Here is a 54,377-nt window from a genome sequence, read left to right as displayed (position 1 = left end):
GATGGTGGCCACCACCTCCCTCGGCGTCGACCTCGACTCGACCTGGCAGGGTCTCCTCGACGGCAAGACCGGCATCCGGGAGCTGACCGACGACTTCGTCACGAAGTACGGCGAACTCCCCTGCCGCGTCGGTGGACGGCTGCTGGCCGACCCCGCCGAGGAGGTCACCCGCGTCGAGGCACGCCGCATGGCCTACGTCGAGCGCATCGCACACGTCATGAGCAAGCGCCTCTGGGCGCACGCCGGTGAACCCGAGGTCGATCCGGAACGCCTGGCCGTCGTGCTCGGCACCGGTCAGGGTGGCGGTGACGCCATGGTCGACGCGGTCAAGGCCATCGAGGAATCCGGCAATTACCGCAAGGTCTCCCCGCTGGCCGTCTCGATGGCCATGCCCAACGGACCTGCTGCCGTCGTCGGACTCAACGTCGGTGCCCGCGCCGGCGTGATCACGCCCGTCTCCGCCTGCTCGTCGGGTGCCGAGGCCATCGCGCACGCGTGGCGCCACATCGTCATGGGTGACGCCGACATGGTGGTCACCGGTGGCGTGGAAGGTCACATCGATGCGATCCCGATCGCCGCGTTCTCCATAATGCGCGCGATGAGCACCCGCAACGACGACCCGGCCGCGGCGTCACGTCCGTTCGACAAGGACCGCGACGGCTTCGTCTTCGGCGAGGCCGCCGCGATGCTGGTCCTCGAGCGCGAAGAGCACGCCAAGGCGCGCGGTGCGCACATCCACGCACGCGTCCTCGGTGCCGGGATCACCTCCGACGGTTTCCATCTCGTCGCCCCCGATCCCAGTGGTCAGGGCAACGCACGGGCGATGGCACGCGCCATCCAGACCGCCGGGTTGACCAAGAGCGACATCGCCCACGTCAATGCGCACGCCACCTCGACCCCGATCGGCGACACCGCCGAAGCGGTCGGCATCAAGGCGGCCATCGGCGATCACGCCGCGGTGTACGCCCCGAAGTCGGCACTGGGCCACTCCATCGGCGCCGTCGGTGCACTGGAGTCGGTGCTGACGATCAAGAGCGTCGAGGAGGGCATCATCCCGCCGACGCTCAACCTGGAGAATCAGGACCCCGAATGCGAGATCGACGTCGTGCACGGTGAGGCCCGCAAGGGTCAGATCGATTACGCGTTGAACAACTCGTTCGGGTTCGGTGGACACAACGTGGCCATCGCCTTCGGGCGATACTGACGCCCACCTCTGTCCGACAGGAGACGACGCGTTGACCATATTGGCCCCCATCGACGGCCAATCGGGATCTGCCGATCCCCGCGACCCCGTGTTGCGGCTGACCACCTTCTTCGATGAGGGTTCGATGTCGCTGCTGCATCCCCGCGACAAGTCGGGTGTGCAGGCCGCCATCGGTCTGGTCCACGGCGTACGCACCGTCTCCTTCTGCACCGATGGCACCGTGATGGGCGGTGCCATGGGTGTGGTCGGATGTGCCCACATCGTCGGCGCCATCGACACCGCGATCACCGAACAGGCTCCGGTGGTGGGCATCTGGCATTCCGGCGGCGCCCGGCTCGCCGAGGGCGTCGAGGCACTGCACGCCGTCGGCGGGGTGTTCGAGGCGATGGTGCGCGCGTCCGGATACGTCCCGCAGATCTCCGTCGTCGTCGGTTTCGCCGCGGGTGGTGCGGCCTATGGTCCGGCGCTGACCGATGTCGTCATCATGGCCCCCGAGGGCCGCGTCTTCGTCACCGGTCCCGACGTGGTGCGCAGCGTCACCGGCGAGGACGTCGACATGGAAACCCTCGGCGGCCCACTGACTCACGGCAAACGCTCCGGTGTCAGCCACATCACCGCCGACTCCGAATCCGACGCCTACTGGCGGGCGCGGCGCCTGGTGGACACCTTCGCCGCCCAGGGCAGCATCGACCCCGCCCACGCACAAGCCCGCGACACCGACCTCAAAGCCCTTCTGCCCGAATCGAATCGGCGTGCCTACGACGTGCATCCGGTCATCGAGGCACTCCTCGACGGCGGGCTCGCCGCCGACGGCCGCACCGAGATCTCGAGTTTCGAAGAGCTGCAGGCCAAATGGGCACCCAACATCGTGATCGGATTCGGCCGGCTGGCCGGGCGCAGCGTCGGCGTCGTCGCCAACAATCCGCTGCGCATGGGCGGCTGTCTCAACTCCGAAAGCGCCGAGAAGGCGTCCCGCTTCGTCCGCCTCTGTGACGCCTTCGGCGTCCCGCTGGTGGTCATCACCGACGTCCCCGGCTACCTCCCCGGCGTCGGGCAGGAGTGGAACGGCGTGGTCCGCCGCGGCGCAAAACTGTTGCACGCCTTCGCCGAATGCACCGTCCCGCGCGTCACGCTGGTGACCCGCAAGATCTACGGCGGCGCCTACATCGCGATGAACTCCCGCGCCCTCGGCGCCACCGCGGTGTTCGCCTGGCCGGGCTCCGAGGTCGCCGTGATGGGCGCGAAGGCCGCCGTCGGCATCCTGCACAAGAAGGCCCTCGCTGCCGCACCCGATCACGAACGTGACGCCCTGCACGATCGTCTCGCCACCGAACACGAGGCACTCGCCGGCGGCGTCGGCCGAGCGCAGTCCATCGGCGTCGTCGACGAGGTGATCGACCCCGCCCGCACCCGCAGCATCATCGCCGATGCTCTCGCGGCCGCGCCGGCACGACGCGGGCGGCACAAGAACATTCCGCTGTAGCGCCCGGCACACAGATGGGTCCACGCAGATAGGTCCAAGTACCCAAAAACGCTGCGATGGCGCCGATTTCACGCGCGTCCGATTCCGCTGGGCCTACACTGGACCCAGATGAGCACCACCCGAGGCAACAACATGTCAACGACGACACCCGCCCGTATTCGCACCCTGACGGCGATCGTGGCGTGCCTGTCGGCGGCACTCGTCGCGTTGTCCCCGGCTCCGCAGGCTCACGCCACCTCGCCCACTCCCCCGCTGGTGGGTGCCGGTCTCATCATCGCCGGCACCCCGGAGCCCGACCAGGTGGTCTATTGCGTCCTCGCCGGCGCCGGACACGACAGCACCGGGCAACAACTCGCATTCACCGCGGGCCACTGCGCCGGCCTGGGGTCGACCGTCCGCGCCATCGACCAGACCGCGGAGCTCGGCACCGTGATCGCACGGCGGGTTCCCGGTACGCAGGTCACCGAGATCGATCAACTCGACTACGCCCTGATCCGCCTGCATCCGGGTGTGCGCGTGGGCCCGGTCCCCGGTTCACCGATCCATCCCACCCGGATCGGTGCACCACACCTCGGCGAGATCGCCTGCAAATACGGTCCCGGAGTGATCTTCCCGGGTGAACGGTGTGGGGTGATCGATCGGGTCAGCGCGGTCGAGTTCGACACCTTCGCCTTCGCGATCTACGGCGACTCCGGCAGCCCGGTGTACAACCCTTCGCACACCCTGATCGGCATTCTCTCGCGTCCGTGGTCGGTACCGATGCTCTCCACCACGACGGTGACCCGTATCGACGCCGCGGTCCGCCATGCCCGCACCAGTGGCGCCCTCGTCGGCCAGTTCACGCCGCGGGCGTAGTCACGGCACCCACCAACACATTTCGGCCCCGGGCAATCCATCCCGGGACCGAAACATGGTGTCCTCGTCGGTGTTCGAAGATCAGCCGTTCGAAGCTCAGCCCACCCGCTGCGTCAGCCAGGTGACCTCGGCGCCGTAGCCGCCCATCCGGTAGTTCTCCAGTGCGTTGTCCCACGCGGTGCCGAGTGCCGACTCGATCTCGCCGGCCAGGCCGGCGCTGTCGGGTTGCGACTCGATCATGGCGCGCAGTTGGGTCTCACCGATGATCACGTCACCGTTGGCGCTCATGGAACCGCGCCACAGACCCAATCCGGGCACGTAGCAGAAGCGTTCGCCGTCGACGCCCTCACTGGCGTTCTCGGTGACCTCGAAGCGCAGCGCCGACCACTCGCGCAGCGCGGTCACCAGACGCGCGCCGGTACCGACCGGGCCCGCCCAGTCGACGGTGGCACGCTGCAGACCGGGCTCGGCGTCCTGTGCCGACCACTTCAGGTTCGCGCGTGCATTCAGGGTCGACGACAGAGCCCACTCCACATGCGGGCACAGCGCCACCGGCGCCGAGTGGATGTACACCACTCCTGTTGTCATGTCCGCAAACTGATTCAGATTGCGCACCTTGTTCACCTCCGGTTGTCGACGAGGAACGTCTTCCCCAACACACCTCGCAACACCGGATATCACAGTTCTGCGTTCAATTGTGCCTGACGATGCACGTGTTGCGCTAGTTCCTGGTGACAATTCGTGCGTTCAATGTGGTCAACGAGACGCCCGTAGTTCGGCGACGACGGCGTCGTTGAACTCGCTCCACAGCGGTTTCGCCCAGGCACCGAACGGCCGGTCGGTGAGCACGACGCACGCGGCATCGAGGTCGGGGTCGACCCAGAGGAAGGTTCCCGACTGACCGAAATGACCGAACGTGGACGGCGAGTTGGTCTTCCCGGTCCAGTGCGGCGACTTGTGGGACCGGATCTCGAACCCGAGTCCCCAGTCGTTGGGCCGGTGCTTTCCGTACCCCGGGACGAAGCCGTCGAGACCGGGGAACCACACCGACGTCGCCGAGGCCGACATTTCCGTCGAGATCAGTCGCGGCGACAGCAGGTCGGCGGCGAACACGCCGAGGTCGGCCGCCGTCGAGGTCGCCCCGTGGCCGGCCGGACCCACCAGCGCGGTCGCCGACAAGCCCAACGGCGCGCACACCGCATCGGCGAGGTAGTCGGCGAACGCGATGTCGGTCGCCCGTTCGACGGTCTCGGCGAGCACCTCGAAGCCGGCGCTGGAGTAGATCCGGGCGGTACCCACCGGCGCCTGCACCTCGCGACTGTCGAACGCCAGCCCCGAGGCGTGGGCGAGCAGATGCGCGATGGTGGCACCGGGCGGTCCGGCGGCGTCGTCGAGATCGACGGCGCCCTCCTCGACCGCGACGAGAACCGCCTCGGCCACCAGGAGTTTGGTGACCGAGGCGAGTTCGTAGGCCCGGTGTGTGTCGCCGTACTCGGCGACTATCCGGTTTCCGCTGACACAGACCGCCGACACGTGGTCGACGGGCCACTGCGCGAGGGCATCGAGTGCTGACACATCACGCAGCGTACGCGGGTCGGCTCACCGATCCTCGTCGGTGTAGCGGATGACGCCACGAATGTTCTTGCCGTCCAGCATGTCCTGGTAGCCCTGGTTGATCTGGTCGAGGCGGTACTGCCGGGTGATCATGTCCTCGATGTTGAGCTTGCCCAGCCGGTACATCGACAGCAGCTGCGGGATATCGAGCTTCGGGTTCGCGCCGCCGAAGATGGTGCCCTGCAGGTTCTTCTGCAACAGGGTCAGCATCGCGAGGTTGAGGGTCACGTCGGATTCGAGCATGTTGCCCATGCCGGTCAGGACGCAGGTGCCACCCTTGGCGGTGATCCCCATCCACGAGTCCACATCCTTGCCGTGCACCTCACCGACGGTGACGATCACCTTGTGTGCCATGTGGCCGTAGGTGATCTCGGCGATCGCTGGGGCGGCCTCCTCGACCGAGGCGAATGTCTTTGTGGCACCGAACTTCATCGCCTGTTCGCGCTTCCACTCGACCGGGTCGATCGCGAAGACGTTGCGCGCGCCGGAGATGACCGCACCCTGCAACGCCGCGGTTCCGACGCCGCCGACGCCGACGATGGCGACGTCCTCGCCGGGACGCACATCGCCACTGCGGGTCGACGAGCCGTAGCCGGTCGGGATACCGCACCCGACGAGCGCGGCGACCTCGAAGGGGATCGACTTGTCGATCTTGACCGCCGATGCCTCGTGAACCACCATGTACGGCGCAAACGTCCCCAGCAGCGTCATCGGGTAGACGTTCTCACCCTGGGCCGTGTGGATGCGGAAGGTGTTGTCGGAGACAGCTTCTCCCTGTAGGAGCATGGCACCCATATCGCACAGGTTGGCCATCCCCGACTTACAGGACGGGCATTTGCCGCAGGACGGGATGAACGACAGAACGACGTGGTCGCCGACCTCGAAGTCGGTGACGCCCTCACCGATCTCCTCGACGACACCGGAGCCCTCGTGGCCGCCGAGGATCGGGAAACCCGCCATCGGGATTCCGCCGGTCATCAGGTGATGATCGGAGTGGCACATTCCGGCCGCTTCCATCCGGATCTTGATCTCGTGTGCCTTCGGATCGCCGATCTCGATCTCTTCGATCTCCCACGGCTTGTTGAGTTCGCGCAGCAGCGCGCCCTTGGTCTTCAACGTGAACCTCCACTCGTGACCGGCCCGGAACGCCACTGCCGGCCACGTCAGACGCGACCGGGGCGGATTCCTCACCAGCAGAACCAGGCAGCGTGACCCGTGTCACGCCTCCGGTCAGAATTGTAACGTGTTTCAGTTTTGGTGTGTAACGTGTTGCAGTTTTTCTCCGTGCGCACCGCGTCCACCGACGCCGACAGCCGCGGCACACCCCTCCCGACCAGGAGGGAACGCGGTGCCGCGGCTGTCGTCGCCGATGTCGATCCGGATCAGTCGGAGAGTCGGGCGTCCTTGCTGCCGTAGCTCGACCGCAGGGTCGGCTTGATGACCTTGCCACCGGCGTTGCGGGGCAGCTCGTCGACGATGACCAGGTCCTTGGGATGCTTGAACCGGGCCAGGTTCTCGTTCAGGTACGGCTCGAGATCGGTCAGCGTGAGGTCGTCGACGCCTTCGGCGAGCACCACGACGGCCACCGGGACCTCGCCCCACTTCTCGTGTGCCCGACCGATGATCGCGGCCTCGGCGATCTTGTCGTGGCCGAACAGCGCGTTCTCGACCTCGGCGCAGTAGATGTTCTCGCCGCCGGAGATGATCATGTCCTTGGCGCGGTCGACGACGTAGAGGAAGCCCTCCTCGTCCTGACGGACCAGGTCGCCGGAGTGGAACCAGCCACCGTGGAACGCGTCGGCGGTGCCCTGCGGGTTCTGCCAGTAGCCCTTCATCATGTTGGGTCCGCGGTAGACGATCTCGCCGACCTCGCCGGGGGCGACGTCGTTCATCTCCGGATCGACGACGCGCGCGGTCACCGCCGGGACCACCTTGCCGATCGATCCCAGCTTGCGCAACGCGTCACGACCCTCGAGCACGCAGGTGATCGGCGACATCTCGGTCTGACCGAACACCGCGACGTTGAGCGCCTCGGGGAAGGTCTCGTTCATCGCGTTCAGGACCGAGTCCGACGCGGGTGCGGCACCCCAGCTGATCACGCGCAGCTTGAGGTCACGCGGACGTGCCTGCTGCGCGGCGCAGACGGCCTGCCACTGCGCGGGCACCAGGAAGATGGAGGTGGTGCCCTCCTTCTCCAGGGTGTCGAGCATGTCGTTGGGGTCGAACGCACCGAGCGGGTGGATGACCGACAGCGCACCCATGTAGATCAGCGGTGCCATCGCACCGAGACCGGCGATGTGGAACATCGGTGCCACACACGAGCCGATGTCGTCGGTCCGGGTGTGCAGCGCCTGCAGACAGGTCACCGCCTGCGCCTGCAGGTTCTGGTGGGTCAGCATGGCGCCCTTGGGCTTTCCGGTGGTGCCGGAGGTGTACATGATGAGCGCGATGGTCTCTTCGGGGACGTCGATCTCCGGGAGATCGGCGGAATCCTCGTTCGCCAGCGCCTCGAACGACAGATGCGCGTCGTTGGCGGTGTCGCCGACGACGATGATCTGCTCGATGGCCCCGGTCGCGGCACCGACGGCGTCGGCCAGCGGCGCGAGCAGCGACTCGGTGACGATGACCTTCGCGCCGCTGTCACTGACGAGGAAGGAGATCTCGGCCGGGCTCATCCGCACGTTGACCGGCACCGGGATGGCCCCGATGAGGTTGGCGCCCATCACGGCCTCGACGTACTCGGTGCGGTTGAGCAGCACCAGCAGGATGCGGTCGCCGAAGCCGACGCCGCGACGGCTCAACGCCGCCGCGAAGGAACGGGACCGCTCGTCGAGTTGCTTCCAGGTGGTGACATTGCCGAGGAACTTCAGCGCGGGCCCGTCCGGGTTCATCGCGGCATGACGCTTGACCTGGTTGTTCCAGTGATTGCGCCGCGACCGCAGCGGCTCGGTGGTCAGGTCCTGGTCGTTGTCGAGGGTGGCAGTCATCGGCGATGGCTCCTTCATGCTTGGCGAGCAACGGGGCTCGGTTGTCGATCGAACGGGGCGTGTCGGGGTCGGACGCCGTGGACGTCCGACCGGGCGGTCAGTGACGGGCAGCGGCGAATGCCGCGAGCGCCGCGGAGAATTCGGGAGATTGGAGCAAGGTGGTCTGGCCGTCGAGTTCGCGGCCGAGTGCCTCTTCGAATCCGGCCATCGTGTGTGCGTCGAGCGCCGCCTTGGTCAGCCGCAGGGCGGTCGGCGAGGCGGCGGCGAGTTTGGCGACCACGCCGCCGACGGTCTCGTCCAGCACTTCCCGGTCGGCCACCACATCGGTGATCAGTCCCGCGTCGAATGCCGCAGGCGCACGCAGCTTTTCGCCGAGCAAGGCCATGGCGTTGGCCCGTGCCCGCCCGACCGCGGCGGACACCAGCATCGACGCCCCGCCGTCGGGCATGAGTCCGATGTTGATGAAGGCGAGCAGGAAGTACGAGCGTGCGGTGGCGTAGATCAGGTCGGCCGAGAGCGCCAACGAGGCGCCGATACCGGCGGCCGCACCGTCCACCGCCGCCACCACCGGCACCGGAACCGCGCGCACGGCGCGGGCCAGGTCCGAACCGTTGGAGATGATGCCGCGCGCCTGATCCTTGCTGAAGCCGTCGATCGCCCCGCCCTGGGCCATCGACGTCACGTCGGCACCGGTGGAGAAACTGCCGCCGGCACCGTCGAGCACGACGACGCGCACCGCGTCGTCGGCGGCCCAGCGGTGCAACGTGTCGATGATCGTGGTGCTCGCCGCGGTGTCGAGTGCATTCATCCGCTCGGGGCGCGAGATCGTCAGCCTGCCGACGCCGTCGTCGTCCAGCGAGACCACGACACCGGTCGCCTCACCATCGTTGATGTTGTCGCCCACCACTCCCCTGACGTCGTTTCCCGACCCGCGTCGACGCGGGTCACACAGCGCTCACCGTACACCATGATGAGACCTGAATCACGAGAATATCGATTAACATATATGATCGCAACAGCCAGTTTGCCTGCAGTTTTCGCAACTTTCCCCGTCTTTCCGATGGCGAAGCGAGTCTCCGGCTACGCTGACCCCCTGTGACTGTCCGCAGCTCTGTTGACTCCCCCGACGGCCCGCGCCGGACCGAGTCGGCGCAGCGCCGGGAGCGGGTACGCCGACCCGCCGATCGTCGACGTCACCTGATCGAGGTCGCCGCGCGCCGATTCAGCGAGGGGGGCTATCACGCGGTACGCCTCGACGACATCGCCGAGGCCGCGGGCGTCTCGGCGCCCGCACTCTATCGACATTTCCCGAACAAGTACGCCCTGTTCGCCGAGGCGACGTCGTCGTTGGCGCAACGTCTGGCCGAGGCGATCGACGGCATCGACGTGAGCACCGACGATCCGCGGACCGAACTGGCACAGTTGCTCGCCGCCATCGCCACCACCGCCGTCGACAATCGCCGGACCGGTGGCCTCTACCGCTGGGAATCGCGATATCTCATCGGCGCGGACCACGAGTACGTCCGCAGCGTGGTCATCGACCAGCACCGCCGCCTGCGCCGCGCCCTCGTCGGCGTGCGCGCCGACCTCGACCGCCAAGATGCCGATCTGTTGACCGCGGCGATGACCAGTGTGGTGGCGAGCCCCGCCACCCACCGCGCGTCACTGCCGGCCCGCGAGGTCGCGTCTCTCCTACGTGACGCGGCGATGACTCTGGTCGATCTGGATCTGCCCTGTCCGGTCGAGGTCGCCGCTCAGCCGACCGGCCTCGCGCCGAGCGCCCGCCGCGAGACGATTCTCTCCGAATCGATCAACCTGTTCGCGGCGAACGGCTTTCACGATGTGACCATCGAGGACATCGGCCAGGCGTCCGGTGTCGGCGCGTCCGGCGTGTACCGCTACTTCCCGAGCAAGGTCGCAATCCTCGAGGCCGCGTTCCTGCGGGCACAGGACCGGATGGCCGCCATCATCGCCGACGCCCTCGCCGCGTCGCGTACCCCCCGCGAGGCGATCACCGAACTGGTGCGCCGATACGTCGAGTTGTGTTGCAGCAATCCACATCTCATCGCCGTGTACGAGACGGAGGTGGGTCATCTCGGCACCGCGACCCGCACCACGCTGCGACATCACCAGCGCCTCAATGTCGAGGAATGGGCGACGTGGGTGACCCGCGAACGCCCGGACACCACGGCCACCGCCGCCCGTTTCCTGGTGCATGCGGCACTGGCCGCCGTCGCCGACCTGGTGCGCGACACCGCCGCACCCGATGCCCACCGAATCACCGCGGTGGGAGTACAAATCCTGTTGGGGAACAACTGAACTGGCGGTGATGCTAGTTGTCGACCTCGAAGCCGTCGAGCAGCCAACGACCGTCCTGGTGGGTGAGGGTGACCAATGCGCGTGACTGATAGGTGATCCCGTCGGGCACCTGACTGGACACCTCGGGTGAGGTCACCTTCTGATCGATCGAGACCAGCACCACCGCATGCGCATCACTCATCGACTCGATCCCGGCGTGCTCGACGGTACCCTTCGACACGCCCTTGGCATTCGCGTTACCGGCACGGGCATCCTGCGACGACGCGATGAAGGTCTTGGCGAATGCGGGCGTCGACACCTCACGGATCCGGCGATCGAGATCGTTGTAATCGGCCGCGTCATAGGTACTCAACGATGCCGCATACCGCTTGGCCGCATCAATGACGGCGACGCGGTCGGCATTCGACGGTCCCGCGGCGGCCGCCTGCTTCGCGTCGGCGAGTTGGACGGCCAGGACACCCGTGGCCACAGCCAACGCGATCACCACCGCGACCAGAGCGGCCACCAGTGCAAACAGCCGTCGGCTACCGGCGATCTGCAGCTTCCGTCGGCGCCGCCGCGGGCCGGATGACGACGAGCCGTCCATCTTGCGGGGAATCCGATCGGGATCGGCGGCCCGGGACGCCTCGGCGGATGCGTCCCCGACGGTCTCGTCCGCCGCGTCGGTCTTGTTCAGGTCGACGGTGCGTCCGCGTCGCTTGTCGGCCTTGCGCTCGGCATCGGCACGGATCTGCTCCCGGTTGCGCCGATTGGCGTCGAGAAAACTCTGACCGTCCAGCGGGGTCACATCGTCGCCGGCGGTATCGGTGGCCGGCGCTCGATCTTCGGTGTCGCGGGACTCCATTTCCGACGGATGCGCGTCGGGGTCGATCGTGTCGGGGTCGACGGCGCCGGGGTCGATCGCGTCATTCGGTGCGTCAGGGTCACCGGCGAGGCTCGGCCGTCGGGGCGCGGGCGCGGACTTGGGCATGGCCACCAATGTAGCGACCTCGGCTGTGGCGCCGATCACCGCTTCTCATATCAAATATATGTGATTTAATGGGTCATCCGGCGCCATGCCGTTGCCACCCGACTCCCCGCCAGAAAGGTCCCGACCGCCATGGTCTCCTTCACCGACGAACAGACGGCCTTCGCACAGGCCGTCGCCGACTTCTGCCGCCGCGAGGCCGGCACCCGCGAGCAGCGCGACGCCTTGACCGATAACGGTGCCGAGCTGCATTCGCAGGAGCTGTACAAGAAGATGGCCGAGCTCGGCTGGACCGGACTGCTCGTTCCCGAGGAGTACGGCGGCGCCGACGCCGGCAACGTCGAGATGTGCATCCTGCTCGAGGAGGCGATGCGCGGCAACGCCCCGATCGGCGGCATCGGCCCCACCCTGATCACCGCGGCCGCCTACCAGAAGTTCGCCGACGAACAGCTGAAGAAAGAGGTGCTCAGCGGCGTCGCCGACGGCGACTCGTTGTCGATCTCGATGTCGGAACCCGAGGCCGGCTCCGACGTCGCCAACCTGTCGTGCCGCGCCGAGAAGGTCGACGGCGGCTGGGTCATCAACGGCCAGAAGACCTGGTGCTCCAACGCGCACTTCGCGAAGTCGATCCTGTTGATCGCCCGCACCGACAAGACCGGCAAGAAGCACGAGGGCCTCACCCAATTCCACATCCCGGCAGGCACCGAGGGCCTGGAGATCCAGGGCATCGACACCCTCGGCGGCCGCGAGGTCAACGACCTCTACTTCACCAACGTCCGCGTGCCGGACTCGGCCGTCGTCGGTCAGGTCGGCAACGGCTGGAACCAGCTGATGGCCGGGCTCAACACCGAACGCCTCATCCTGGCCGCGATGCAGCTCGGCGTCGCCCAACGGTCCTTCGCCGACACCCTGTCCTTCATCACCGAGCGCAAGCAGTTCGGCCGCCCGATCGGCACGTTCCAGGCGTTGCGGCACCGGATGGCCGATCTGGCCACCGAGATCGAATGCACCAAACTCCTGGTGTACTCGGTGGCCGAGCAGGCCGACGCCAACCCGAAGAAGCTGCTGCCCCGCGAGGCATCGATGGCCAAGCTCAAGGCGACCGAGACGTCCAAGCGGATGACCATCGACGCCATGCAGATGATGGGCGGTTACGGCTACGCAACAGAGTTCGACGCGGAACGCCTCATGCGTGGCGCAATCATCTCGACGGTCTACGGTGGCACCAATGAAATCCAGCGCGACATCATCGGCAAGACCTACGGGCTCTGAGGGCCCGAAGGCAGCCGCGGGCGGGGCCGACCGGTCCCGTCTGCGGCGCCGACCGCAGTTGTCGGAGGAGGTGGCCGCCCATCTCCGGCATCTGATCATGACCGCCGACTTCCGGCCCGGCGAGTTCATCCGCCTGGACGAGACCGCCGAACGGCTCGGCGTCAGCGTCACCCCGGTCCGCGAGGCGCTGCTCACCCTCCGGGGTGAAGGGATGGTCAGCCTCGAACCGCACCGCGGCTACCGGGTGTCCGATCTCGACCGCATCGACGTCGACGACCTGTTCTGGTTGCAGGGCGAGATCGCCGTCAAACTCGCCCTGCGCACCGCCGAGGTGATCACCGAAGATCAACTCGCCGAACTCGAATGGTGCAATCGCACACTCCGCGAGGCGGTCGACGCCGGTGACACCGCCGCCGTCACCGACGCCGAGTTCGAGTTCCACCGCACCCACAACCTGATCGCGGCCGGCAAGAAGCTCGCCTGGTTCCTGCTCTCGGCGACGCGCTACACCCCCACCCAGCTCTACGCCTCCGATCGCGAATGGGGTGAGGTCGCCGTCGACAGCCACGACCGACTCCTGACCGCCTACCGTTCCGGCGACCACGACGAGATCATCACCCAGACCCGCCGCCAGTTCACCGACGGCGCCGCGCGACTCGTCAAACACCTTGAGCAGACGGGTATTTGGGACTGACGCCGAGTCGGCCGGCCCGTCGCAGATACACGCTGAACTCCCATCTGCATGGAAGGCATTGTGTGCAGGCGGGAGTATCTGCCGCCCACGCGCGTGCCCTGGATGTTGGGGCGGAAGGTGTTTCAAGTACCCGGCGGCACATCGGCGCTGCGCAAGACCGTCAACTGCGGGGTACAGACCGAAACGGGGCCATCACCGTCAGCGTCCCCGACACACTCGGAGCCCCCCTGAGCGGCGCGTCCCTTCTTTGCCAGTGCTGTTCTCGGACAACCAACCTCCGGCCCCCTGGGCGGTGGCGCCACACTCCCGGCCGGGGCGGCCCTTGATGCCCACGTGGCAATCACCGATGCGGGCATCGTCATTACCTGGCGAGTGATCAACGACAGCAGCCGAGAACTGCTGATCCCAACGCTGGTGACGCTGGTGTCGCATCAGGATGTCGGGCCGGAAGTGAGGCCTGTGTTGTCGCGGCCGCAATGGCGAAGTCGCACAACGGTTCTTCGACTGTCCCGACAAGGCCGAGGAAATGGCGACACCGCCGAGCTTCAGGCACCTGCCAGCGAACCCCGCAGGCTGAACTCCCACCTGCACGGAATGTATTGCGTGCAGGTGGAAGTTCAGCGTGCATCTGGCAAGTGACATACCCGTGAAAGCAAAAAACCGCCTGTGACCAGGCGGTTTACTTGCTCCCCCAACTGGACTCGAACCAGTACAATCGGGTGATCTCAGATAAGGCCCTCACCTGCCGGAATGGTGCATCTACCAGCGGGTACGGCCGACAGTACAGTGTGAAGCACGCGGAATCAAGCGGAACGTTTGCTAGATTCATTCTGCAAACATTATGCAAGGGGTGAGACGTGACCGGACGCGGCAAACGAAGCTTCGGGATGATCCGGCAGATGCCGACGAAGTCGAAGCGCTGGCAGGCGAACTACACCGGCCCCGACGGCAAGCTCCACAAGGCACCCCACACATTCGCCGACAAGATCGACGCCGAGGCCTGGCTGACCGATCGACGCCGAGAAATCGACCGAGGGCTCTGGAATGCGGTCGACGCCGACAAGGCGGAATCACCCCTGTTCGAGATCTACGCCGACCAGTGGCTCAAGACCCGCCTGGTCCGCGGCCGGCCGCTGAAGATCCGGACTCGGGACCACTACCGCTCCCTGCTCGATCTCCACATCCTGCCGACGTTCAAGGCGAAGCGACTCGACCAGATCACCCCGGCCGACGTCCGCGCGTGGCACGACCACCTACTCCCCGACGCGCCGACGATGCGCGCCCACGCGTACTCACTACTGCGCACGATCATGACGAGCGCCTACAACTCCGAGTTGGTCGCCGCGAACCCGTGCCGCGTCGAGGGTGCCGGATCGGCTCGCCGCCGGTCCCGGACCGTCCCGGCGAGCGTCGAGGAACTGGCGACCATCGTCGAGACCATGCCGCCCCGATACCAACTCATGACCTTGTTCGCCGCGTGGTGCGCTCTCCGGTTCGGCGAACTCATCGAGATTCGCCGACGCGACGTCACACTCGAGTACGAGGTCGACGACGACGGCCAGTGGCAGTTGGTCGCCGGTTCGGTGTCGATCACCCGGGGCGCCGTGTGGGACGCCGAGGAAACCAAGTACGTCATGCAAGACAGCGCCAAGTCGGACGCCGGTACCCGCGTCGTCCACATCCCGCCGCACGTGCTCCCGGCCGTCGCAACGCACCTCGCCGAGCACACCGGCAAGGAAGCCACCGCACTGCTGTTCCCGGCACCCGAGGGCGGATACCTCACGCCGACAACGCTTTACAGCTACTTTTACCCAGCCCGCCAGGCGGCGAAACGTCCCGATCTCCGGTTCCACGACCTGCGTCACACCGGGGCCGTCCTGGCCGCCGCGACCGGTGCGACGCTCGCCGAACTCCAAGCACGCCTTGGACATTCGACGGTGTCGGCTGCCATGCGGTACCAGCATGCGGCGAAGGGCCGGGACAGGAAGATCGCCGAGGGTCTGTCGAAACTGGTCGGCGACACACCATAGGGGTGACCTTGCGACTCCCGCATTCTCGTGTACAACTACAGGAGTGTCGCGGAAACTCGTGGCGCAACAACCGAACACCGAAAGCTAGTCGAAGGCAGTAGCGACCCTCCCCCGAAACGGGTGAGAGCCGAAATGGCGCGGTCGTGGGGGTTTCGATTAACGGCAAGTCGCCACCGCGTGACACCGAAACGGTAGCCGAGCACCAGCAAAGGCCCAGATGGCCTATGTTGTGCTCGGTGTTTCTCGTTTTCAGGGAGAAACGCAAATGGCAGCACCCACTCAGCCCAAACGATGGGCGTCGATTCAACAGACCGCCGACTACATCGGCGTCACAGATCGCACCATTCGTCAAATGATCGCGGATGGGCGTATCTGTGGATACCGCAACGGCCGCAGAGTTATTCGCATCGACTTGAACGAGGTTGACGCCTCGATGACTCCGTTCGGCGGTGCGGCATGACCGGCCCCGAGTACGACCACCTCAGTGATCACGCGGACCTCGGACTGACCGAGGTCGATCTCGACGCGCTTGGGGGCGACACGGAATGACCCCCGAAATGAAGCCAGCCCCGGCGACGGAACCGGGGCGTGGCGGAGATCCTCATGGTGGGCGGATCACCGCTGAGTCTATCAGCGACATCGACCTCGACACCTATCTCGACCCGGCCGACCGCCTGATGTTGGCGGCACTTCGTGAGGGCACCTACATCCTGGCCGTGCGGTGCCTGGTCTGTGGTGCCCCGCTGACCGCGCGCCGATCCCGCGCCCTCGGTGTCGGACCGGCCTGCCGGCGCAAGGCGGTGGCAGATGCGTGATCCGTATGTCGAAACACGCTGCTACGTACAGAGACTCGTCGGCGCGAACGGTGGTCCTGCACCAACGGCCGGTTCACCCGAATGGGTCGCGCTCAGCGACGAGCATCCCGGCAAGCTGATTGCTGTTCTGACGGCAGGCACCCTGCACGTCCTCACCGAGCAGATGCATGCGCTCGCCGGCCGTCGGGACGCAGCAAAGGACGCCGCGCTGGCCGTGGCCGAGGCCGCCGACTGGTCGAGGGTGGCGAAGCGGGTCCGCGATCGCGATCAGGCGTACATCAAGCGGGTGATCGGATGACTCCCGAAGAGTTCTGGTCACGGCCATCACTGGCTCACGTCCTCGCGCACGCCCGCGCGTCGATGGTCTCGCCGTGGTCGCTGCTCGGTTCAGTGCTGGCCCGCGTCATCGTCTCCACCGGCCCCGACGTCGTGCTACCGGCGATCATCGGTGGCCCTGCGTCGCTGAATCTGGTTGTGGCACTGGTCGGTTCGTCGGCTGCCGGGAAGGACACCACCGAGTCGGCCGCGCGCACCTGCACCGATCTACCCGACATCGCCGAATTGCCACTCGGAACCGGCGAGGGAGTCGGCCGGACCTTCGCCGAACCACCGGCACCGCGCAAGGATCAACCGCCGGTCGAACGGATCGACAGAGCGCTACTGACTGCGACCGAGGTTGACACCGTGGCAGCGATCGCCGCCCGCCAGGGCTCGACGCTGCTGCCGACGCTGCGTCAGCTCTACAGTGGCTCCACTCTCGGCGCGGCCAACTCAAGCCCCGACCGTCGGGTGATCGTTCCGGCCCACACGTACCGGGCCGCGGTCATCGTCGGGGTGCAACCCGAGCGCGCCGGCATCCTCGCCGCCGACACCGCGGGCACCCGTCAGCGCGTGCTGTGGATGCCGACCGCCGACCACGACACCCCCGACGAGACACCCGAGCCCGTCGCACCGCTACGGGTCGAACGGTCGTTGCGCGGCCGGGTCCTGGTGGTGCCCGACGAGGTGGCCGACCGGATCCGCGCGCACCGCCGTGCGGTTCTGCGCGAGGACTCCGACGTCGACCTCGGCGACGGACATCGGATGCTGACCCGACTCAAGGTCGCCGCCGGCCTGATGCTGCTCGACAGCCGTCACACCGACATCGAGATGGATGATTGGGCGCTTGCCGGCGCGATCATGCGGGTATCGGACCGGACCCGCGCCCGCGTCGACAACACGCTCTCTGAGGCCATCCGTCGATCGAATCGAGCCAAGGCGCACGCCGTCGCCGAGCGTGACGAAGTGGTGGCCGACAGGAAACTCGCCAGGTCGAAGGAGGCCGTCATCCGGTGGCTCGATCGCCGTGGCGAACTCCCGGCGAATGAGATCCGGTCGAAGCTGAAGGCAGACCTTCGCGACTACTTCGGGGCCGCGGTCGCCGAACTCGTGGAGTCCGGTCAGGTCATCGAGACGAGGGTTGATCGGGGCTCACGCTTTCGTCTCGGCGAGGTACAGGGTGTACCAGGGGTACACCCACCATATTCGCAGCTCAGGGACGGTGTACCCAAGGTACAGGGTGTACCCGAGCCTGACGAGTCACCAGGGAAAACACCACCCGGCGGGGTCACACCCACCACCCCCGGCATGACCGATCGTGTACAAGCAATCCTGAACGGAAAGAGCACGAGATGAAGTCCGATCCTGACGTACAGATCGACCGCGCCGTCTACCGAGACGGGGCCAACCGAGCCGACCTCGCCGACGCCCGACCCGCCATGCCCAAGGGTGTGCGCGACCGCCCCGCCGAAGTGTGGGAGGCCCTCATCGCGATCGCTGATACGGCCGGTGGTGAGTGGCCGGACAAGGCCCGCGCGGCGTGCCGACACTTCGTGCTCGATTCGGATCCCGAGGAACTGTCCCTCGGTGCCCGCCTCCTCCGCGACGTCCGCGCCGTGTTCAAGGAGCGCGACGCGATGTGGTCGGCCGACATCATCGCCGACCTGACCGATGGCGAGGAAAGCGAGTGGGCGGACCTCTGGGGCAAGCCTTTGGACCAACGGCGACTGGCGGCATGGGAACGCTACCTACCGAGCGAGAACCCATCTGTAAGCGGAACAACCGATACAGACGGAACATCGCAGGTCAGGGCCGGTTTCCGTCCGGAACACGTCCGGAACACGTCCGGAACATCGGCCGTCACTGTTCCGGACCGACGGAACAAGCGGAACACGTCCGGAACACAGAAAACCATATCTGACCAGCAGAAACAGCCTGCAGTTCCGGTCGTTCCGGATGTTCCGCACACAGATGGCTCGCCGCGACCGCAGCACATCATCCCGCCCGAGGAACGCGCCGCCTTGGGTCGCTGCCATCGCTGCGAATGGCACATGGAAACCCAGGGGCACGCGCCCGGTTGCCCGAATCGACAGACAGGAACCGAATGAACCACGACACGTTCGACATTGCGTCCCGGCTCTGCGAGCTGTACACGGGCCGCCCGTGGGACGGCACCACCGCTCATCTCGTCGAGGTCACCACCCGCCAGGCTGAGACCGGCGAGATCCTGGCCGCGCATGACGGCTGGCTGTCGGCCACCAAGGCGGCCGTGGAGGTCCGCGGTGATCGATGGAACACCGTCTCGTGCCGAGAGCAATCTCGCCGTGACGGTGACCTCGCGACGCCACCCGAGTGGCTGGCCGAACGGTTCGAACGCGAGTCGCCGGAAGGGACGGTCAACCGGTGACCGGCCAGGCCCGCATGGTCACCGCCGGGCGGTCACCCGCGAAGTCGGGGAGGCCGCGGCGGGCGGTCGAGCCGTGACGCGGCGTCGGGGCCGGTCGTGTATCGGCTGCGGGCGCAGCACGAAGTCAGTCACTCGCATGTGCCACAGGTGCCGACCTGCCGATGCGATCCCGACGGTCGCCACCGACGGACACATGATCTCGTTCGCCGGTCTGACGTACACACCAGATCAGGCGCGCCGACTCGCCGACCACATCCACGACACCATCGACGAACTGGAGAACCCTTGAGCGACAACAACACTTACCGCAGACGCATCCGTACCGACACCCCGTTCGTGTGTCGACGATGCGGAGGACCGGCGCGCGTCTACCGTGGCTCCGTCCACCGCTGGACCTGCGAAGCCTGTATCACCACCTACCTCGACAACCAGAGAGACCCGAAATGACAGAACGCACCATCACCCCCGACGACTGCCAACGCGCCACCGCAGCCATGATCCACTGGCTGACCGGCGACACCGCAGGAGTCGAGAGTCTCATCACCGAGGCGCACGGTGCGGACCGCATCGACGCCTTCGTTCTCGCGCTGCTCACCGTCGCCAGTGCTGCACCTGGTGCGCGCGACCCGAAGGACACCACCCGACCCAATGCCGACTGGGTGGAGCATCTGCGTAGTGTCGCACTGAAACTCGCCAGCGACACAGACTGACTGACCCTATACTGAAACCGGGAGCCCTTGCGGCCTCCTCTCTTTCGGGAGAAATGGGATGTCCCGGCCCGCTCAGTAGGCGAAATGCCCGCCAGCGGGCCGCGACTCCAAGTCGGTGCACCGTGAAACACGGGGAGCCACCGAACCGGGTTGAGGGCGAAACGCCATCCCCAGCCGAAATGGCCTGTACTGCACATTAATTCACGCGCGCACCCGACCTCTCGGGGTGTGTGCTCGCAGCATGAAAGGCCCATCATCATGGCTCATTTCCTGTCCGTGGCACCCGACCAGTGGGTACCCGAAATCTCCGGCGCCTACGTCGACGAAGCCCTGACGGCCGAGGCCGTCGCCTTCCGTATCGCCACCCACGTCCCCATCGAAGCCACCAAGATCCGGATCCCAACCTTCGGAGGTGACCCCACCTCGCAGTGGGTGGAAGAGGGCGAGGACCTCGACGTCACCGACGCCACCCTCGACGGCATCGACGTCGAACCCAAGACCATCGCCGTCCTGTCCAAGGTTAGCCGCCAATTCTTCGACGACCAGGGCCAGCTGTCCACCGCGGTCCTCGCCGGCCAAGGCCGCGACCTCGGACGCAAGATCGACGCCGCCCTGTTCGGCAGCAACGCCAGCAACACCAAGGCACCGGCCGGACTGCGCAACGTCACCGGCGTCAACGTGATTCACGCGGGCGGCACATGGTCGAACCTCGATGCGTTCGCCGCGGCGAAGTTCCATGCCGAAACACTGGGTGAGCAGGTCAACTTCTATGCCGCACACCCCGACGACGCACTCGGGCTCGCCACCCTCAAGGACGAATCCGGCAGCATCCGGCCGGTCCTCGGACCCGACCCCAGCATGCCGACCGCCACCAACATCGGCGGCGTCCCCGTCGTCGTCTCCGAGTACATCACCACCGGTGACGTGTGGGCCATCCCGAGCCGACACCTGCACCTCGTACAACGCGGGGCCGTCGCCGCCGAGATCAGCCACGAAGCCTACTTCGGCAGCCTGTCGGTGGCACTGCGATCGTTCGCGCGCATCGCATTCGGATTCTCGCGCCCCGCCGCGTTCTCCCGCATCACCACACACAGCGGCAGCTGAGACCTGGTGGTGTCGGCGTCAACCGCCAACCTGACGTGCGAAGGGCCGGCCACGACGCTCCACATGAAAGAGCAGAGCCGACACCTGCGCCGACACCACCAAACCAACCTCGGACCTCAGCCCCTGGGGGACCAACCCCCACCCCCCGACCAGAGTTCCACCGCAAGGCACTGCAGATTCTGCTGTGTACGGGTTCCGGGTGATCTGAGACTTGAACAGTTGTGGACCGCTCAGAGCCCCGACGATCTCATTTGAGAGGTTCTAAGGGGACCTTTCTGGACACCTCGCCCGCTCGCCCGCGTGGGCTGGACACTTCCCGAGCAGGACCAACGGACCTATCGGGCCGCGCGTTGTTGCCCCATCCCGGATCGACCCACGAACCCGAGCCCTTGATCGCGTCAGGCCACGACTCTTAGCCACTTGCCAACGAGGGCAAGCGGTTTCGTCATGGCACCTGGTCTCGATTCGCGACGTCGAGATCGGTGGCCTGAGAGCCAGACTCAGGACTGGGCTACTGGCTGCCTGCTGGTTTGCGTCGGGCGAGGCGATGACGACGGGCGCAACGGTCGGATCGGTTGTGCGCAGCGTGCCCTTGCGGGAATCGAACCCGGCAACCATTGGGATGATCACAACGGTTGACCGTCAGGGCTGTGCGGTGATGAGCACCGCGGAGAGGTCAGACAGGAGTCAGCGGTGGTAACGGCACGGTCATGCCGGTGGGTGTGATGCCACCGGGTGTTTTCCCAGGTGGCGTGTCCTCGGTGGACCGATCTGGAATAGTCGGGCTGTCCACGTGGACAGTGCTGTCCACCGTCTCTGATCTGCGGTTATGGGGGTGGACAGCCGTGTCCACCTGTCCACCCGTGAGTACGAAACCGTGGGCCGTCTCGGTCACCGATCCTGCGGCGATCAGACGATCAATCGCCGGCTGAAACTCGGGACGAAGGTCCGACCGCCCGGACGCGTAGACCAGAAACGCGTCGCCGTCGCTGCCGATCAGCACTTCCAGCGCCGCGTCGTCGTCGAGCTGGACCCGTCGCGTCAGATCCTCGATGGACTGATTCTCGCCGTCGGCGTACTCGATCGGCAGGCAGGCCGGGCAGCACCGCCACCGATTAGGGACGTCGAAGATGGTGCTGCAATGCAGGCACCAGCGGCGCAAGACGTACGCCATTTGCGCCCCGTCTGCCAGCCGTTCTTTCGCGGCCCGCACCCCCGCGTTGAACTCGTTCATGCGATGCACCGTCCCACCACGACCGCGGCTTGCGCGAGCGCGATGACACACGCGGCCCGGTCCCCGGCGCCGGGAGAATGGTCGAGGTGATCCTCAAGCGCCCACAGCGCGTCGAGCAGCAGGTCGAGGACTGGTTGTGGTGTCCCGGCGTTCTGGGCGCGCTCTGCGAGGTCCCAGGCGTGAGAGATCATCTCTTCCAACGTCTTACGGCCGGGATCGGCGGCGGGCAGCGCGTGGCGGGCGACGCACGCCCAGAACTCGCGCACGGTTACGCGTGGGGCGTAGCCGCTCTTGTAGTCGCCGATCACCTCGTCGCAGATCGCCGCGACGTCGTACTCGGACCAGGCGTCGCGGACTTCGCCGGTGGACTCGATCGCCGCCACGACGTCGGCGACCGCCTCGTTGCGGGTTGCGAAGGCCGGCGCGCTCATCGGGTCACCCCGAGTGCTTCGCTGGCGGTGACTCCGAGGACGCGGGCCGCGCGGAACAACTCGGCGACGGTGACCGACTTCCCGGTGCCGGGAAGTGGTGCGGGGTCACTGTGTGACCTCTCAACTGCAATCGACGTGCGGGCGTCGGCGATGACCTGGCGGGCTTCGTCGGCGGTCATCACGCGCACCACCCACAGATGCGGTTGCCCATCGTCGCGCAATCCCAACCGGATTCGTCCTCGTCGATGATGCCGTCGCCGTTGTCATCGCCGGGAACCACGGTCGTGACGGCCGCGGTTGCGACCGGCTGCGGTTCGGGGTGGGCGTACAGGCCGAGGTGGATGCACAGCGCCATGACGGCGATCGGCACGAGGTAGAACAACGCCGCGACCACGACGGTCACGGCGTAAGTGAATATGCTGGGGGAACGGTTCATCGGGTCACTTCCGTTGGGCCGAGGCCCCGGCGGTGCTGAGAACACCGGACGGGGCCGACTTGTGTGTTGTCGGCGAACCTCATCCGGCGAGTCGTTCTGCAAACATTCTGCAAGAAACAGAAAAGGCCCGGTGAAAACCGGGCCTGACCTGCGAAAACTCTGCTCCCCCAACTGGACTCGAACCAGTAACCGTTCGATTTTCCCGGCAGAGTAGGGTTGCCATCCTGGTCAGATGCCATATCGGCGCAGGTCAGAGCGGCCCAAGCGGCCCGCATAATCGGACAGCCAACGACACTTTCGGCCAGAGTTGCCCCCATTAGAGAGTAGATTAGAGAGTAGATCCGATCACTTCGAAACGGCCTTCAAATGGCGCTCGCGGCCGGCCCGGTGGCTCGCCACGATCGCACTGTGGTCGACGGCCTGGCGCTTGTAACTGACCTCGTTGGTCTCTTCAGAGTGGCCGAACCATTCGCTTCGCAGCGAAGCGGGGAGGTGATAGTGGATCATGTTCAGGGTTGCCCGCCACCCATGCGAACGGAATTTCGACCGCAGTGCCTCGACGCCGGTCGCGTCGGCGATCTCGCCGTACAACTCGACCAAGGCCTTCGACGCGTTTGACTGGTCCCACACTTTCCGGTCGTCCGCAGGTGCCCCGAGGACATAGCCGCCCGCTTGGGTTCCCTTGGCGCGCTTGGCGATCCGTTCGGCAACGCGTTCGTCAAGGGTCGGCACCAGCCGCGCCTTGTGGTTCTTCGCTTTCCCCGCCGGAATGAGGACGGACACGCCCCCGGCGGCGTTGTTGATGACCTCGTCGGGCTCCAACGTGCGGCATTCGGTGAACCGCAAACCGGTCGTCATCTGCAACAACGTCAGATCGATCGCCGTGCGTCGCCGTTCAAACCAGACGGGGATTAGGCGCTTCTGCATCCGCGACGGCGGTGTCGCCGCCTTCGGATCGAGCGTGAGCAAGTGGTCGAGAACCCGGTGGTAATCGTCGGCCGTGAGCGCCGGGTTCTCGGGCTTGACCTGCATTTTCTCCTGTCCGAGTTTGACGCGCTTGACCCGGCCCGACATTGGGGATCGGTCGATCAAACCGTCATCGACCATTTCGCCGTAGACGTAGCGGTTCAACACATTTCGGCACTGTCTGGCCGTTTCTGAACCGTGCGTGTCCGCGATGTACTCAATGCAGGCCTGAGCTTTGCGGAAGTTGATCGCGCCGCGAATCTTGAATTGTTCCAATGTTGTTGCGGTGTGATCGTGTTCGGTGTTGCCGCATTCGCCTCGCAAGAGCGCCAACGACCGGCGATGCAACCGCTTCGAGCCGGGGGCCAACGGCCGACCGTCCTCCAGTTGAGCCGTGTCGATCGCCCGCACGACCACCTCATCGAAATACGCCGACATGGGCGACGATAGATCCCATCTCGACGTGTTGAGTTCCTGGTCGTCGGCCTCGCTCGCCTTCAGCTCGGCGAGCTTTGCCCGAGCTTTCCGCAACGTTTCGGCCTTGGTTTTGCCTTGCGTTCGGAAGGCCTGCGCGGGCCCACCATCGGAGGGCCAATAGCGCCACCGGAGCACCCACGGATCACCACGTTTGGCCGGTTCCTTCGGTGTGGAATCGTCGATTGAATCGTCACCGCGCCTGTGCTGCACTGTTTTTGCCATGATTAGAGAGTATCAGGTTATTTGGTTCGAGTTGCGGTAGGCTCTGGCCTGAGTTACACTGATGCAGTCCGGCAACGTCGGACCGCCCCGCCGGGATCATGGGATGGAATCCACCCGGTAGAAGTGTTTCCGCCGCCCGAGTCAGTTGACCGACAGCAGCCTTGGTACTCGGGATAGTCCTGTCGGGATGCTTGCCGGTGCATTAACCGGCTGGTGGGATAGACGGCCGGTAGGCCCCCACGAGAGGTACAGGCGCTCTACTCCCAAAGGAGTGGGCTCATGCCTGCCGAATCCTCTGTCATCACTCCTCTGTCGGTCCGGCCGTCTGTTGCCGCCGATCTGCTCGGCGTGTCCGAGCGCGCCCTCCGTCGCTGGCGTGCCGAGGGTAGGGGTCCTCGCTACGTCACACTCGGTGGCAACAAGGTCGTCTATCGCGTCGCCGATCTCGAATCCTGGCTCGAATCCGAGGCCGTCAAGTGACGGCTCGTGCAGGATTCTCGGCCGAATCGCCCTCGAAAACTATTTCAGTGGCCGAAATCCCTGCAAAAAGTGAGACAACTGAGACAGAACCGGTGTCTCAGCGGTCGAATATCGCTCTGACCAGCTCTTATACGCACGCCCGCCTGCCGCGGTACTTGACTTGTTGCCCTGAGACAACTGAGACAAGCAACCACCGCCACCACCGTGGCCTGCAGGTTTGCTGACGCGATTCTGTCTCAGTCCCCAACACCCCCACTGAGACAACTGAGACAAACCGACCCAGAACAAAGAAAAACCCCCGGATCGCCGCCGAGGGGTCTCTCAAGGAAGGAGCTGGCGATGCCGCGCCAACAACCACAGATTACAGCCAGTGGCCGCTCTGCGGCCAGCGAGAAGCGTCGGAGGGCGAGGGCGATGAGTTTCTCCCATCAGTACGACGCCGGCCCCGGAGAACCGCTCAACGCTGCCGACGCCGCGCACTTCGAGCGCATGCGGCAGGCACCCGAGGTGCTGGGTGAATGCGAGTTCGTCCTCTACCTACATGAGGAGAACGGTAAGCACGCCCAAGGTGCGATCCGGTTCGGATCGCAGCGCGACCTCGCCAAAGTGGCTGCGGCCCTGGGCATCGGACCCACGATGGTGCGGCCACTGGGCGGGCAGGGCAATTTTGGTCGCTATCTCGACTACCTCCACCATGAGCGCACGTATCTCCCGGTGGTGGCCAACTTCGAGTGGCGGGCGGTGATGGCGGCGGCGCTCGGCGAGCGCAAACGCCTCACGGTGTCAGCCATCGAGCGCGGCCTGTACGACGGCGATCTCACCATCGGTCACGTGGCCGACGAGTACACCGATGAGTTCTTGCGCCATCATCAGAAGTTCGTCAAGGCGTACGAACTCGGCGAGCAGCGCCGCCGCGAACAGCGCCAGCTGACGCAGGACGAACGTGATCTGGCAGAGTTTGAGCGCCGTGCTGCAGAGCGCGCACGGCAGGAAGAAATCGCCCGGATCGAGTACGACCGTCTGTTGGCCGTTGCTGATGCCGAACGTCGGCATGATGACGCCCACCAGTGGCATTCCACGCGGCTGTGGTTGTCAATGGAGTCGGCGTGGAATGCCACCCCCGAGGGTGCGGAGTATCGCGAGGCGGTGGCACAGCGCAGGCGTGAGCAGGCCGAGCAGGCCGCAGCCGCCGAGCAAGCGCGACGGGACGAGTTTGACCTGCGCTGGGGCATCGCCTTCTTGTGCGAGGACCAGTGCATCGAGGGCACCGAGTCGCAATGCACTGCGGCGTTGACGCGGCTCATGGGCGCGCCGCCGACCCTTGATTCGGTGATTGCCATGGTCATCGAGGAGAACAATGGGACACCCGAGAGCGTCCGTGAGGAGTTTCGGCTCCACTATCAGGACATCCAACAGACGTGGCAGTCAGCGCTGTGGCATCTCAGCCACGCCACCGACGGCGAGGAGGAGTCGATCGCCTGGCTGCGGCGGTACTACGCGCATGCACGGCGGTGGCCGGATTTCTACAACCCGATGATGCCGCCAAAGCCCAACCGCGGTACGTGCGCGGGGTGGGCAAAGATCCGCGCCGAACTGCTCGCAGTGTGGAATGGCACGGCCTAAAAGTGGTTGGTCGTCGAAAGAATAAGGAGGAAACAAAATGGTTTCAATGCGCGACCTATTTGCAGAATCGCTGGGTGTCGACCCCAAAGAAATCGAAAAGCGACAGGCCGAGGAATCAGAGAAGCCAAGTATCGGCGATTCTTCCACCGGCCTCAGCCATATGTTTGAGCAAGAGGAAAGTCGGTTGAATCAGCTGATGCGACACGATTTCCAGGTCGATAGTCCACTCATCCCCAAGGCGGCGACACCGCCGTCGAAACCCAAGGAGGTCGGCCGTGAGCTCGAATAGTCCGAAGCCGGAAACCTACGGCCGCGGCACCTATACGGCGGTCCTGGTGCTCGTTGCCGCGCTCAGTGTTGCGGGCAACGTGGTCTATGGCCTGACGGCGGTCCCGACCACCGACGCGGCGTTGTCGCCGGGGTGGGCAGGGTTCGCGCATGCCGTGCCGCCGATCATCCTGCTGGCGATCACCGAGGTGCTCGCGCTGGGCACGGCCAAGCTCGGCGGGCGCGGTCGGACGTGGACGCTCGGCGGTGTCGTGGTGATCGCCATCGCGGCCTTCGCGCTCTCCTTCGACGCTCTCTATGAGGTCGCGGTGATGGCTCGGGTGCGGCCGGAGTTGGCCTGGCTGGTGCCGGTCATGTTGGACGTGGCGATCATCGTGTGCACGGTCATGGTGTTGATGGCGGGGCGGCAGATCGCGGCCGATGCCGCCGATGCCGCCGCCCCGGAAGTGGTCACCTTGCCACCCGTCCCGGTGGTAACCCACGCTGACCACGCGGGTGCCACCGTGGACCGCACCCCGACCGTAGGTGACCACCGGGTGGTAACACAGGACGTCGCCGAGGTGGTAACACAGACTCCCGTATGTGACCACCCCGCACCCGCCCATGTGACCACCCCGGTGGTAACGCAGGATGCCGCCGGGGTGGTAACACAGGCGGTCGGCGAGGGCACCGCTGGTGATGACGACGTCGTCGACACCCCGCATGACACCCCGCATCCGACCGCGCCGGAACCGATGGTCGAGGCTGCCGACGCCCCCGTTGCAGAGCTGCCGGTCGACGCCGCCGCCGAGGATCTCGCGGCCTGGGTGCTCGCCACCGTGGGTGCTCGGGCAGAGGCCGACGAGGTGGCCGAGGTGCTGCGCCAGCACCGGGCCGGCGAGTCGATCCGGGCGATCGCCGAGGCGACCGGCCGGTCCCGGCCGACGGTCAAGCGGTGGGTCGACGCGGCCAAGGAGGTGAGCCCTGAGTTCGCCGACGCCGACGCCGCCGTCGTCGCGTAACGGGTTGCCCGCGAGGGCAAACCGACCTCCCGACAGACCCCGTCCCCCCTCTGGGGACGGGGTCTGTTGCTGTCGGCCGCACGGCCGACAGGTGTTCTCCCGGCAGGGGGTCCAGGGGGCGCGCAGCGACCCCCGGCAAGCCTCTGCGGCCGGTCGAAGACCGGGTAGACATCGAGCGCGGCAGCGCGAGATGTCTACAGCAGAGATGCTTGCCGGTTTGTCAACGCCGCCGAAGGGTGGTTGTCGACGACGCCGTCAGCGAGTAAGCTCGTGTGCAGATGCACACGCGCTTACGATGCTGGCGAAGGAGGAGACATGTCCGCTGACGGCACGATGGTCGACCTGTCGCCGGTAGGCGGCGAGGTCGATCGAGTGGCGGCTGCGGTGGCGGCGACGGTCGGCGGGCCAGCGGCCCGACGGGCGGTCGCCTCAGCGCTCACCCGGCGTTGCGCCGGGGATTCCTTCGCGGCCATCGGCCGCGATGTCGCAGCCACCCTCGGGGTCACCGAGGGGGTGGCTGCCAAGCGGGTGTCGGCGTGGTGCCGGGAGGCCGCAGCCGTCGCGGGCCCGGACCTCGCTGCGGCGCTGGGCGCGGGGTCGGGCCGCACGCAGGCCCGGCGGAGCGCGACCAAGTCGGCGAAGGTGATCAGCCTGCGGCCGCGGCAGGCGGTCTATGAGGCGCTCGCGGCCAAGGCCGGACGCCGGTCGGTCAACGCCGCCGCAGAGCACTACATCGAGGTCGGTCTGGGGCGGGCACGTGACAGCCGGGGTGGTAACCCGGAACGTGGTAACACAGGTGGTAAACCACGCGGTGGCTATGTGACCACCTCCGAGGGTGGTCACATAGCCGGTGGCAACATAGCCACCCCATGTGACCACCTATGTGACCACCCCGCGCCGGTGGCAACATTGCCACCCGGTGACGTCGACCGGTTGGCCGCACTGCTTGACCGTTTGGCAACGCGGGTAGAAACCCTGCGGCTGGAGCAAGTGGCCGAGGGCAACAACTTCAATCAGGTGGTCAGGTTCACCAACACGTATGCCGAACTCCCGGCCGACCTGACCGATCACCTGTCCGCGCTCCGGCAGCAGCTGGCATCCACCGGTGCCGCCGTCGAGGCGATGCTGGGCGAGCTGGCGGCCTGGCGGTGGTCGGCATGATCGCGGTCGGCAGCAGTGTCAAGAGTCTGGGCGCAATCTCGAATTATCTGATGCGTGCCCCCGCGCACGATCTCGGCGTGCCTGGGGTGTCCGGTCGCCGCCACGAGCTGGTCTCGACGATCGGGGCGACCACGCCCGAGACCTTCGTCGCCGACGTGACGGCGACCAAGGAGCGCTGCGGCAGTCCCGCTACCAAGGTCGAGGCGTTCCACCTCATCATCAGTTCTGCTCTCGGTGAGCTGGACCCTAACGATCCAGCTGCCCACCAGGCGCTGATGGCGGTGGCCCGACGGACTTGTCAAGAGTCCTTTCCGGGGCGCAAAGCACTGATCGTGATCCAGGCCGACAATGCGGCGCTGGAATTGGTCGACGGGAAGCTGACAATTGTTCCGGGGAAACTCCATGCGCACTGCGTGGTGGAGAATGTCGCCGCATATCCGGTGGAGCTGAATTGGACCGATCGAAACGGTAACCAGCGGACAAAGAATTACCGCGCTGGTCGTGCGATGGATGGCGATATGCGCAATATCCATCGCATCCGATCAAAGCTCGACGATGTTGTTTCTCAGCAATTGGGATATGACAATAAGGAGTTTGTCCTGCGGTGCGGCAAGGTGCGTGAGGGGCGCTCGGGTGCGGTGAGCATGGCGCAGCTGCAGGAGCGGTTGCGTGACGGCGTCGCGGCCACGGCTGAGGTCGACCTCGCCGCTCAAGGCCTCGACACCGATGCCCGCGAGCATGTCGCGATGGCGCTGGGGGTGTCCGAGGACGATCGGGTGCGGGTCACACTGCGGTCCGCGAGCGCCCGAGCGGTGAGCTGGGACGACTACGTGACCCGCTTGGCGAACGAGGGCGTCGAGGTCCGTACCCACGGGAAGAGTGGAGTCTCGTACGGCTGGACCGGCAGTGACGGTCAACAACTGACCCAGCGAGCCCGCAAGCTGGCGACCAGTCGGGGTGAGTTCGGCCGTCAGGCCGTCACCGAGCAGGCTGCCCGCAATGCCGACAGGGTGGCGCAGGGCCGCGAGCTGGCGGTGCCGGAGGCCGAACTGGTGCCGGCGCGGACGCCGCCGGGTGGTTATCCGACACCGGACTATCGGCCGGGGTACGGCCCGGTCGGGGCAGCTGCACCCACCGGCATGGATACCCACGAGGACCGGATGCGGCAGGCGATCGACAGCGGCATCGCCTCCGGTGCCAGTGATTGGGAACAACTCGGGGCGCACACGTTGGGTCGACGTATCGCGGTGGTGCCGAAGGCCAACCGGGTCAAGGTGACCACCGTGCCCGGCGAGATGGCCGAGGTTTGGCGGCAGCCGGGGGTGGCCGTGAGCCTTGACGATCTCGGACCCGGATACAGCGTGGCCGAGATCGAGGACCGCATGGCCCCCCACTATCCACCACCGCCACCCGGCGGCAACAACAACAACTCACTAGAGAGGAAAGACGATGAGCGAGGAAAGCAAGAGCCGGGCCACACTATTGTCGCCCCGCATCGACCTACAGCCCCCACCGGGCGAGGTGGCCGCGACGACACCGAGCGAAGTGCCGGCGACAACTCCGTCGATCGACAAGGCGACGGCGGTGGCGATACGCGACCTGGAAAGTCGGCTGACCGCGAAGGTCGAGCAGGCGATCGACGCGGCGACCAGGGCCAAGCCGGTGCTGGGGTGGGGCGAGAAGGCGCTAGCGGAGATAACCGACGCGTTAGCGGCACGGATGCAACGGGATCAAAGCGGCGAACGCCAAAAGCTGCTTCTGCAGCTCGGCGATCTGAGCAGCAAGGTCGAAGCGCTGAGCGCGAAATCGACGGAAAGCCCGGCAGCCACTGGCGAGATCGAGCCAGTAATGCGCCAACTCCAAAGTCTGGCAACAGCGATCGCAGCATTGCCGACTAGCGCGGCCGAGGTCAAGGTCGTCGTCGACGAGGAACTGATCGGCACCGGCGCCGCCCTGCGTATCCGGGAAGCTTCCGTGGAGCACGAGCACGCGCTGACGAAGGTCGTCGACGCCAAACTGGCCGCTGCCGACAAGGCCATGGCCAAGGCGGTCGATGCCGCCGAGCGCACCGAGCGGCGGGCGAGGCGAGTGGCGTCGAGCCTGCACTGGGGCGGGGTCGGACGCCTGGCCACAGCGCTGCTGCCGGCGGCGGCGATCGCGCTCTCGGTCGCTCTGATGACACTGCCGCTCGTCAGCGCCATGCGGTTGGACTCGTTGTTGGGGTGGTCGGTGCGGTCGATGCTCGATGCCGACGGCGCACTGGCCACTGGCGTGTGGGCAGCGATCCACCTGGCCGCGGCCGCGGCACTGGTGTTCGGCATCCACCGGGCGTATACGGCGTTGGCGCAGAAATACCGATCCTGGAGTGCGATGTGAGCATCTTTGAGCGAGAGGGCAATCCGAGCGCGATGATTGCCGAGGCTCTGCAAAGGGTCCGGCCGAAATGCACGTGGTGCGGTGCGAACGCGGGCTACAGAATCACCTACCTGGGCTTTCGCTCAGCACGGGGTCGGGAGATGCACGAGACCGGGTATGCGTGCCCTGCGCATGTCGATGACATGGCCGAGTCGGTGATCACCCGCAGCATCGATGACATCCGGGCGGCATGGGGGCGACACAACGTAGCCACCGCAATCAGCGGTGGTTCCAATATATAAGGAGAGGGATATGGCAAACGACCACGTCGACGAGAAGAAGGTCGATCTGCTGCGCCGCAAGCTGATCGAGGGAGGTCAGGAGAAGGTCGTCGAGCGGTTCGGCGAATCCGAACTCGGCAGCGCCGAGATTCAAAAGGCGAAACAGCAGGTCAAACGCCGCAACCACATCGGCGACACCCTGCACAGCCGCGTGGACAAAGTGGCCAAGGCGGAGGAGATCGCCGCCAAGTCGAAGCAGCGGTCGGAGCGTCTGAGCAAGCAGGCGGCCAAACGGGGTGCTGAGGTGCAGGCCAAGATCTCGCCGGAGCCCGGGATGCCGAAGTCCCAGCCGCCCAAGGCAACCCCGCAGCGCTCACCCAAGGCAGCAGCGGCGGTGCGCCAAGCCGCAGCCCGCCAGCGGGATCAGCAGGACCACAGCCGTGGGCGGTGACGCCGACATAGCGGGAAGTAACAAACACCCCGGTGACCGTTCGTGGTCACCGGGGTGTTTGCTGTCAGCGCAGCGGTCAAAAAAGCCGCGAGATGTCGACCAGCTCGACGAGCAGACCGGCTTCCCTGACCTGCGGCTTGTCGGCGTCGGCGGGCCGTGAGCCCCGCAGCAGCCGACCGTGGTCGATGTCCTTGGGGACGAGGTCCGACCCGTGGAAGACCTCGCTGATCTCGCCGCTGCTCGACCCCCGGCCGGCGTGGTCGACGCTCTGCTTTTGTCGCTCGGTACGGCCGTGTGCCCACGCCGCCTTTTCCATGATCTCTTTTTCGGGTGCACCGCAGAGGACCAGGATCGAGGGGAACACGTCGCGCAGCTCGTCCATGCCCTCGCGGCCGTAACGGCGGGCGAACTGCGATGTGGATTGCACGGCTGCCAGGACGGCGATGCCCATGGCGCGGGCTTCGGTTACGACGATCGGGAGTTTGGTCCACGGAAAGGTGTTGCAGAGTTCGTCGCAGGCAATCAACAAGTGCTCCAACTGTTTTGGTCGCGTCTGCCCCCGACGCCAATGCGCGCTGATCGAGTCGACGGCAGCCACGGCCGCACCGGCCTCGATGCTTCCCGCCGGGGCGACGACGAACAGCGTCGATGCCGGGTGCTCCAGCATGTCGGGGGCGAACACGCGCTCACCGCGACCGCCGACGACAGTCGACCTCCACCAGGGAGCGATGGCGCTTTTCATCGTGATCATCACCGAGTCACGCATTTTGCTGTCGGTGCCGTGGGCCGACAGCAGCTCGTCAGAGAGCTGATCCTCCCCCAACTCCTCCAACCTTTGGATTGCGTTGATCCAGCAGGGCGTCACGGTGTCAGGGCCGTCGTCGGGGTTCTCGACGGCGGGCGGATCGGGGCGACCGACCGCGGCCTTGGCCCAGGCGATGCCGTCGGCACCGGCAGCGCGCAAGATCCCGGCGAGTGGCGCGATGGAGATGTTCTCCCAGAACGGATCTCCGCTCTGGCCGGATGCCGAGCTGCTGGCACCGGCGGCCCCGGCCTTCATCAGCACGCTGACCAGGTCGAGTGCCTCGTCGGCACTGCCGATCAGCGCGACCGGGTCGATGACCACCTTCTCGACGCCCTCGGGGAGCACGTCGTCGGGCACCTGGCCGCTGAGGTCGAGAACATAGGTGCGGCTGCCGTGGGCGTTGCGGTGCCGTGCTTCGAGACATAGTTCGATGAGGTCGGGCTTACTGCTGATCGCCACCACGGGACCGCCCCAGGTGATGACGCCGGGACCCAGCACCCGACGAGAGTTGTGAGTGGGGATGAAGCCTGAACCGGCAAGGAACACCGCGTCGGGGGCATCCACGGCGATGCAGCGTGCGGCCTCGTAGTCCGGGTGGCCGGGTTCGATGCGTTCGATGTCGACGATGTGGATGGGTCCAATCACCGGAGCTACGGCACCGGGCAGTACCGGCGGGTTGATGATCCACTTCGCATCGCGATCAGCCACCATGTTGACCGTGGTCACCACGATCTCGGTGCCGTCATCGCGGTTCGGGTCCACCACGGTCCATTGATGACCTGCGTCAGCCCGGAGGTCGTGACCGGTGGAGAACCGCAACCGATACAACTCGGGCCGCTGGATCACATCCCACACGTCGGTCACCGTGGTGGGTTCGCCGTCGCGGCCGAATACCTGGTCGCCGACCGCGATGTCGGCCATGGTGGTGAATCCGGTCGGGGTCGGGATGAGCGTCGACAGAGCGAGGGCTTTGCCCACGCCGCTGGGTCCACTGACCAGCAGGTGCGGTCCCGTGACTGCGGGCACGCCGTCGATGAATCCGCCGAACGGCGTCGGCTTGGGCTTGTACGGCTCGCTCTTGCGGTAGAGCGCCATGAAGTTTCTCCTTATGTTTTCTTCGGGGGCCGGGGCTTCTTCCCGCCCTCTCGCCCGGCGGCGGCGCGTCGTTCGCGCTCGGCCTGGGCGGCGTCGTCTATCAATTGGCTCAGGGTTGCGTCGTCCATGCGGTCGAGGCCGTAGGCGATGAGTGTCCGCACCAAAACTGTTGCAGGCGTTCCTCTTTCGAGTGCAGCCGCTCGTAGCCGGGTGTTCATCGCTGCTGGCATCAGAACATGCAGTCGCATCATCTCGTCTTTGTCGTCCATGTCCTCCTTGTAGCACACAGCACTTGTGCAGCTGCTCATCTGCCTAAGTACATGTGCATATGCTCCTCACCTAGTGTAGTCTGATTTGTGTGGATGTGCACCTGCACATTTACTTATCCCATCGAACAGGAAAGCGCAGGTCAGCGATGGCAAAGGCAACCCAGAGCCGTGGGTGGTGGCCCAAGATCATCGGCGTCGGCGTCGTCTTCCTCGTCGGCATCGTCCTCGGTGCCGCGGGAAAGGTGAGCGTCGACGGCGAGCCGGACTGCACCCCGTCGGCCGCGATCGAGCAGGTGGTCGCCTATGAGTGACCTGCACTTCACCCGGCAGCGCTCGGGCTGGGTTTTGGCTCGGGCCGGACACCTCGCGGGTGCCCGACGTCGGGGCGAGCGCCTGGCGCAGCGCGCTCGCCGCCTCACACGCGACGAGGCCGGTGTCGAGGACGAGGCCTCCCTGAGCGTGGTCACGCACGCCCGGCCGTACCGCACCGCGTTCGGCGGCGAGGACCACCGGGTCGCCCGTGTGGTGGCCGCGGTGCTCTACGAGTCGGTCAGGGTCGTATTCGCCGGCCTCGGGCTGGCGCTGGGCTGGGCGCTCTATGCCGCCTGGTACCGCCTGGTTCCGCGACTGGGTCCGATGGCGATGCTGCCGGCCGGTGTCCTCGGCGGTGTCGTGAGTGCCGTCGGCCTGGGCGTGTGGCTGGCCCCGACCCCGTGGTGGGGCACCTGGGTGGGCCTCAACATCGTCATCGCCGGTCCGCGCCTGGTGTGGCTCGTGCGGGCGCACGGCTGGCCGGCGGTGTCGGGCGAAGCCCGATCGGGTCGTGCCCGCACGCCACGCCTGGGCATGCCGGTCCATGCCGCCGAACCGGAGCCCGCGCCGGAGCCGGAGCCAACACCCGAGAAGCCCTCGCCAGCACCGCGATTGGCCGTCCCAGTACATGACACCGACGACGAGGTCGATGCCGAAACCGCTGCTTACGAGCAGGCAGAACAAGGAGATATCGAAGCATGATCAGCAAGTTGAAGAATGCCGCCCGACCGGTCCGCGACGAGATCGCGGACATGTGGGCGACGGACCGCAAGGGTGGCGTGTGGGTCGGGTTCGGCGCGGTACTGCTGCTGGCCGCGTTCGTGTGGACCGCATCGGGTCTGCCCTCGGTGAAGGTCGAGTACGTGCTGGCCGTCGTCGGGGTTCTCACGCTCGGCGTGTGGCTCGGCCTCAGGGTCGGCGAGCGTCGCCGATGAGCAAACTCGCCGCCCTGCTGGGTGACTGCCCACCGTTACCCACGACCCGACCCCGACCAACGACAGCGGTGATCACACGGATCACCCCGACCAAAGGACCTACACATGAGCACCATCCGGACGAACGTCACCCTCGACCTGCCGCAGCATAAGCGTCTGCGCACCTTGAGCGCGAAGTACACCACCCCGGCCAGTGTCCTCATCCGCGAGCTGCTGACCTACGGCCTGGCCAAGCTCAGGACCGACCCGGAGCTGCAGGCGGCGGTGCAGGCGGCAGTCGCCGCCGAGCGCAACCGTCGTCGCGGGGTGGGCCGCAAGAAGGGAGCGACGTCGTGAAACCCGCAGCTCTCATCGTGGGCATCACCGTCGTCCTCGTCACGGCCGTCGCCGTCATCATCGCGGGCATCGCATTCGGCGGCGGGTGGCGGTGGGCCGGAGGGGCGGCGACCGCGGCACTGGCGGCGGCGCTGGTGTTGCCGAATCTGCGAAACATCAATCATGACAAGGAGAACCAGAAATGAGCAACCAACCAGTAAATGTGCACATCCAGACCGGTGCTGGTGAAATCATCCGCATCGTAGGCACACTGCTCGCCTTCGGCGGCGTCGGCGTCCTGGCGTGGGTGATCGCGCAACAGGGCTACGCGGAGAAGGTGGCCACCGTGCTCGCCGCTGCCGTGGCCTTCATCGCTATGCGGCTGTGGAGCCGCGGCATTCTTGCGATCCCCACTGCCAGCGGCCCCGCGGCGGGCACCGACCAGGACGTCGACTTCCTGCGCCAGGTCGGACGGTCGGCGACCGCTGTGTCCGGCGGCTATCTGGCTCGGGCCAGCGTGCCGATGCTCTGCCTGATCGGCCTGGGTTATGGCCTCGCCTTCCTGGCGCTGCGCACGGCGATCACGATGGCTCTGCAGGTGTTTCAGAACATGTATATCGCCGGTGGGGCCGCGCTGCTGCTCGGGTCGTTGGTCGTCGCACCGTCGCTGTTTCCCAACCTCGTGTCGAGCTTGAAATCCAAAGGGGTAGTGCGTCCTGAAGGGACTGCGGGTGCCACTCCGGTAGCGCCTGCCGCACAACCCCCGGCTACCCCGGTGGCACCGGCCCCTGCAGCACCGATCGCAGCACCTGTGCAACCCGGATCGCTGCCTGGTGGTCCGTCGGTCGATGCCGACCCGATGCCCGCGCATCACTACCAGCCAACCCCAGCGGCAGCACCGAAGAAGGTTGTTCGTCGCGTCAAGAAAGTGAGTGAATGACCATGTCTTACAACGACTATGAGTACTTCGACGAAGATGGCAATCCTGTTGACCCCAGTGATCTCGGCGATGACTACGAGGTCGTCGAGGAGGTCGACACCCCGACGGCTGCGCCAGCGGCAGCACCGGCACCAGCGGCAGCAGCGCCGCCGACACCGGGCGGCATCCCCAAGGTCCTGATTGCTGGCCTGGTCGCCATTGCACTCGTCATCGGCGGTGGCCTCGTGTGGGGACTGTCAAGCCTCGGCGGCCAGAACACGGCCGCCGACGTGAAGGCAGGCGTCGCGAGCAAATCGAGCCAGGTGCGCGACAAGGTCGCCGCGAGCAGCAGCCGGATGGCCCCTCAGCGTGCCGAGCTGACGGGCTGCGATGACGCCAGCGCTGCCGAGGTCAAGGGCAGCCGCGACCCATCGGTGCAGCTCACCGTGATCGACTCCGCGCCGCTGCCGCAGGCATACGCCACCACCCGCGAGCAGACTCCGACCGGCGTGATGGAGCTGTTGCAGCTCGATGCGGCCACGTTCGGGGTCTACGCCGCCGGTGACGTCGGCGGCAGCAAGTGGACCAAGGTCACGGCCACGATCCGTGGTGATGAGTTGGCCCTCGACGGGGGCCAGCAGACCACCGGCGGTGACCGGGACATGCTCCCCGCAGGGGCCTGCGATCGCCTGGTGGACACCGAGTTCCGGGTCTCCGGTGCCGTACCGGAGGCCGCGAAGACCAGCGACACTGCGGCGCAGGTGATCCTGTACCACGGCGTCGGCCCGGTGCGGGACAACTCGCCTCGTGCGGTGGTGGTCTTCGGTGATGCGGCCAAGGCTGACACGCCGGTAGCGGTGGCGCTGGTCGAGCTGCGGTATGCCGACGAGGGAGGTGATGCCGACGGCGAATGACAACTGAAACACCCTGTACGACAACAGCATCGAAAGCACCAAGCAAAGGATTTCATCATGAAGAACGCAATCAAAGCCACCGTCGTCGCCGCCGGCATCGCTGCCGCAGGCCTGCTGGGAGCGGGTGCCGCCAGCGCCGACACCACCCCCACCCTGGCCGACGGCAACTACACCCTCGACATCGTCCATCCGATCGGCGGCGCGCTCGCCGGCCCGCTGACCAGTGTGTCGGCCACAGTGACGGACGGTCGCCTCTACGTCGGTCCGGCCGAGGTGCCGGTGACGCTGCAACCGTCCGACGACGATGGCGACGGCGTGGCCGACAGCGCGATCGTGCTGTTCGGCGGCTCGACCTGGGGGCAGCTGCGGTGACCGGGGACGAGGCACTGGAGGACAAGGTGACCCGGGCCGAGCGGTACTTCTCGACCCGGCCAGACCGCGAGGCCGAGCGCCGTCGTCAGGCGTTGGAGGATCGCCGGGAGCGCTATGCGCGGGAGGATCAGCAGCGGGCCGACGACGAGCTGCGTCGTCAGCACGAGTCGGCGCAGCAGACGCTCGCTACGGACAAAGCCGCTGGCCAAGGGCTCAATCAGCAGGCGATGGCCCTCGCGGCCGAGAACCCGCTGGTGGGGCTGCCGACCCTCGCGGCCGTCGGGTGGATGCACCACCGGCGCTGCAAAAACGGTCAACGGGTGGTCGACCGTTGGGCGGCGATCCGGGCCGAACGCGGCCTGGTCGGCCAGGTCGGTGTGGTCCTTGACTCCAACGAAGCCGATGCCGTGATGGATACGGCCGCAGCGGCGGACGTCGAACTGGAGGTCACCGCGGACGGCAGGGTGGTCGCCGAGGATGCGGAGCCCGAGATCACCCTCGACCTGTCCGTGCCGGTCGAGATGCCACCGTCGGCAAAGGATGCCGGGCTGGAGGCCGAGCGGCCGCTGATCGACAGGTTGGGGCCGGGGAAGGAGACAAAACTGAAGGACTTGGGGGGTCCGTCGCTGTAGGAGAGAAAAGGGAACACCCCCGATGCCTGCGTGGCATCGGGGGTGTTCTCGTCCGGGCGCTAACGGCGACTGAGTATCTGGCGTAATGCTTTTCGATTGCGGATGCCCTCACCAAGGACGGCTCCGCGGATCAGCCGGGTGTTACGCGCCTGTTGCCCTTGCTCGGCCATCTGCAGGCGGAACTGGTGGTCGCGCTCGCGCTGGGTGTTGCGCCGGCGAGCGTCCTCGTTGGCGGCATCGAGTCGACGGATCTCGGCCGCGTGGTCGAGCTGGGTGATCGCATCGGCGATCGACGTTGCGCCGCCAGCCCTGATCCGCAGCGCGAGGCGGTCGAGTCGGTCGATCGTCTGCCAACCACGGGGCAGCTGCAGGCCACCGAGGCGCACGTAGCGGGCCGAGATCTCGCGCATGTAGGTTTCGACGTCGGCACGACCACGGTGCGGCGTGATGCGCCGCACCTCACGGAGGATATCGGCCAGCATCGTGGCCCGCTGCGCCTCGGACGCCGGTGTGCGCATGGTGTGCACAGCGGGTGCAGGGTCGGTGTTACCGACCAACCTCATCACCTCCCTCTCTCTGACTTCCCAACTGGCCCCCGGTCGCTCCGGGGGCCACTTTTGCGCTGCTGGGCGATCAGCGTCGGGGCACGAGCTTGGTCTGCCCGATTGTAAGCGGTCCCAACATGATCGGACCGCTGTAGGACCGGCCGTGTCGGTTGAACACGTAGCGACTCGCGCCGATGTCGGCGTAGCCACCGCTGCGGGTCGAGTGGACGCTGTACCGCAAGGTGCCGCCGGGGTTATGAATCGCGATCACACCACCCCTGATCGTCGCCGGTGCCGATTTGCCGTTGTCCCACATGGTGTATCGGCCACTGGGCACGTTTGCGTTGGCCTCGGGGGCAGCAGCGACAGTGCCGCCGACGGCGGCTGCGGTGATCGCAGCGGCAGTCAGGCTGGTGGCGATGCGGGGCTTGATGGACATAGTGGTTCTCCTAGTCGGTCGGTTGTCAGGGTTGTGTGAGAGTTGCCTTGTAGAGGGTGTCGCCACCCCTCAGGATCACCCAAAACAGGTTGTCTGCGAACGCATCCGGCAGTATCGCCATCGCAAACTGCATCTCGGATTCGGTGCCTGCTGCCGCTGGCGGAATCGCCATGCCGTCACCTGCGATGACGCGGAAGTAGCCGAGTTCAGCGTATTCCTGCCGGTCAAAGCGTGGCGGGATCGAATCCGAGCGGCCATATCGGGTGTCGGAAATGAGAGTGCCCTGCTGATCGAGGGTGATGAGGCGCTGTGGTTGCGCCTCGCTCGCGTGTCGCAGGGTGTAGACACCTATCGATTTGTCCTGGTTCTGCCGGATCTCGCAGCTGTTGGCGTTGGCGCAGTTGGTGTCGTTGTCCAACGACGTGATCGCCCCGCTCGGTAGAGCGTAGGCCGCGTCGAGATGGACAGCCAACGTCGGTGCACTGCTGCTGCTTTCGGGCCACTTGGCTTTGATGAGGTCGTCAGTATCGTATGAAGCCTGCGCTGACTCCTCGACCTGCTGCGACGCGGCGGCACTCGACGATGCTGCAGCGTTGGTCGGCGAGTTCTCATCACCACCGGCGGTAGCCACGATTACGATGGCCACGACCAACGCCAACACCACGGATGCGGCGACAATGCCGAGCGCCAGCTTGGTGTTCCGGCTGCCAACTTCCCCAGCGCTCGGCACCGGTCGGCCGCTGATCTGCGCCAGCGTCGTCTCGGTGACCTCGGCGCTGGGGTCGGCGAGGTAGCGGTCGTATGTTGCGCGTCGTTGCGGATCGGCGATGATGGCGCGTGCAGTCGCAATCCTGTTGCGCTGCAGTCTATCCCGAGTTTGTGACGCCTCGTTGTCGAGCTGCTGCAGTAGAGCAGATGGCGGTGCTGCTGGATCTAGCCGGTGGGCGGTGTAAATGTCGATCTTGGTCATGTGGTCCTTCCCCGCGAATGCAAAAAGTCGCAGCAAATTTCGACAGGCGATGACCTGCAAAGATGCTGCTTAGATGAGTTATTACCGGGGAACTCAGTCACATGCCAGAGGGCAAAAAGTGCTGGTCAGAGCGTTGGGTAGATACAGCTCTCCCATTTACGCTTACGTGGCCAATCCTACCACATGCCACCAAGTTGCCGCCAAGTGTTACCGGATCGAGACCTTCGCCCCGACAACGTCATTCCCGTAGAGGACACCTTGTGGCCCGCAGCGCGGGCCTATGCCGCGGTGCGGTCAACAGAATGACCCCACCACCCACCGAGGTGGTGGGGTCATTCTGTTGCGGGTCAGGCAGAGAGGTACGAGTACACCGTCTGCCTGCTCACTCCGAACTCTCGGGCTAGGTCCGCGACGCGCTCGCCAGCATCCTTGCGTCGACGAAGCTCCACCGCCTGTTCGTCAGTCAGCTTCGGCTGGCCGCCCTTATACTTCCCGGCAGCCTTGGCGATGGCGATGCCCTCGCGCTGGCGCTCGCGGATGATCGAGCGCTCGAACTGGGCCACGGCGCCGAGGATGCCCAGCATGAGCTGAGCCTCGGAGTCGTCGTCTCCGGTGAAGGTCCGGGCCTCCTTGACGAACTGGACCGCGACGCCGCCCTTGCACGTGACGGATTCGCCGTCGATCACGAGGGTTCCGCCTTTGGTGAGGGCATCGACTATCTGATGAAGATCGACGATATTGCGGGCCAATCGGTCCATCGAGTGGACGATGAGCGTGTCGCCTTCGCGGACATACCCGATTGCGTTGGCCAGCTCGGGCCGACCATCGGTACTCTTGCCGCTCGCCTTGTCGGTGAACACCTTATCGACGTGGACGTCGGCGAGCTGGCGGTCGGTTTTCTGCTCGACGGTCGAGACGCGTCTGTAGCCGACGCGCTGTCCGGTCATGGAAGCCTCGCGTTGAGGTCGATGGTCGAACTCAGCGTGCGACCGGCGATCCGATGGGCGTGGGCGTACCCGTAACCGGCACCGCTGGGCGCGGAGATCACCCGGATCAGTGATGCGATGGTGTTGTGGTCGTGCTGGCCGGTCATGCGGCCAAGGCCTCGGTCAGGAAACCCTTGATCCGGCGGCTGCGCAGCACCTTTCGCACGGCCTCGCGGATCGCGGCAGCGGTGGTGTCGTCCCGCTGGTCAGCGTGCCACTCCACCACCACATGCAGCGCGTGGACCCCCAGCAGCCGCCCGGACGGCGACTGCTCGCCGGGGCGGGGCTCCCAGCGCCCGGCGTAGACATATAGATCCAGCCACAGTTGTCCCGGCTCGGTGAGCGCGGCGAACGTGGGTGCGGTCAGGTCTGCGGCCAGCGCCGTGGCCGCGTCCATGCTGAGCGGGAGCGCGACGTTCGTGGGCCCGCCATTGGGCAGCGGCCTGCCGCGATTCGTCGGGCTGACGTAACCGGTTGCGGTGTCGAGTTCCAAGCACGCGTCGTGTTTTGCGGTCATCGGGATCTCCGTTCGATTCGTCCGCGCCTTTCGCGGCACTCGTTACTGTCAATTCCAAGTCTAGGACTTCAATTAGATTATGTCAAGTGAATCGAAAATGGACCCTGTTGTGACGGAAGATCCGACGTTCGACACCGCTCGGCCAGGGTGTACCCCAGATAGACGGAGTGTGTATGGGTATTACGACCGACGAGTCGCAGGAATAGGCTCTGCGCATGGAGAAGAATCACCTCTACTTCGGGGACAACCTCGGCGTGCTCAAGAAGTACATCGACGACGAGTCGGTCGACCTTGTTTACCTAGACCCACCGTTCAACTCGAACCGGAACTACTCGGTGATCTTCAACCGACACGGAGAGATCGACAACGACGCCTCCGCGCAGATCGAAGCGTTCGAGGACACCTGGAAGTGGACGCCTACGACCGAGTCGCAGTTCAACGAATTCGTCACCGAGGCACCGGGAGCCGTGGCCGACGTACTGACCGCCTTCCGCACCATGCTCGGGGAGAACGACGCGATGGCCTACCTCGCGAATATGGCTCCGAGGTTGGTGGAACTGCACCGAGTGCTCAAACCTACCGGCTCGATCTATCTGCACTGCGACCCCACGATGAGCCACTACCTCAAAGTCCTGATGGACGGCATCTTCGATGTACGGGCATTCAAGAACGAGATCATCTGGCGACGCACTGGCGCACACTCGCCTGGGCGCAAGTTCGGACCGATCCACGACGTGATCCTGTTCTACACGAAGGCGATCGGGACCAGCGGGTTCTATTACAACCCCCAAAAAACGCCTTACACCAAGGAGCACGTCCGCTCGCGTTACACCTTGCAGCCCGACGGACGCTGGAAGTTCACCAGTGGCGGAAACGTGCTTACTGGAGCCGATGCTTCCGACGGCGAGTCGGGACAGACCTGGCGGGGGGTTAACCCCTCGGCGAAGAATCGGCACTGGGCGGTGCCGGGCTTCATTAACGAGCAGCTCAGCCCCGAGGAACAGCAGCTCGGTGTGCTCGACAAGTTGGAGGCGGCTTATCAGAAGGGGCTGATCGAGATCGTCCCGGGCAGAGCGTGGCCCGAACCAGTGCGTTATCTCGACTCGACCGGCGGGAGCCCAATGGGCGACATCTGGGCCTACCAACCGGGCACCGCGGGCGTTCTTGAAGGAACTGATGCAGGCATCGACGCCGACGTGGCCTATCTCGGCCCGACATCGCCTGAGCGGCTGAACTATCCGACACAGAAGCCGACCGGACTGCTAGAGCGCATCATCAATACCTCGTGTCCAGAGGACGGTGTGGTACTCGATCCGTTCTGCGGGTGTGGCACCACGGTGGATGCCGCGCAAAAGCTGGGGCGCAACTGGATCGGTATCGACGTCACCTACATCTCGATCGACTTGATCATTAAGCGACTGCAGCACACTTACGGCGACGAGGTGATCAAGGAGTTCAATACCACAGGCATCCCCAAGGACTACGCCGCCGCACAGGCGATGTTCAACAAGGACGCGTTCGAGTTCGAGCGTTGGGCAGTGTCGCTGATCGGAGCGCAACCCAACAAGAAGCAGGTCGGCGACAAGGGCATTGATGGGGTGGGTCGTTTCATGCTCGACGGCAAGGGTGGCGTCGGCAAGTTCCTGGTGTCGGTCAAAGGCGGGAAGTCGCTCAACCCCGGGATGGTGCGCGACCTGCAGGGAACAGTGAACGCACAGAAGGCCGCGATGGGCATCCTGATCACGCTCAGCGAGCCGACCAGGGGTGTCCTGGATGCAATCAACCACGGCGGGGTGTGGGCGCATCCGATCACCAAGCAGAAGTTCCCGGCGCTTCAGCACGTCACAGTCAAAGAGTTGATGAAGGGTAACCGGCCACAACTGCCACCGACGATCTACAAGCCGTACATCGAGGCGAAAAAGCAGAAGGTCAAGGACCAGACCGGGCACCTGTTCTAACGGTCAGTGCTTGTCTTTTTGGGAGGGGTCGAGTTCACCCAGAACACGATCGCCTCGGGGATCAGGTAGCGGCCAACGACGCCGTGCCGGTGCCGGGTGTTCGCTCATCGACCATCTTCTAAACACGGGTATGGCGGTTGGGTCGGACTGTTGATGGAAGGCGATGGCCTCAGTCAGTCAGCCGGGCGCTGGCATGCCAGCGATCGTCTGAGTAGGCCACGTCGCCCTCCACGGCGGCAGCGGTCGTCAGGCCGAGGCCATATGCCCAGCGAAACCCCTCATCCAGCTGATGTGGGTCGACCCAGCTCTTCCCCAGCATGAACGGGCGCCACCCTTGCTCTCCGGCGGTCGATTGCTTGAGCTCTACAAGTGACCCCGGACGACGTGGGAATAGAACATCGTCAGCGAGGGCCCATTGGTCGTTGACGATCATGCGGAACCCTTCGGAGTCGTCCTCATGGTTCGCCTGGTAGAGGGCTGCGAGTGCCTGAATGTGGGACCGGAGAGTGTCTTCGAACTCAATCGGGTTGAACAGTCGCTCAGCTGTGGGGAAGGCATCGCCAATGCTCTTCAGGGCTCCAGCTGCGAGATCATTCAGGCTTCCGTCGCGGCTGACGGACACTGGTGCGAGGTCATTGACCTTCGGAGAAGTGTTGTGCCCGCTGATTTGTCTGGCGTCGAGTGGAGTCACCTGCAGTTGGTGGTCGCCGGCTGCGGCGATCGAGACGAAGATGCTTCGGGACTTGATGAACGGCACGATGAATCCGTGCTTGGAGGTGATGCCGGAGTGGAGGAGATTGCAAATCTGCTCCATCGTCGAGAGATCCTCGGCATCGGGGTCCTCTGTCGACCAGCCAAGCACCGTCGATCGAGCGTCGAGCGTCGCCGCAAGTCGGTTGATTTTCTCATCGGTGTCGGCCTTGACCTGCTCGATCCTCGCCGTGAAGGTAGCTTCCGACTCTTTGATCTTGCCAGTCAGGACCCGTGTGACAGCTAGCAGCGGAACAGCGAGAAAGACCGCTGCACCCAGATTGAGCAATAGGGCCGAAGTCCACTCATGCGTTCGCGAGAGGCCGGACGCAACGATCAGGGTCAAGCCCAGGAAGGAGACAGCGGCACCCCACCCGAGAGTCTTCCAATCAAACCGTCTCGCCCTATCCGAGTTCTGCTCGTTCCTCGGTTCGCTGCTGTCGGAGTTCACGAAGACAGCGTCGCACACAGATCATTACGGGTCCCTCAATCGAGTGCGGTAGTCGGACGAGCTATACGAACACCCATAGCCGCTGTTGAGCACGCGTCTGCGCAGCCGTCCGGTCACCGACCGGCTTGCGGACCGTGGTTCAGGACCCATCGGATGCGTTGTCCCGTTCGTGATCAGGGCGCACTATTGGTGCCATGCCCGTTTCTGAACTACTGCGTCTCGGCACTCCGCGTCCGATCACTCGGTGGGGTGCCCCGGTCCTGCACTCGCCAGCCCGTCCGGTCACCGACTTCGGCACCTCCCTGCAGTATCTTCTTGCCGACATGTTCGCCACGAACACTGCCGCAGATGGCGCCGGACTCGCCGCCCAGCAGATCGGAGTATGCCTCGCGGTCTTTATCTATGACTGCTCCGACGAGACTGGTGCGCGCCGCACCGGGGTGGTCTGCAACCCAGTCGTCGAGGTTCCCGAGGGCCACGACCGACGGCTCGTCGATTACGGCGAGGGATGCCTGTCCCTGCCCGGCGCGTTCGCCGTCCTCGCACGACCCAGCTCCTCGACATGCAGCGGTCTGGATCAATATGGCGAGCCAGTTGAGATCACCGCTGGCGGAACACTGGGCCGATGCCTGCAGCACGAGACAGACCACATTGACGGAATCGTGTTTGGCGACAGGCTCTCACGGCGAAAGCGTAAGGAGCTCTATCGCGACCACGAAGAGGTCGCCGACCTCTACCCGACCGGGTGGCCCGCGGTGCCTCGTCATCGTGCATAACCATGTGGGATCAGCAGGATTTAGGTTGGCCACACTTCAATGCCGAATCGGTTTTCTGATGCAAAATCGACGGTCCGGGCTTGCGTTAGGTGTCGATGCCGTACAGACTGCCTGTGACAGATGTGAAAGGTGAGACTATGGCCACCAACAGCGCGATTGAATGGACCGAGGTCACCTGGAATCCTGTGACCGGTTGTGATCGAGTCGCGGCCGGTTGCGACAACTGCTACGCGCTTGCGTTGGCAAAACGTCTCAAGGCGATGGGCGCTGAGAAATACCAGAACGATGGTGATCCGCGGACGTCCGGTCCAGGCTTCGCAATCACCACTCATCCAAGGGCTTTGGTGCAACCACTTCGGTGGCGCTCGCCGAAGGTTGTGTTCGTGAACTCAATGAGCGATTTGTTCCACGCCAAGGTGCCACTCGACTTCATCAGGGACGTGTTCGATGTCATGAGAGAAACACCTCAGCACACCTACCAGGTGCTGACGAAGCGGGCGCACCGAATGGCCCGCATGGCCGACAAGCTCGATTGGCCCGGTAACCTCTGGATGGGAGTGTCGGTGGAGTCGGCCGACGTGGTTGACCGGATCGATCATCTGCGAGCGGTGCCGGCCGCGACGCGATTCCTGTCGTGCGAACCCTTACTGACCGCGCTGCCAAATCTCGATCTGGGTGGTGTCGACTGGGTGATCGCCGGTGGCGAGTCAGGACCACGGGCGCGGCCGATGGACGCGGCTTGGGTCGAGGAGATCCGGGACCAGTGCGTCGAGGCCAATGTTGCGTTCTTCTTCAAGCAGTGGGGTGGTCGGACCCCTAAGGCGAACGGTCGCGATTTGGGTGGTCGAACCTGGGACGACATGCCGAAACTTGCTGTCTAGCAAGATAGTCTGAACTTAGTTGTCGAAGCGGATGAGCGTCCCAGGCGGGAACTGACCAGCGATCTTTTGGTTGGGTGATGAGATGCGGTCGGCTTTCTGCATGGGTCTAAGCGTCTTCGTTTTGACCTGGCCGCTATGGAACGGGGTCTCTCTGATGACGTAGTTGGTGACTTGCTCGATGCTGACAGTCTGGTCGTGGAATTGTTCGGCTAGTTGATTCTGAAGTGGAGAGGTGTTTGCCTCGTTCCCAAATAGCATCGGCTGGTCTGCGTAGCGATCGTCGAAACCGTAGTCTCCGCTGGGTGCTAAGGCCCACATGGCCTGCTTCATCTTGTCGTAGGCCTGATCGTTACGAGTGCAGAAGTACAGATAGCTACTCGTATGCCCATCACGAGTGATCATCCTGAAGCTAGCAATGTGGGCGAAGCCGCACTCCTTACGGAGCTGCCGAGCATAGAGATCGTGGATGAATTGATTTCGACTGGGACCGCTCGTCGGAGAGTCCCTGAAATCATCACATCCAAAAAGTGCTGAGAAGTGGTCGTCAACGTTGCCTGCGGTAGCGAATCGGTTGACGCTATTGAAGTCGAAGTAGATGAATAGCTCGCATGCCGGATGGCTGACGAGTTCTCTGATCGTCGACATGGGTACGTCCCGATAGCCGAACGGATCGATGAACGCGAACGTCGGAGCGAGCTGCTTGCCAGGTCCGATTGCATCCATCATCTGCTGCGCGAGTTGCTGAAAATTCATATTGCACGGCTTGACGTCGACGTTCCGAGGCCAGGGGCTGCGCTCAGCCTCGAAGTCGGCGAGGGCCTGCCTGAGCGAAGTGAACCGCTCGGGGTTCAGCTCGTTGAATATGAAGTTGAACTGAGTGCCGCTATATCCAGGGAAAGCTCGGTGATCGAGCAACGTACGGAGCGCCAGGATCGGTGACCCAGGCTCATTGGTGGCATACACGCCGGGCCCGGCGAATCCGTCCAGGACGTTGACCCGCCGGTGGCGGGATGACGACCCGAAGATCCCAAACCATGCACCCAGATAGCGGGTGAGGATGTCGTGCTTTGCCTTTGTGTGCGGCTGTTGCTCCCACACGGTGGGCAGGCTGTCGGTCTTTCTCAATTGTCCCTCGAAAAGGGTTGTGCGAACGCGGTCGGCAGTGCGAGCTCGCCCGCAAGGCTGAATGCAGTGTGTCGCCGATCATATCCGGACAAACGGCGAACATAGCGGATCAAGGTCCTGGTGTCGCATTCACCGAACCCGCCACCGGGAACTACTGTGATGGAATGAGTCAGGGCTGGCCGGCTGGAACATACGCGTATCCATACGATGAGCTGCCGAAGGTGTTGTTCGACGGGTCGGCGATGCACGCCCGAGTAGCCGTGAGCTTGCACTCCAGCGATGGAGGGTGGGACGCACAACGCCTTGCGATATCGATTGGTACTGCGGCGGAACTACTGTTGAAGCATGCCCTCACCATGGAGAGCTTCCACCTGTTGCCTGACAAGGGCTTTTCAGTCGATACCGCGCTTAGCTTGGCGGGTCGCGCCAAAGCGCGTGACGGCCTCCCCAAACTCACGACGGTTGCCGGACCGGCGGCATTGCAGCGGGTCGACCAGGTATTCACTCTGCGGTTGAAGCGGGAGGATTTCGATCCGATCTTTCAAGTGCGCAACACAGCACTACACCTCGGCGTCGCCTCCACCAAGGTCAACACGGAAGCGTTCAAACAGCTGGTAATTCTGACCGAAGTGCTGTTCGAGCATCTGAATACGGACGCTCGCACTCGGACGTGGTACTGGGGCGGCGAGGAAGCCGAGCACTTCGTGAAGGTGATTATTGACGATGCAGCCACTGAAGCGCAGTCCGCCTACGAGGCGCTCATCCATAGGGCGCGAGTTGCCTATCGACGACTGACGCTCAGTTTGGTCGATGCTGACCGGTCGGATGTGATCCATCAGTTTGCAGAGGTCACGCCGACATTTGATGAAGAAACCGAGGTCGCGCTTTCGCACCAGTGTCCCGCGTGCAAGAACATGGGTTGGGTTGTGTATCAGGTGGAACGTGGATGGCCGACTGTCGAGTACCCAGATGACGATTTCAACCATCATCGGAAAATCCCATATGTTGACCGGGAAGGAATTGCCGACCGATTTGAGTGCGGGGTATGTCGCCTGAAGCTGGACCACAGCATCTACCTCGACTCGGCAGGGGTCGACATGCGGATCGATCTCGAATCAGACGATGCTACCGAGGCGGAGGTCGACGCCGCAGAAGAGGCTGCCATCGATAACTACATTTCCAGTCAGATTGACGAGCTTCGAGGTAAGTAACCCTCAACTAATCACGCTGCAGCACGACCACGTGACCGCAGCGCATCCCTCACGGCCGTGCCGAAGTACGGCGTCCCGTCGACGACGGCAACCGGAGTGCGTGGGTGCTCGCCGGGCTTGTGGGCCGCGAACAACTCGACCAACATCTCGGCGGCGTCGGCATCCTCACGGACATCGCGGTAGCTGGCATCGAGGCCGGCAGCGTCGATCGACTTCTCGACGAACTTGCAAGCACCGCAGTTGGGTTGGGTCAAAACGATGATCTCAGGGGTTGTGGTTCTCATGCCTCTATAGTACCTCGAAATACCTTGCAGCACAATGGTTTTCACCATTCAACCACCCGTTACCACCGCGTCGACCGTCGGAAAATGTCGCCACCCCCGCTGCGTGTCCGCTACCACCGGGCCACGGTGGCCTGCCGCGCTCTTTGGCCGGCCACCGCGGTCGCCACCCGACTAGGGCTGGACGAGCGAACGCGAAAAACCCCGACCTGCTGCACGAGCAGATCGGGGCTTCGTAGGAGAACCACTCTCCGACAACAGTTTACACCGACACGGCGAGAAGGTCACGGACTCTCGACAAGTCTGGCCGCATGCACGTAGTCGACGATCGATGTCACCTCACCCCCACCTGCCGCGACCTCGACCGCAGCCTTGCCCTCCTCGTCGTCATCAGACCCAAGCACCACCGGCGCTGCGGTGACCGTCGCGGGCCCGAGCGTGTCGAGTCGGTCGACGAGGCGATGCCCGGGCCGCAGATCCGCGAACGCGATCCACATGGTCCGCATGCTGCCGATCAGCCCCGCCGTGGCCGCGGTGGGGGGCGCTTGATCGGCGTCGTTGGTCGCGGTGGACGACGCGGCTCGCCCCCTATCGCCGCAGTCGCCTCGTCGTGCTCGTCACGTCCCAGGTAATCGAAGGTGTCGGTGTTGAGTGCCTCGCGGTCGGCGTCGGTGGCCAGCCCGACGATGCGACCACCCTCGATCAGTAGGTACTCGACGGCGTGGACCTCGACCAGATAGCGACGAGGTAGGTCATCGTAGGTGTAGCCCACGATGTCATCAGGGTCGTCTCTGCTGGCGACCCGCTGAACCTCAGCGCTGTCGCCCGGCACCCGCGTCTGCAGTGTCTTGCCTAGAGCTTTTGTCTGCCAATGGATTCCACTGATGTCGACCTCGTCGAAGTTCCCCATGGTCTGATCCTATCGTTGGTCGATCCCGTCAAAGGCTCCGGAAGACGTAGACACCGCCGTGGCAGTCGGACTCGACGCTGTGATCCATCTTCAGATCGTGTATCCACGACGACCAACCAAAATACCGAACTGCCACGTGGTCCTCGGGCAGGCCGTCGAACATATCGAGATCCTCGGCGAGCTGGTAGGCGTAGTCGGCGAAGCTGTCCCAATGTCCGGCATAGCGTTCCTCGAAGTCACCGACACACGGTAGATCGGTGTCGCCCTGCGCGACGTAGCTGCCACTGCGCACCCAGGCGCACAAGGCTGGCCACTGCCCGGTTCCGACCTCCTCGAAAACTTCGCCCCATTGCGCGGCTTCCATCGCCGACATCTCGCGGTTCACCGGGATGCAGTCGACGTCGAACCCATGAATTTCTTCGCATTCCGCATAGCCGAGACCGGAACCAGCGTGAACGTCAGCGAGGGTGACCTCGCCGGCACCGACTGCTGAGAACCACTGTCCGACAAGGACTCCGCAGTTGTAATGATGAAGGCAGCCAAGCCAGATAGAGGGTTCCTCGGTGCTGGTGCGGTAATGTTCAGTAGTCACTACGAGCCTTTCCAGGGGTGATTCCGGCATCAGTGTTGTCGCTTGCGGTCGGTCACTCCCACGGCAGTGCCTGGATCAGAGCGTCGGCCGACAACGACTCGCCGGTGACCAGGCGGTGCTGGTCGATCGCACCTTCGATCTGGCCGACGTTGAGCAGGTACGCGCCTGCCCTGGGGCCGGCGCGTCCGTCGGTGAGGACGACGCGGGCTGCGTGATCGACGTCGATGTCGATGGTGGCCAGTGCGTCGCGGGCGACGGCCTGGGCCTGACCGGGTGTGTACAGGAAATCTGGGTCGGTGGGTTCGAGCGCGTTTGCCTCGTTGTACTGGGCCGCAGCATCCTCGCGGCTCAGTTCGCGGGCTCCTGGTGCCAGGTGGCCCCGCGTGATCTGCCGCTCTATCCACGGGTCGGTGATGGTGGTGGTGGTCATGGTGTCCTCCCTTGTTGTCGGGAGAACCCACTGGCCTGCGGCTATGCCGCCGGTGGCCGGGCGATGACATGCGGTGTCGACCGACGCGGATGCCGCTCGCAGCGTGGCGGGTTGGCCGGTGTTGCCGTGCTGCCGCAGATGGTACAGATCTGCGTGGTGGCCTCGCGGGCGTTGGCGATCAGGGCATCGACAGCGTCGGATCTGCGGTCGACGAGGTAGCGCAGTGCCCCCGCCTTATCGCCGGCCGAGATCACCCGGTAGTCGCCGAGGGCATCAGTCAGGTCGGCATGGAGTTGGTTGACGATGCCGACCCAACCGGCCGGGATCTCGACGGCACCTACTCGGTTACCGTCGCGGGGGACGACGGGGATGGTCGGGTCGAGCGAGGCCTGGTCTGCCTCGCTGTACTCGTCGGCGAACAGACGTCGCATGGTGACCTCCTCGTGTCGGCAGCAGGACTGCGATTCGACCATTAGAGAGGCGATTAGAGAGTAGGTCAGAATCTGACCTGGGCTTTTGCGAATCGGAAAAACAAGAGGCCCGGTCCGAAGACCGGGCCTGACCTGCTAAAACTCTGCTCCCCCAACTGGACTCGAACCAGTAACCGTTCGATTAACAGTCGAATGCTCTGCCAATTGAGCTATGGGGGATTGCTCGTTTCGGTTCCGTCCGGTCCCCTCGCGGAGTCCTTCAGAACCGAACGCTGACTCTAGCGTATCGGGCAAGCAAACGACAAAACGCCTGCTCAGGGCCTCGACGGCGTCGGCACCCCCGATGAGTGCCGACGCCGTCGACGCCGGTTCCCACGTCGGTCAGTGGCCCGCCACGACGTCGGCCTCGTCGACGGTGACCGGCGTCCGCGCGTTGGGCAGGAACCAGTAGGCGAAGCAGACGATGCCGAAGAACAGATAGCCGAGAGCGACCTCCGGGTTGGCCGCCCACTTCACCTCCGGCGCGTGGATCAATCCGATGAACGACAGCACCGCTCCGACGGCGCACGCGATCGCCGCGAAGTGGAATTTCTTGTCCAGGATGAACGTGACGATGGCGCCGAGTACCAGTCCGACCAGCACGGCCCCCTGGCCCAGTGTGGTCAGGCCACTGTAGACAAGTCCGGCGTTGGTCAGTGCGTCATTCCCGACGTCGGCGGCGGTGGTGTTGGCCGCCGCCAGCGCATTGTCGATCAGACCCGACCCCCATTGGGCGAGGTTCGGCAGGATCGCGGCAACGACGGCCACCGCATGCAGGCGCGGCACCGCCTGGAAGGCCTGTGCGCCGATCAACAGACCGATGTAGAGCAGGATCGGCACGATCGCGGGCACCGGCAGTAGCGCCTCCAGGACACCGAACAGCCCGGCGAAACACAGCACGCCGACCGCGACGCCACTGGCAAGGGAATAGCTCGATCGCCCGCCGGCGTCCTTCCATCCGGGGTGGCCGATGTACACCGCGGGCGGGAACGGCGACCCGAACGCCGCACCGATGCAGGCGCCGGCGCCGTCGGCGAGCAGCACGCTGCGCAGGTTGTAGTTGTCACCGGCCGCCGCGGCGCTCTCAACGTTGCTCATCGCCTCGGTGAAGTTGTAGACGCCCAGCGGGATCGCAGTACCGAGCAGCGGCGCGAGGTCGCCGAGACCTGAGAAGAGCATGTCGAATCGCTGATCCGGGATACCGACCGCGATGTCGGACACCGCCTGCGACAGATCGGGCACTGACATGAATCCACCGATCCAACCGATCGCGGTACCCACCAGCAGGGCGGCCAGGCCGACGGGGACGTTGCCGGGTAGTTTCACATCGGTGAAGAAGCCGATGAGGATGATCGCCAGCACCGGCAGGCCGATCCATGCCGCATCCCACATCTGCCCGGCCGGTCGCATGGCGATAAACGTGATCGAGATACCGGCCAGGGTGCCCAGCATCGCCGCACGCGGTGTGAGCTTGCGGACGTACGGCCCGACGAACGCACCGATCATCACGATGACACCGATCATGAACGCCCACGCCACACCCGCCTGCCAGGCCTGCATCGCGTCGTCGGTCTTCAGATAGACCGGCAGCATCACCACGAAGACGACGATGAACATGTGTGGAACGCTCGGCCCGTACGGCAGCGCCGTCACATCGGTGCGCCCCTCCCGTTGTGCCAGCCGCCGCGCGAGGAACGTGTAGTACACGTTGCCCAGCACCAGCGCGACGCCGAGCGCCGGCAGCACCGTGCCCAGGACGTCGGCGGCGGGGATCTTGACGACGGCGATCATCAACCCGGTCAGCGTGAGAACGTTGACGAGGATGTTGAATCCGAGCCCGAAAAAGGCGTTGGTGTCGCCCCGGGTCCACCACGGAACGTTGGTGGGCCCGGGCGTCTGCGGTGCTGGCGGTGCGGTTTCGGCGGTGGCACTCATGACGGAAATCCTTTCGGCAGAACAGATGTGGCGAGAGCGGGTACGGGTACGGATCGCCGGAGGGTGTCGGGGATGATGGCGGAGAGGGTTGTCGGGTCAGGAGGCGGCGACGATGCCGGGGCGCTCGCTGGCCGCGAGGGCAGCGATGATGTCGGTGCTCGCGGCGGTCCAGCCGAAGATGCCGCCCTGTGCGGCGATCATGTCCAGGCCGACGCGCTGAAACTCGGGGAAGTAGGAACCGACACAGTCGGAGACCACGACGCATTCGTATCCGCGGTCGTTGGCCTCGCGGGTGGTGGTGTGCACGCACACCTCGGTGGTCACCCCGGTCACCAGGAGTTGCGTGATCCCGTTGTCGGACAGAATTTTCCCGAAATCGGTGGCGTAAAACGCGCCT

General features: G+C 65.2%; 66 protein-coding genes and 1 tRNA gene (2 of these 67 cut by a window edge). 37 read left to right on the top strand and 30 right to left on the bottom strand.

What is annotated here, in order from left to right; all coding sequences use genetic code 11:
* The 3 genes from ABLE94_RS02780 to ABLE94_RS02770 form a co-directional block, all read left to right on the top strand.
* Positions 1 to 1,204 carry the 3' portion of a KasA/KasB family beta-ketoacyl-ACP synthase gene (locus ABLE94_RS02780; protein ID WP_348808010.1) on the top strand. The gene continues 68 nt to the left of window position 1, outside the view, so the window shows 1,204 of its 1,272 coding nt (coding positions 69–1,272); the start codon falls outside the window, past its left edge; its stop codon occupies positions 1,202 to 1,204.
* A gap of 31 nt (positions 1,205 to 1,235) precedes the next feature.
* On the top strand, positions 1,236 to 2,687 hold the full coding sequence (locus ABLE94_RS02775) for an acyl-CoA carboxylase subunit beta (protein WP_348808009.1): 1,452 nt from the start codon (positions 1,236 to 1,238) through the stop codon (positions 2,685 to 2,687).
* 108 nt (positions 2,688 to 2,795) lie between these two features.
* Complete coding sequence (locus tag ABLE94_RS02770) at positions 2,796 to 3,542, top strand: chymotrypsin family serine protease (RefSeq protein ID WP_348808008.1); 747 nt, start codon at positions 2,796 to 2,798, stop codon at positions 3,540 to 3,542.
* A 96-nt stretch (positions 3,543 to 3,638) separates the two neighbouring features.
* Here the strand turns inward: ABLE94_RS02770 and ABLE94_RS02765 are convergent, their stop codons facing one another.
* The 5 genes from ABLE94_RS02765 to ABLE94_RS02745 all read right to left on the bottom strand — a co-directional run bounded on the left by ABLE94_RS02765 (position 3,639) and on the right by ABLE94_RS02745 (position 9,050).
* Entirely contained in the window at positions 3,639 to 4,157 is a 519-nt protein-coding gene (locus ABLE94_RS02765) for a DUF3145 domain-containing protein (protein ID WP_348808007.1), read from the bottom strand.
* A 141-nt stretch (positions 4,158 to 4,298) separates the two neighbouring features.
* Positions 4,299 to 5,117: a serine hydrolase domain-containing protein gene (locus ABLE94_RS02760; RefSeq protein ID WP_348808006.1), complete on the bottom strand. Its 819-nt coding sequence runs from the start codon at positions 5,115 to 5,117 to the stop codon at positions 4,299 to 4,301.
* Between the two features lie 24 nt (positions 5,118 to 5,141).
* Positions 5,142 to 6,272, bottom strand: coding sequence for an NDMA-dependent alcohol dehydrogenase (locus tag ABLE94_RS02755; RefSeq protein WP_348808005.1), 1,131 nt, complete (start codon positions 6,270 to 6,272; stop codon positions 5,142 to 5,144).
* 266 nt (positions 6,273 to 6,538) lie between these two features.
* A complete protein-coding gene (gene fadD5, locus ABLE94_RS02750) occupies positions 6,539 to 8,143 on the bottom strand; it encodes a fatty-acid--CoA ligase FadD5 (protein WP_348808004.1) in 1,605 nt (534 codons plus the stop codon).
* Positions 8,144 to 8,240: 97 nt separating this feature from the next.
* Positions 8,241 to 9,050, bottom strand: a complete 810-nt coding sequence (locus tag ABLE94_RS02745; protein ID WP_425476121.1) for an enoyl-CoA hydratase-related protein — start codon at positions 9,048 to 9,050, stop codon at positions 8,241 to 8,243.
* Between the two features lie 188 nt (positions 9,051 to 9,238).
* On the opposite strand from ABLE94_RS02745, the gene ABLE94_RS02740 reads away from it, so the two are divergent.
* On the top strand, positions 9,239 to 10,462 hold the full coding sequence (locus tag ABLE94_RS02740; protein WP_425476120.1) for a TetR/AcrR family transcriptional regulator: 1,224 nt from the start codon (positions 9,239 to 9,241) through the stop codon (positions 10,460 to 10,462).
* A gap of 13 nt (positions 10,463 to 10,475) precedes the next feature.
* Here the strand turns inward: ABLE94_RS02740 and ABLE94_RS02735 are convergent, their stop codons facing one another.
* Positions 10,476 to 11,432, bottom strand: coding sequence for an Rv1363c family protein (locus tag ABLE94_RS02735; RefSeq protein ID WP_348808003.1), 957 nt, complete (start codon positions 11,430 to 11,432; stop codon positions 10,476 to 10,478).
* A 129-nt stretch (positions 11,433 to 11,561) separates the two neighbouring features.
* Between ABLE94_RS02735 and ABLE94_RS02730 the strand changes: the two genes are divergently transcribed.
* The 12 genes from ABLE94_RS02730 to ABLE94_RS02675 all read left to right on the top strand — a co-directional run bounded on the left by ABLE94_RS02730 (position 11,562) and on the right by ABLE94_RS02675 (position 20,779).
* A complete protein-coding gene (locus tag ABLE94_RS02730; RefSeq protein ID WP_348804202.1) occupies positions 11,562 to 12,701 on the top strand; it encodes an acyl-CoA dehydrogenase family protein in 1,140 nt (379 codons plus the stop codon).
* Positions 12,658 to 13,395: a GntR family transcriptional regulator gene (locus ABLE94_RS02725; protein ID WP_348804203.1), complete on the top strand. Its 738-nt coding sequence runs from the start codon at positions 12,658 to 12,660 to the stop codon at positions 13,393 to 13,395. The genes ABLE94_RS02730 and ABLE94_RS02725 overlap by 44 nt, the downstream gene beginning before the upstream one ends.
* 333 nt (positions 13,396 to 13,728) lie before the next feature.
* Positions 13,729 to 14,034: a hypothetical protein gene (locus ABLE94_RS02720; RefSeq protein WP_348808002.1), complete on the top strand. Its 306-nt coding sequence runs from the start codon at positions 13,729 to 13,731 to the stop codon at positions 14,032 to 14,034.
* Between the two features lie 248 nt (positions 14,035 to 14,282).
* A complete protein-coding gene (locus tag ABLE94_RS02715; protein WP_484494645.1) occupies positions 14,283 to 15,425 on the top strand; it encodes a tyrosine-type recombinase/integrase in 1,143 nt (380 codons plus the stop codon).
* 265 nt (positions 15,426 to 15,690) lie between these two features.
* Positions 15,691 to 15,885, top strand: coding sequence for an excisionase family DNA-binding protein (locus tag ABLE94_RS02710; RefSeq protein WP_348808098.1), 195 nt, complete (start codon positions 15,691 to 15,693; stop codon positions 15,883 to 15,885).
* A gap of 97 nt (positions 15,886 to 15,982) precedes the next feature.
* Positions 15,983 to 16,240: a DUF6011 domain-containing protein gene (locus ABLE94_RS02705; protein WP_348808000.1), complete on the top strand. Its 258-nt coding sequence runs from the start codon at positions 15,983 to 15,985 to the stop codon at positions 16,238 to 16,240.
* Complete coding sequence (locus tag ABLE94_RS02700) at positions 16,233 to 16,538, top strand: DUF2742 domain-containing protein (RefSeq protein WP_348807999.1); 306 nt, start codon at positions 16,233 to 16,235, stop codon at positions 16,536 to 16,538. Before ABLE94_RS02705 ends, ABLE94_RS02700 begins: the two co-directional genes overlap by 8 nt.
* Entirely contained in the window at positions 16,535 to 17,914 is a 1,380-nt protein-coding gene (locus ABLE94_RS02695; RefSeq protein WP_348807998.1) for a hypothetical protein, read from the top strand. Before ABLE94_RS02700 ends, ABLE94_RS02695 begins: the two co-directional genes overlap by 4 nt.
* Positions 17,911 to 18,666 (top strand): DUF3631 domain-containing protein, encoded by a 756-nt coding sequence (locus ABLE94_RS02690; RefSeq protein WP_348807997.1) that lies wholly within the window; start codon positions 17,911 to 17,913, stop codon positions 18,664 to 18,666. Before ABLE94_RS02695 ends, ABLE94_RS02690 begins: the two co-directional genes overlap by 4 nt.
* Positions 18,663 to 18,965 carry a hypothetical protein gene (locus ABLE94_RS02685; RefSeq protein ID WP_348807996.1) on the top strand — a complete coding sequence of 101 codons (303 nt, stop codon included), beginning with the start codon at positions 18,663 to 18,665 and terminating at the stop codon, positions 18,963 to 18,965. The genes ABLE94_RS02690 and ABLE94_RS02685 overlap by 4 nt, the downstream gene beginning before the upstream one ends.
* A 443-nt stretch (positions 18,966 to 19,408) precedes the next feature.
* Positions 19,409 to 19,675 (top strand): hypothetical protein, encoded by a 267-nt coding sequence (locus ABLE94_RS02680; RefSeq protein ID WP_348807995.1) that lies wholly within the window; start codon positions 19,409 to 19,411, stop codon positions 19,673 to 19,675.
* Positions 19,676 to 19,933: 258 nt separating this feature from the next.
* Positions 19,934 to 20,779 carry a phage major capsid protein gene (locus tag ABLE94_RS02675; RefSeq protein WP_348807994.1) on the top strand — a complete coding sequence of 282 codons (846 nt, stop codon included), beginning with the start codon at positions 19,934 to 19,936 and terminating at the stop codon, positions 20,777 to 20,779.
* A gap of 676 nt (positions 20,780 to 21,455) precedes the next feature.
* Here the strand turns inward: ABLE94_RS02675 and ABLE94_RS02670 are convergent.
* The 5 genes from ABLE94_RS02670 to ABLE94_RS02650 all read right to left on the bottom strand — a co-directional run bounded on the left by ABLE94_RS02670 (position 21,456) and on the right by ABLE94_RS02650 (position 24,545).
* A complete protein-coding gene (locus ABLE94_RS02670; protein ID WP_348807993.1) occupies positions 21,456 to 22,013 on the bottom strand; it encodes a hypothetical protein in 558 nt (185 codons plus the stop codon).
* A complete protein-coding gene (locus tag ABLE94_RS02665) occupies positions 22,010 to 22,444 on the bottom strand; it encodes a hypothetical protein (RefSeq protein WP_348807992.1) in 435 nt (144 codons plus the stop codon). Before ABLE94_RS02665 ends, ABLE94_RS02670 begins: the two co-directional genes overlap by 4 nt.
* Positions 22,441 to 22,623, bottom strand: coding sequence for a hypothetical protein (locus ABLE94_RS02660; RefSeq protein ID WP_348807991.1), 183 nt, complete (start codon positions 22,621 to 22,623; stop codon positions 22,441 to 22,443). Before ABLE94_RS02660 ends, ABLE94_RS02665 begins: the two co-directional genes overlap by 4 nt.
* A complete protein-coding gene (locus ABLE94_RS02655) occupies positions 22,623 to 22,847 on the bottom strand; it encodes a hypothetical protein (RefSeq protein WP_348807990.1) in 225 nt (74 codons plus the stop codon). Before ABLE94_RS02655 ends, ABLE94_RS02660 begins: the two co-directional genes overlap by 1 nt.
* Positions 22,848 to 23,225: 378 nt before the next feature.
* Positions 23,226 to 24,545 carry a hypothetical protein gene (locus ABLE94_RS02650; protein ID WP_348807989.1) on the bottom strand — a complete coding sequence of 440 codons (1,320 nt, stop codon included), beginning with the start codon at positions 24,543 to 24,545 and terminating at the stop codon, positions 23,226 to 23,228.
* Between the two features lie 279 nt (positions 24,546 to 24,824).
* Between ABLE94_RS02650 and ABLE94_RS02645 the strand changes: the two genes are divergently transcribed.
* The 8 genes from ABLE94_RS02645 to ABLE94_RS02610 all read left to right on the top strand — a co-directional run bounded on the left by ABLE94_RS02645 (position 24,825) and on the right by ABLE94_RS02610 (position 32,185).
* Positions 24,825 to 25,025, top strand: a complete 201-nt coding sequence (locus tag ABLE94_RS02645) for a helix-turn-helix transcriptional regulator (RefSeq protein ID WP_348807988.1) — start codon at positions 24,825 to 24,827, stop codon at positions 25,023 to 25,025.
* 414 nt (positions 25,026 to 25,439) lie between these two features.
* A complete protein-coding gene (locus tag ABLE94_RS02640; RefSeq protein WP_348807987.1) occupies positions 25,440 to 26,648 on the top strand; it encodes a hypothetical protein in 1,209 nt (402 codons plus the stop codon).
* A 37-nt stretch (positions 26,649 to 26,685) separates the two neighbouring features.
* On the top strand, positions 26,686 to 26,937 hold the full coding sequence (locus tag ABLE94_RS02635; RefSeq protein ID WP_348807986.1) for a hypothetical protein: 252 nt from the start codon (positions 26,686 to 26,688) through the stop codon (positions 26,935 to 26,937).
* Positions 26,924 to 27,937, top strand: a complete 1,014-nt coding sequence (locus ABLE94_RS02630; protein WP_348807985.1) for a DUF2637 domain-containing protein — start codon at positions 26,924 to 26,926, stop codon at positions 27,935 to 27,937. The genes ABLE94_RS02635 and ABLE94_RS02630 overlap by 14 nt, the downstream gene beginning before the upstream one ends.
* Before the next feature lie 315 nt (positions 27,938 to 28,252).
* Positions 28,253 to 29,098, top strand: coding sequence for a hypothetical protein (locus ABLE94_RS02625; RefSeq protein ID WP_348807984.1), 846 nt, complete (start codon positions 28,253 to 28,255; stop codon positions 29,096 to 29,098).
* On the top strand, positions 29,095 to 30,996 hold the full coding sequence (locus tag ABLE94_RS02620; protein WP_348807983.1) for a hypothetical protein: 1,902 nt from the start codon (positions 29,095 to 29,097) through the stop codon (positions 30,994 to 30,996). Before ABLE94_RS02625 ends, ABLE94_RS02620 begins: the two co-directional genes overlap by 4 nt.
* Positions 30,986 to 31,474, top strand: a complete 489-nt coding sequence (locus ABLE94_RS02615; protein WP_348807982.1) for a hypothetical protein — start codon at positions 30,986 to 30,988, stop codon at positions 31,472 to 31,474. The genes ABLE94_RS02620 and ABLE94_RS02615 overlap by 11 nt, the downstream gene beginning before the upstream one ends.
* Before the next feature lie 291 nt (positions 31,475 to 31,765).
* Positions 31,766 to 32,185 (top strand): hypothetical protein, encoded by a 420-nt coding sequence (locus ABLE94_RS02610; RefSeq protein ID WP_348807981.1) that lies wholly within the window; start codon positions 31,766 to 31,768, stop codon positions 32,183 to 32,185.
* 76 nt (positions 32,186 to 32,261) lie between these two features.
* Here ABLE94_RS02610 and ABLE94_RS02605 read toward each other — a convergent pair whose 3' ends face one another.
* On the bottom strand, positions 32,262 to 34,085 hold the full coding sequence (locus tag ABLE94_RS02605; protein ID WP_348807980.1) for a TraM recognition domain-containing protein: 1,824 nt from the start codon (positions 34,083 to 34,085) through the stop codon (positions 32,262 to 32,264).
* A gap of 11 nt (positions 34,086 to 34,096) precedes the next feature.
* Entirely contained in the window at positions 34,097 to 34,354 is a 258-nt protein-coding gene (locus ABLE94_RS02600; RefSeq protein WP_348807979.1) for a hypothetical protein, read from the bottom strand.
* Positions 34,355 to 34,500: 146 nt separating this feature from the next.
* Here ABLE94_RS02600 and ABLE94_RS02595 point away from each other — a divergent pair, with 146 nt between their 5' ends.
* The 9 genes from ABLE94_RS02595 to ABLE94_RS02555 all read left to right on the top strand — a co-directional run bounded on the left by ABLE94_RS02595 (position 34,501) and on the right by ABLE94_RS02555 (position 38,753).
* A complete protein-coding gene (locus tag ABLE94_RS02595) occupies positions 34,501 to 34,665 on the top strand; it encodes a hypothetical protein (protein WP_348807978.1) in 165 nt (54 codons plus the stop codon).
* Positions 34,658 to 35,368, top strand: a complete 711-nt coding sequence (locus ABLE94_RS02590; protein WP_348807977.1) for a hypothetical protein — start codon at positions 34,658 to 34,660, stop codon at positions 35,366 to 35,368. Before ABLE94_RS02595 ends, ABLE94_RS02590 begins: the two co-directional genes overlap by 8 nt.
* Positions 35,365 to 35,601 (top strand): hypothetical protein, encoded by a 237-nt coding sequence (locus ABLE94_RS02585; protein ID WP_348807976.1) that lies wholly within the window; start codon positions 35,365 to 35,367, stop codon positions 35,599 to 35,601. Before ABLE94_RS02590 ends, ABLE94_RS02585 begins: the two co-directional genes overlap by 4 nt.
* A gap of 105 nt (positions 35,602 to 35,706) precedes the next feature.
* Positions 35,707 to 35,937, top strand: coding sequence for a hypothetical protein (locus tag ABLE94_RS02580; protein WP_348807975.1), 231 nt, complete (start codon positions 35,707 to 35,709; stop codon positions 35,935 to 35,937).
* Positions 35,934 to 36,122 carry a hypothetical protein gene (locus ABLE94_RS02575; protein WP_348807974.1) on the top strand — a complete coding sequence of 63 codons (189 nt, stop codon included), beginning with the start codon at positions 35,934 to 35,936 and terminating at the stop codon, positions 36,120 to 36,122. The genes ABLE94_RS02580 and ABLE94_RS02575 overlap by 4 nt, the downstream gene beginning before the upstream one ends.
* Positions 36,119 to 36,856, top strand: a complete 738-nt coding sequence (locus tag ABLE94_RS02570; protein ID WP_348807973.1) for a hypothetical protein — start codon at positions 36,119 to 36,121, stop codon at positions 36,854 to 36,856. Before ABLE94_RS02575 ends, ABLE94_RS02570 begins: the two co-directional genes overlap by 4 nt.
* Complete coding sequence (locus ABLE94_RS02565; RefSeq protein ID WP_348807972.1) at positions 36,853 to 37,749, top strand: hypothetical protein; 897 nt, start codon at positions 36,853 to 36,855, stop codon at positions 37,747 to 37,749. The genes ABLE94_RS02570 and ABLE94_RS02565 overlap by 4 nt, the downstream gene beginning before the upstream one ends.
* A gap of 57 nt (positions 37,750 to 37,806) precedes the next feature.
* On the top strand, positions 37,807 to 38,121 hold the full coding sequence (locus ABLE94_RS02560; protein WP_348807971.1) for a hypothetical protein: 315 nt from the start codon (positions 37,807 to 37,809) through the stop codon (positions 38,119 to 38,121).
* Positions 38,118 to 38,753, top strand: coding sequence for a hypothetical protein (locus ABLE94_RS02555; protein WP_348807970.1), 636 nt, complete (start codon positions 38,118 to 38,120; stop codon positions 38,751 to 38,753). Before ABLE94_RS02560 ends, ABLE94_RS02555 begins: the two co-directional genes overlap by 4 nt.
* Before the next feature lie 59 nt (positions 38,754 to 38,812).
* On the opposite strand, the gene ABLE94_RS02550 is transcribed toward ABLE94_RS02555, so the two are convergent.
* The 6 genes from ABLE94_RS02550 to ABLE94_RS02525 all read right to left on the bottom strand — a co-directional run bounded on the left by ABLE94_RS02550 (position 38,813) and on the right by ABLE94_RS02525 (position 42,210).
* Positions 38,813 to 39,271 carry a hypothetical protein gene (locus ABLE94_RS02550; RefSeq protein WP_348807969.1) on the bottom strand — a complete coding sequence of 153 codons (459 nt, stop codon included), beginning with the start codon at positions 39,269 to 39,271 and terminating at the stop codon, positions 38,813 to 38,815.
* A 115-nt stretch (positions 39,272 to 39,386) separates the two neighbouring features.
* Positions 39,387 to 39,737, bottom strand: a complete 351-nt coding sequence (locus ABLE94_RS02545; RefSeq protein ID WP_348807968.1) for a hypothetical protein — start codon at positions 39,735 to 39,737, stop codon at positions 39,387 to 39,389.
* A gap of 25 nt (positions 39,738 to 39,762) precedes the next feature.
* Complete coding sequence (locus ABLE94_RS02540) at positions 39,763 to 40,707, bottom strand: hypothetical protein (protein ID WP_348807967.1); 945 nt, start codon at positions 40,705 to 40,707, stop codon at positions 39,763 to 39,765.
* Positions 40,708 to 41,054: 347 nt separating this feature from the next.
* Positions 41,055 to 41,654 (bottom strand): recombinase family protein, encoded by a 600-nt coding sequence (locus ABLE94_RS02535; protein WP_348807966.1) that lies wholly within the window; start codon positions 41,652 to 41,654, stop codon positions 41,055 to 41,057.
* Positions 41,651 to 41,800, bottom strand: a complete 150-nt coding sequence (locus tag ABLE94_RS02530) for a hypothetical protein (protein ID WP_348807965.1) — start codon at positions 41,798 to 41,800, stop codon at positions 41,651 to 41,653. The genes ABLE94_RS02535 and ABLE94_RS02530 overlap by 4 nt, the downstream gene beginning before the upstream one ends.
* On the bottom strand, positions 41,797 to 42,210 hold the full coding sequence (locus ABLE94_RS02525) for a hypothetical protein (RefSeq protein ID WP_348807964.1): 414 nt from the start codon (positions 42,208 to 42,210) through the stop codon (positions 41,797 to 41,799). Before ABLE94_RS02525 ends, ABLE94_RS02530 begins: the two co-directional genes overlap by 4 nt.
* A 215-nt stretch (positions 42,211 to 42,425) precedes the next feature.
* Between ABLE94_RS02525 and ABLE94_RS02520 the strand changes: the two genes are divergently transcribed.
* Positions 42,426 to 44,168 carry a DNA methyltransferase gene (locus ABLE94_RS02520; RefSeq protein ID WP_348807963.1) on the top strand — a complete coding sequence of 581 codons (1,743 nt, stop codon included), beginning with the start codon at positions 42,426 to 42,428 and terminating at the stop codon, positions 44,166 to 44,168.
* 169 nt (positions 44,169 to 44,337) lie between these two features.
* Here ABLE94_RS02520 and ABLE94_RS02515 read toward each other — a convergent pair whose 3' ends face one another.
* Positions 44,338 to 45,369 carry a sulfite exporter TauE/SafE family protein gene (locus ABLE94_RS02515; protein ID WP_348807962.1) on the bottom strand — a complete coding sequence of 344 codons (1,032 nt, stop codon included), beginning with the start codon at positions 45,367 to 45,369 and terminating at the stop codon, positions 44,338 to 44,340.
* Between the two features lie 194 nt (positions 45,370 to 45,563).
* Here ABLE94_RS02515 and ABLE94_RS02510 point away from each other — a divergent pair, with 194 nt between their 5' ends.
* Positions 45,564 to 46,145 (top strand): peptide deformylase, encoded by a 582-nt coding sequence (locus ABLE94_RS02510; RefSeq protein ID WP_348807961.1) that lies wholly within the window; start codon positions 45,564 to 45,566, stop codon positions 46,143 to 46,145.
* A 137-nt stretch (positions 46,146 to 46,282) separates the two neighbouring features.
* Positions 46,283 to 47,026: a DUF5131 family protein gene (locus ABLE94_RS02505; protein ID WP_348807960.1), complete on the top strand. Its 744-nt coding sequence runs from the start codon at positions 46,283 to 46,285 to the stop codon at positions 47,024 to 47,026.
* Positions 47,027 to 47,041: 15 nt separating this feature from the next.
* Here ABLE94_RS02505 and ABLE94_RS02500 read toward each other — a convergent pair whose 3' ends face one another.
* On the bottom strand, positions 47,042 to 48,151 hold the full coding sequence (locus tag ABLE94_RS02500; protein ID WP_348807959.1) for a three-Cys-motif partner protein TcmP: 1,110 nt from the start codon (positions 48,149 to 48,151) through the stop codon (positions 47,042 to 47,044).
* 164 nt (positions 48,152 to 48,315) lie between these two features.
* Here ABLE94_RS02500 and ABLE94_RS02495 point away from each other — a divergent pair, with 164 nt between their 5' ends.
* Complete coding sequence (locus ABLE94_RS02495; RefSeq protein ID WP_348807958.1) at positions 48,316 to 49,362, top strand: hypothetical protein; 1,047 nt, start codon at positions 48,316 to 48,318, stop codon at positions 49,360 to 49,362.
* Between the two features lie 11 nt (positions 49,363 to 49,373).
* Here ABLE94_RS02495 and ABLE94_RS02490 read toward each other — a convergent pair whose 3' ends face one another.
* The 9 genes from ABLE94_RS02490 to ABLE94_RS02450 all read right to left on the bottom strand — a co-directional run.
* Positions 49,374 to 49,646 (bottom strand): glutaredoxin family protein, encoded by a 273-nt coding sequence (locus ABLE94_RS02490; protein WP_348807957.1) that lies wholly within the window; start codon positions 49,644 to 49,646, stop codon positions 49,374 to 49,376.
* Positions 49,647 to 49,927: 281 nt separating this feature from the next.
* Positions 49,928 to 50,140: a hypothetical protein gene (locus tag ABLE94_RS02485; protein WP_348807956.1), complete on the bottom strand. Its 213-nt coding sequence runs from the start codon at positions 50,138 to 50,140 to the stop codon at positions 49,928 to 49,930.
* A 17-nt stretch (positions 50,141 to 50,157) separates the two neighbouring features.
* On the bottom strand, positions 50,158 to 50,553 hold the full coding sequence (locus ABLE94_RS02480) for a hypothetical protein (protein WP_348807955.1): 396 nt from the start codon (positions 50,551 to 50,553) through the stop codon (positions 50,158 to 50,160).
* A gap of 28 nt (positions 50,554 to 50,581) precedes the next feature.
* Complete coding sequence (locus ABLE94_RS02475; RefSeq protein WP_348807954.1) at positions 50,582 to 51,145, bottom strand: antirestriction protein ArdA; 564 nt, start codon at positions 51,143 to 51,145, stop codon at positions 50,582 to 50,584.
* Positions 51,146 to 51,197: 52 nt separating this feature from the next.
* Positions 51,198 to 51,575, bottom strand: coding sequence for a hypothetical protein (locus tag ABLE94_RS02470; protein WP_348807953.1), 378 nt, complete (start codon positions 51,573 to 51,575; stop codon positions 51,198 to 51,200).
* Positions 51,576 to 51,616: 41 nt separating this feature from the next.
* The gene (locus tag ABLE94_RS02465) at positions 51,617 to 52,006 is read right to left on the bottom strand and encodes a hypothetical protein (RefSeq protein ID WP_348807952.1); all 390 of its coding nucleotides are present in this window, start codon (positions 52,004 to 52,006) and stop codon (positions 51,617 to 51,619) included.
* Between the two features lie 146 nt (positions 52,007 to 52,152).
* Positions 52,153 to 52,225 (bottom strand) — tRNA-Asn (locus tag ABLE94_RS02460).
* Between the two features lie 162 nt (positions 52,226 to 52,387).
* Positions 52,388 to 53,980, bottom strand: a complete 1,593-nt coding sequence (locus ABLE94_RS02455; RefSeq protein WP_348807951.1) for a SulP family inorganic anion transporter — start codon at positions 53,978 to 53,980, stop codon at positions 52,388 to 52,390.
* A 96-nt stretch (positions 53,981 to 54,076) separates the two neighbouring features.
* Positions 54,077 to 54,377: the 3' end of a cysteine hydrolase family protein gene (locus ABLE94_RS02450; protein WP_348807950.1), read on the bottom strand. 395 nt of this gene lie beyond the right edge of the window; 301 of the gene's 696 nt are visible here — the last part of the coding sequence; its start codon lies beyond the right edge, outside the window; the stop codon is at positions 54,077 to 54,079.

This window comes from Gordonia sp. VNK1 (assembly GCF_040049135.1).
Lineage (GTDB): Bacteria > Actinomycetota > Actinomycetes > Mycobacteriales > Mycobacteriaceae > Gordonia > Gordonia oleivorans.
This window is presented reverse-complemented; position numbering and strand designations above follow the sequence as displayed.

Coding starts and splice junctions, on each gene's coding strand:
- ABLE94_RS02685 (WP_348807996.1), top strand. CDS start 18,663: ATGAACCACGACACGTTCGACATTGCGTCCCGGCTCTGCGAGCTGTAC.
- ABLE94_RS02545 (WP_348807968.1), bottom strand. CDS start 39,737: ATGTCCATCAAGCCCCGCATCGCCACCAGCCTGACTGCCGCTGCGATC.
- ABLE94_RS02465 (WP_348807952.1), bottom strand. CDS start 52,006: ATGCGACGTCTGTTCGCCGACGAGTACAGCGAGGCAGACCAGGCCTCG.
- ABLE94_RS02530 (WP_348807965.1), bottom strand. CDS start 41,800: ATGACCGGCCAGCACGACCACAACACCATCGCATCACTGATCCGGGTG.
- ABLE94_RS02455 (WP_348807951.1), bottom strand. CDS start 53,980: ATGAGTGCCACCGCCGAAACCGCACCGCCAGCACCGCAGACGCCCGGG.
- ABLE94_RS02485 (WP_348807956.1), bottom strand. CDS start 50,140: ATGTGGATCGCGTTCGCGGATCTGCGGCCCGGGCATCGCCTCGTCGAC.
- ABLE94_RS02690 (WP_348807997.1), top strand. CDS start 17,911: ATGAAGTCCGATCCTGACGTACAGATCGACCGCGCCGTCTACCGAGAC.
- ABLE94_RS02590 (WP_348807977.1), top strand. CDS start 34,658: ATGAGTGACCTGCACTTCACCCGGCAGCGCTCGGGCTGGGTTTTGGCT.
- ABLE94_RS02580 (WP_348807975.1), top strand. CDS start 35,707: ATGAGCACCATCCGGACGAACGTCACCCTCGACCTGCCGCAGCATAAG.
- ABLE94_RS02705 (WP_348808000.1), top strand. CDS start 15,983: ATGAAGCCAGCCCCGGCGACGGAACCGGGGCGTGGCGGAGATCCTCAT.
- ABLE94_RS02540 (WP_348807967.1), bottom strand. CDS start 40,707: ATGACCAAGATCGACATTTACACCGCCCACCGGCTAGATCCAGCAGCA.
- ABLE94_RS02490 (WP_348807957.1), bottom strand. CDS start 49,646: ATGAGAACCACAACCCCTGAGATCATCGTTTTGACCCAACCCAACTGC.
- ABLE94_RS02525 (WP_348807964.1), bottom strand. CDS start 42,210: ATGACCGCAAAACACGACGCGTGCTTGGAACTCGACACCGCAACCGGT.
- ABLE94_RS02470 (WP_348807953.1), bottom strand. CDS start 51,575: ATGACCACCACCACCATCACCGACCCGTGGATAGAGCGGCAGATCACG.
- ABLE94_RS02700 (WP_348807999.1), top strand. CDS start 16,233: ATGCGTGATCCGTATGTCGAAACACGCTGCTACGTACAGAGACTCGTC.
- ABLE94_RS02695 (WP_348807998.1), top strand. CDS start 16,535: ATGACTCCCGAAGAGTTCTGGTCACGGCCATCACTGGCTCACGTCCTC.
- ABLE94_RS02640 (WP_348807987.1), top strand. CDS start 25,440: ATGAGTTTCTCCCATCAGTACGACGCCGGCCCCGGAGAACCGCTCAAC.
- ABLE94_RS02675 (WP_348807994.1), top strand. CDS start 19,934: ATGGCTCATTTCCTGTCCGTGGCACCCGACCAGTGGGTACCCGAAATC.
- ABLE94_RS02605 (WP_348807980.1), bottom strand. CDS start 34,085: ATGGCGCTCTACCGCAAGAGCGAGCCGTACAAGCCCAAGCCGACGCCG.
- ABLE94_RS02730 (WP_348804202.1), top strand. CDS start 11,562: ATGGTCTCCTTCACCGACGAACAGACGGCCTTCGCACAGGCCGTCGCC.
- ABLE94_RS02595 (WP_348807978.1), top strand. CDS start 34,501: ATGGCAAAGGCAACCCAGAGCCGTGGGTGGTGGCCCAAGATCATCGGC.
- fadD5 (WP_348808004.1), bottom strand. CDS start 8,143: ATGACTGCCACCCTCGACAACGACCAGGACCTGACCACCGAGCCGCTG.
- ABLE94_RS02680 (WP_348807995.1), top strand. CDS start 19,409: ATGACAGAACGCACCATCACCCCCGACGACTGCCAACGCGCCACCGCA.
- ABLE94_RS02735 (WP_348808003.1), bottom strand. CDS start 11,432: ATGCCCAAGTCCGCGCCCGCGCCCCGACGGCCGAGCCTCGCCGGTGAC.
- ABLE94_RS02710 (WP_348808098.1), top strand. CDS start 15,691: ATGGCAGCACCCACTCAGCCCAAACGATGGGCGTCGATTCAACAGACC.
- ABLE94_RS02505 (WP_348807960.1), top strand. CDS start 46,283: ATGGCCACCAACAGCGCGATTGAATGGACCGAGGTCACCTGGAATCCT.
- ABLE94_RS02715 (WP_484494645.1), top strand. CDS start 14,283: ATGATCCGGCAGATGCCGACGAAGTCGAAGCGCTGGCAGGCGAACTAC.
- ABLE94_RS02660 (WP_348807991.1), bottom strand. CDS start 22,623: ATGACCGCCGACGAAGCCCGCCAGGTCATCGCCGACGCCCGCACGTCG.
- ABLE94_RS02560 (WP_348807971.1), top strand. CDS start 37,807: ATGAAGAACGCAATCAAAGCCACCGTCGTCGCCGCCGGCATCGCTGCC.
- ABLE94_RS02770 (WP_348808008.1), top strand. CDS start 2,796: ATGAGCACCACCCGAGGCAACAACATGTCAACGACGACACCCGCCCGT.
- ABLE94_RS02480 (WP_348807955.1), bottom strand. CDS start 50,553: ATGGGGAACTTCGACGAGGTCGACATCAGTGGAATCCATTGGCAGACA.
- ABLE94_RS02650 (WP_348807989.1), bottom strand. CDS start 24,545: ATGGCAAAAACAGTGCAGCACAGGCGCGGTGACGATTCAATCGACGAT.
- ABLE94_RS02550 (WP_348807969.1), bottom strand. CDS start 39,271: ATGCGCACACCGGCGTCCGAGGCGCAGCGGGCCACGATGCTGGCCGAT.
- ABLE94_RS02645 (WP_348807988.1), top strand. CDS start 24,825: ATGCCTGCCGAATCCTCTGTCATCACTCCTCTGTCGGTCCGGCCGTCT.
- ABLE94_RS02670 (WP_348807993.1), bottom strand. CDS start 22,013: ATGAACGAGTTCAACGCGGGGGTGCGGGCCGCGAAAGAACGGCTGGCA.
- ABLE94_RS02625 (WP_348807984.1), top strand. CDS start 28,253: ATGTCCGCTGACGGCACGATGGTCGACCTGTCGCCGGTAGGCGGCGAG.
- ABLE94_RS02725 (WP_348804203.1), top strand. CDS start 12,658: ATGAAATCCAGCGCGACATCATCGGCAAGACCTACGGGCTCTGAGGGC.
- ABLE94_RS02610 (WP_348807981.1), top strand. CDS start 31,766: ATGGCAAACGACCACGTCGACGAGAAGAAGGTCGATCTGCTGCGCCGC.
- ABLE94_RS02565 (WP_348807972.1), top strand. CDS start 36,853: ATGACCATGTCTTACAACGACTATGAGTACTTCGACGAAGATGGCAAT.
- ABLE94_RS02495 (WP_348807958.1), top strand. CDS start 48,316: ATGAGTCAGGGCTGGCCGGCTGGAACATACGCGTATCCATACGATGAG.
- ABLE94_RS02520 (WP_348807963.1), top strand. CDS start 42,426: ATGGAGAAGAATCACCTCTACTTCGGGGACAACCTCGGCGTGCTCAAG.
- ABLE94_RS02600 (WP_348807979.1), bottom strand. CDS start 34,354: ATGGACGACAAAGACGAGATGATGCGACTGCATGTTCTGATGCCAGCA.
- ABLE94_RS02535 (WP_348807966.1), bottom strand. CDS start 41,654: ATGACCGGACAGCGCGTCGGCTACAGACGCGTCTCGACCGTCGAGCAG.
- ABLE94_RS02585 (WP_348807976.1), top strand. CDS start 35,365: ATGATCAGCAAGTTGAAGAATGCCGCCCGACCGGTCCGCGACGAGATC.
- ABLE94_RS02665 (WP_348807992.1), bottom strand. CDS start 22,444: ATGAGCGCGCCGGCCTTCGCAACCCGCAACGAGGCGGTCGCCGACGTC.
- ABLE94_RS02570 (WP_348807973.1), top strand. CDS start 36,119: ATGAGCAACCAACCAGTAAATGTGCACATCCAGACCGGTGCTGGTGAA.
- ABLE94_RS02635 (WP_348807986.1), top strand. CDS start 26,686: ATGGTTTCAATGCGCGACCTATTTGCAGAATCGCTGGGTGTCGACCCC.
- ABLE94_RS02620 (WP_348807983.1), top strand. CDS start 29,095: ATGATCGCGGTCGGCAGCAGTGTCAAGAGTCTGGGCGCAATCTCGAAT.
- ABLE94_RS02510 (WP_348807961.1), top strand. CDS start 45,564: ATGCCCGTTTCTGAACTACTGCGTCTCGGCACTCCGCGTCCGATCACT.